Source organism: Pseudomonas sp. MWU16-30316 (assembly GCF_020515645.1).
Classification (GTDB): Bacteria; Pseudomonadota; Gammaproteobacteria; order Pseudomonadales; family Pseudomonadaceae; genus Aquipseudomonas; species Aquipseudomonas cerasi.
Genome location: NZ_JAIZAZ010000011.1, coordinates 113,983 through 163,565 on the forward strand (window position 1 = coordinate 113,983; position 49,583 = coordinate 163,565).

The following is a 49,583-nucleotide window of genomic DNA, read 5'->3' on the forward strand; positions in this document are numbered from 1 at the left end:
CGCGTTTGACGTTGCCATCGAGGATCGGCGCGCGAATGCCCATGCTCAGGCTGGCAATCGCGCCAGCGGTGGACAGGCCGATGCCGGGCAGCAGAATGAGTTTTTCGACATCGCGGGGAAACTCGCCGCCATGGTCGGCGACCACGATTTTTGCCGTTTTTTGCAGGTTGCGGGCGCGGGTGTAGTAACCCAGCCCGGTCCACAGGTGCAGCACTTCGTCCTCGGGCGCGTCGGCCAGCGCCTGCAAGGTCGGCAGGGCCTCCATGAAGCGGTCGAAGTAATTCAGAACGGTGCTGACCTGGGTCTGCTGCAGCATGATTTCCGACACCCAGACCCGGTACGGCGTGATGTCTTGTTGCCAGGGCAGGTCATGTCGGCCATGACGGTCGTACCAGTCCAGCACGGCGCTGGAGAATTGTTCGGGTTGCATGGCCTGGAGGGCTCTCGTCTGGATATGAGTGGTGATATGAACGGTCGTGCCAGCGGAGCGCCGCGAGGGCGCTCCTGAGCAGTTCACGTTGCCCTAGCGCTTGAACAGTCCCTTGAGGGCGTCTTTGAGCTCGGGGCTGACCTTGTCACCGAGTTTGTCGTTCAGCTTGTCCTCGAGCTTCTCGCTGATCCGGTCGCCCGCCAGTTTCGCAGCGATCTGGCCGACACCTTCCTTGTCCAGACGGCAAGCCTTGGCGCCCAGTTCCAGCGGGCCGCGGCACTGCACCGGCCACTCGATGCCGACAAAGCGCGGATTGATCTCGCAGGCCGGGTCCGGCATATCGCTCTTGTCGCCTTCGACGATGATGCCGACGCGATAATTCATGCCCAGTACGCGCAGGTCGACGTCGCCGTTACCGTTGACGGCCATGCCCGGCGTACGAACCTTGAGGTCCGGATTGCTGGCCACGCCGTTGCGTATCACCAGATTGCCGTTGAGCTGCTGGAAAGGAGTGTCCTTGGCGCGCGGTTCGCCGCTAAGCGTCTTGCGGTTGAGGATCGAAATACCCTTGCACAGCTGCTGCTCCAGGTTGGCATTGACCAGTACGCCGTTATTGAGCGCAAAACTGGCGGTGCCGTTCAGGCTGTCGATCAGGGCTTTTTCGCTGTTGCCTGTACCGGTCAGGTTGCTGTCGAGGTTCAGCAGGCCACGCACTGGCGGCGTCTGGCCCTGGCTTTCCAGAATGCGTTCGACCGGTACTTTGGCAATGCGCGTCTGCACCGTGGCCACAGGCGTGTCCGGACGCGCATCCAGATTGCCCTTGACCTCGAAGTTGCCGTTGTACAGGTCGCCACTCAGCGTATCGACCTTGATAAGGCCACCGTTGGCCTGGGTCTTGAACGCTGCGTTGTCGATGGGCAGTTTGTTCAGGGTCAGTTTGCCGAAGCTCAGGTCAGCCTCGACATCCAGCGTACGCAAGCGCTCCAGCGGCAGCAGCCTGGCAGTGCTCCAGGCGGCCTTGGTTGGTTGTTCGGGCAGCGGTGAATCACCCGCAGCAGCGGCGGCTTCACCGGACTGAACCTCGGATTTGCGCGCGGCCTTGGCACCTTTGCTTTCTTCGCTCTCAGCCGGACGATAGCGGTCGGCGTCGAAGGTATCGCCCTTGAGCTGGACACGCAGCGCCTGTTTGGCGAAGTCGTCCACGGCGATGCGACCCGTGAAGGTGCTGTCGTCGACTTTCAGGTTTAGGTTTTCCAGCGCAAGGCTGGTAGGCGTACCCGCCAGGCGCGTGACCATTTCAACCTTGCTCAGCGCGCCCTCGGACATGGCTGGCAACGGCTGACCGATGTTCTCGAAGAACGCGCGCAGATCGAGCTGAGCGATGGACAGGCCGCCGCTGATCTGTGGCGTTTTGTCCAGATCGCGGGCACGCAGTTCGCCGAGTGCACGCAACTGGTTGGCCGAGACTTTGAGGCTGTTCCATTCAGCGATATTGGCGGCCAGGTCAACGAGCAGCTGGCCCTGCGCCGAAAAGGTCACGGTCTTGCCTTGCAGCGGCTCGCCGGCGACTTCACCGGACAGGCGCATGTCTTCGAATTGATAACGCTTGAGCACGCGGTCCATGCGCAGCTCGCCGACCAGCTCGGTCTTGGCGCGCACGACGGGCTGGTTGGTGCTTAGAAAGGCCGTCAGTTTGATCGGGATATCGGACGCCTCACGAATCGGCCCGGTACTCAGCTGAATGCTCTCGGCCATGAAGGTCCTGCCTTTTCGGGCATCGCTGTAATCCACGCGGGCGTTGTTGACGGTCAGGCTGTCGATATCCAGGCGGATCGGCTGGGAAGGGCGATCCGCTTTGGGCGCGTCCGGAGCCGGGGCCGGCGTTGTCTCGCCAGATGTTTCAGTGCTTGCCACGGCAGGCTTGCCGATGTCTTCCCAGTTGCCATGACCGTTTTCATCGCGATGCAGGGTCAGGTTCAGGCCTTCGACGCGAATGTCGCTCATCTGTACCTGGCGACGAAGCAATGGCAGGACGCGTACGGACAGGCCGAGCATCTGCACATCGGCGAACGGCTGATCGGGAGCGGTCAGGGTGGCGACATGGGCGTCGTGCAATTCCAGGCCGAGCCAGGGAAACAGGCTCCAGCCGATATCGCCGTTGAGCGTCAGCTCGACGTTGGCCTTGTCGCGTGCCAGCTGGCGAATCTCGTCTTTGTAGTCGTTGGGATCAAACAGGTGGGTCAGGGCGAAGCCGAGAGCCACGATGATCAGCAACAACCCGAGAATAAACAGCCCCAGGATTTTGCCGAACGCTTTCATGGGCGAGTCCTTGTGTCGATGTTCAAAAATAGCCCACGAGTATACCGCTCTGACGAGCCTGTCGGGCTGCGGATACCGTTATTGCTGTCCGGCCTACGGTTCAAGACGCTGGCACCGTGCGCCACTACGCCTGAGAGCAGATGAAAAATGTGCGTCGCCTCGTCTCGATATATCTTCCGAATCTTCGCGCACCGGCCGAATAGCCACACAGGTGCGCGCCCAACTAAGCCCAAAGCAGCTTTTCGATAATGCTTAATTGGTTGCATCTATGGCTCGATAGAGCACGTGGATTAACGTGTGAAAATAGATAATAAAAAGCATGTAGCGAGATGCTTATTTGCCATCAGACAGTGATAGTCTCCGTTTTTGCTGGCTAGGGTGCGTCTTTTTGTCACGTATCCGGATAACCTGCCGATAAAACAGACATGGCCGCTCGGCACTGAGTCTGTGGCGGACCAGCGGACCATCTGCGAGCTTCACACATTGGGGTAATTATAATGAGCACAAGCACAGCCTTGGGCGGCGCAGCCGTTCAACCTGCGTTCTTGTCCAAAGAGCGCATTATCGCCAAGCCAGGTTTCAACCGTTGGCTTGTTCCACCTGCAGCACTGGCCATCCATCTTTGTATCGGTATGGCTTACGGCTTCTCGGTATTCTGGTTGCCGCTGTCGAAGGCTATCGGTGTTACGGCACCTGTCGCTTGCGCACCGGACATGGGTTTTTTCGCGCAGATGTTCGCGTCGACCTGTGACTGGCAGATCTCCATGCTGGGCTGGATCTACACACTGTTTTTCATCTTCCTGGGTTGCTCGGCTGCCATTTGGGGTGGCTGGCTGGAGCACGCAGGTCCACGCAAGGCGGGTGTGGTTTCGGCACTTTGCTGGTGTGGTGGCTTGCTGATTTCCGCACTGGGCATTTATACGCACCAGATCTGGCTGATGTGGCTGGGGTCGGGCGTGATCGGCGGTATCGGTCTGGGGTTGGGCTATATCTCCCCGGTGTCGACCCTGATCAAGTGGTTCCCGGACAAGCGCGGCATGGCGACCGGCATGGCGATCATGGGCTTTGGCGGCGGCGCGATGGTGGGTGCACCGCTGGCTACGGCTCTGATGGGTCACTTCGCTTCGGCTGAAAGCGTGGGCGTATGGCAGAGCTTCGTGGTGATGGCGGTGATTTACTTCATCTTCATGATCGGCGGTGCACTGGGCTACCGCGTTCCGCCAACCGGCTGGAAGCCTGAGGGCTGGACCGCTCCGGCTGCCAAGGCCAAGAACTCGATGATCACCAACCGTCACGTGCACGTCAGCGTGGCCTGGAAGACACCGCAGTTCCGTCTGGTCTGGCTGGTGCTGTGCCTGAACGTATCGGCCGGTATCGGCATCCTGGGCATGGCTTCGCCGCTGCTGCAGGAAGTCTTCGCTGGCAAACTGCTGGGCGTCGACCTGACCTTCAGCCAGCTCAATGCCGACCAGCTGAAAGCCATTGCTGCGATCGCAGCCGGCTTCACGGGTCTGTTGAGTCTGTTCAACATCGGCGGTCGTTTCTTCTGGGCTTCGTGCTCGGACTTCATCGGTCGCAAGGCAACCTACTTCGTATTCTTCGCACTGGGCTTCCTGCTTTATGCGTCGGTTCCGACCCTGAGCCATATGGGTAGCATCGCGCTGTTCGTGGCCGCTTTCTGCATCGTGCTGTCGATGTACGGTGGCGGTTTTGCCACAGTTCCAGCTTATCTGGCTGACCTGTTCGGTACGCAGATGGTCGGCGCGATCCACGGTCGTCTGCTGACTGCCTGGGCTGCGGCCGGTGTGCTCGGCCCGGTATTGGTCAACTACCTGCGTGAGTACCAACTCGCCCATGGTGTTGCACGTGCCGATGCCTATGACATCACCTTGTACATCCTCTCGGGTCTGCTGGTGCTGGGCTTTATCTGCAACCTGCTGATTCGTCCGGTTGCCGACAAGTACTTCATGACCGACGCCGAGCTGGCGGCTGAACAAGCCATCGGTCACGACAAGGGTGCCAACGCCACGACTTCGCTGGAGTGGAAAGCATCCGCAGGCAGCAAGCCGCTGGTCATCGCCGCCTGGCTGGCCGTAGGCATCCCGCTGGCGTGGGGCGTCTGGATTACCCTGCAAAAAACCGCAGTGCTGTTCCACTAAAAGCCTGCCGGTAACAGAAAAGCGCTTGCACCTCGGTGCAGGCGCTTTTTTTTGCCTGGGTTGTTGGTGCACTGCGCTTTTGATCATCGCGTCCGGATTTTATTCGTCGCGATAGTCATATTCAGTTGACCCTATGTACTCGATGCACTGCCCGTTCCGGTGCATACGCTGCTACATTAGTCAGCCCTGATTTTATTGCCTGAAGGAGTTGTTTGCATGCTAGCCCACGTGGAGTCATACGCCGGTGATCCGATCCTTTCGCTGATGGAGACCTTTGGCAAGGACTCGCGTGCGGACAAGGTCAATCTGAGCATCGGTCTGTATTACGACGCACAGGGCCGCATTCCGCAATTGGCCTGTGTAGCAACGGCGCAACAGCAACTGGCCGAAGGCGAGCAGGCAGCGTCCGTGTACCTGCCGATGGAAGGCCTGGCGGCGTATCGGCAGGCGGTGCAAACCCTGTTGTTCGGTGCCGATCACCCGCTGGTTCAGGCAGGCCGTGTGGCCACCATTCAAACCGTGGGCGGCTCGGGGGCACTCAAGATAGGTGCCGATTTCCTCAAGTATGCGTTTCCGGACTCGCAGGTGTGGGTCAGCGACCCGACCTGGGAAAACCATAACGCGCTGTTCGGCGGAGCGGGCTTCAAAGTCAACGCGTACCCGTACTTCGATGCCCAGACGGGTGGCGTGAGGTTCGAGGCCATGCTCGACACGGTGCAGGGGCTGCCGGCGCAGAGCATCCTCCTGCTGCACCCGTGCTGCCATAACCCGACCGGTGCCGATCTGACGGTGGCGCAATGGGACCGCCTGATCGAAGTGATCAAGGATCGTCAGCTCATTGCGTTCCTGGATATCGCCTATCAGGGTTTCGGCAAAGGCATGGACGAAGACGCCTATGCCATCCGGGCGATGGCCAACGCAGGTATCACAACGCTGGTCAGTAACTCGTTCTCGAAAATCTTCTCGCTGTATGGCGAGCGGGTAGGCGGGCTGTCGGTGGTCTGTGAAGACGCGGCCTCCGCTGCCAACGTATTCGGCCAGCTCAAGGCGACCGTGCGCCGCAACTACTCCAGCCCGCCTGCACATGGCGCGTTTCTGGTGTCGAAAGTGCTCAACACACCGCACTTGCGCGAGCAGTGGCTGGGCGAAGTCGAGGCCATGCGCCTGCGTATCATCGACATGCGCACGCGTCTGGTCGAGGTGCTGGCGCAGAAGGTCTCCGGCCACGATTTCAGCTTTATCCTCAGGCAGAACGGGATGTTCAGCTACACCGGTCTGACCCCGCAGCAAGTCGATGAACTGAAAGATGTTCACGGCATTTACATGCTGCGCAGTGGTCGGGTATGCATGGCCGGTTTGAATGAAGGGAATATCGACAAGGTATGTAACGCAATCGCGAGCCTCTTCGCCCGTTAAATACCCTGCTGGTCGTCTGTTTGCTTCATGGCGGGCGCTTCTGGGCCTATAATGCTCGCCTTTTTTTCGCCCAATGATTTTGCGGAGCTGGTGATGGCCGAACGTAAGGCGTACGTCGAGCGCAATACTCTGGAAACCCAGATCAAAGCCTCGATCAACCTGGATGGTACCGGAAAGGCCCGATTCGATATCGGCGTGCCTTTTCTTGAGCACATGCTCGACCAGATCGCCCGGCACGGGCTGATCGATCTGGACATCGAATGCAAGGGTGACCTGGCAATCGACGACCACCACACGGTGGAAGACGTCGGCATCACCGTGGGCCAGGCGTTCAGCCAGGCGATCGGCGACAAGAAGGGCATTCGTCGTTACGGCCACGCCTACGTGCCGCTCGACGAAGCGCTGTCGCGCGTGGTCATCGATTTCTCCGGGCGTCCGGGCCTGCAGATGCATGTGCCGTACACCCGCGCCACTGTAGGCGGCTTCGACGTGGACCTGTTTCAGGAGTTCTTCCAGGGCTTCGTTAACCACGCGAACGTGACGCTGCACATCGACAACCTGCGTGGCACCAACACTCACCACCAGATCGAGACCGTGTTCAAGGCTTTCGGTCGTGCGCTGCGCATGGCGGTCGAGCTGGATGAGCGTATGGCCGGACAGATGCCATCGACCAAGGGTGTGCTCTGATGCAGACAGTTGCGGTCATCGATTACGGCATGGGCAACCTGCACTCTGTCGCCAAGGCGCTGGAGCATGTGGGCGCAGGCCGTGTGCTGATTACCAGTGACGCCAAGGTGATTCGCGAAGCCGACCGCATCGTTTTTCCGGGTGTGGGCGCGATTCGCGACTGCATGGCCGAGATTCGCCGTCTGGGCTTTGATTCGCTGGTCAGGGAAGTCAGCCAGGACCGTCCGTTTCTGGGGATCTGCGTCGGTATGCAGGCGTTGCTCGACAGCAGCGAGGAGAACGGCGGTGTGGACTGCATCGGCATGTTTCCCGGCCAGGTAAAGTTTTTCGGCAAGGACCTGCACGAAGAGGGCGAGCACCTGAAAGTGCCGCACATGGGCTGGAACCAGGTCGCTCAGGCGGTGGATCACCCGCTGTGGCATGACATTCCTGATCAGGCGCGTTTCTACTTCGTGCACAGTTTCTATATCGATGCCGCCAATCAGCGTCAGGTGGTCGGACGTGGTCACTACGGCCTCGATTTCGCCGCTGCCCTGGCCGACGGTTCGCGTTTTGCGGTGCAATTCCACCCTGAAAAGAGCCACACCCACGGCCTGCAGTTGCTGCAGAACTTCGCCGCCTGGGATGGTCGCTGGTAAGCGCATGAGCAAAGCCAAGGCCAAGCCACCGATTCTGACCCTCTCGCCCGAGCATGAGCAACAGGCGATCGACAAGCTCAAGCGCCTGTTCGCAGAGCGCTTCGAGCTGGATCTGGGCTCGTTCGAAGTGGCTGAAGTCCTCGAGCTGTTCACGCGCGAGATTGCCCCGCACTACTACAATCGCGCCATTTTCGATGTTCAGCAGCAGCTCAAGGAGCGCTTCGAGAGCATCGAAAGTGACTTGTGGGCACTCGAAAAAAATTAGCTAGAAAGCAGCTGCACGCATCAAGCAGCAAGAATGGGTGAGTGCGCATCGTTGCAGCTTGCCGCTCTTTTTGACCAAGGAAAAAGCATGCTGATTATCCCCGCTATCGATCTCAAGGACGGCGCCTGCGTCCGTCTGCGTCAGGGCCGGATGGAAGATTCCACGGTGTTCTCCGATGACCCGGTGGCCATGGCCGCCAAGTGGGTCGAGGGTGGTTGCCGCCGTCTGCATCTGGTCGATCTGAACGGTGCGTTCGAAGGTCAGCCGGTCAATGGTGATGTGGTCACGGCCATCGCCCGACGCTACCCGAACCTGCCAATCCAGATCGGTGGTGGCATCCGTTCGCTGGAAACCATCGAGCATTACGTCAAGGCGGGCGTGAGCTACGTCATCATCGGCACCAAGGCCGTCAAAGAGCCCGAGTTCGTGGCCGAAGCCTGCCGTGCGTTCCCCGGCAAGGTGATTGTCGGTCTGGATGCCAAGGACGGTTTCGTCGCCACCGACGGCTGGGCTGAAGTCAGCTCGGTGCAGGTCATTGATCTGGCCAAGCGTTTCGAAGCCGATGGCGTGTCGGCCATTGTCTACACCGACATCGCCAAAGACGGCATGATGCAGGGCTGTAACATCCCGTTCACCGCGGCATTGGCGGCTGCCACGCGGATCCCGGTGATCGCCTCGGGTGGTATCCATAACCTGGGCGACATCCAGGCGCTGCTGAATGCGAAGGCTCCGGGCATCATCGGCGCGATCACCGGCCGTGCGATTTACGAAGGCACGCTGGATGTGGCCGAAGCTCAGGCGCTCTGCGACCGCGAACAACGCTGAACAGCTGGAGATTGACCCTGTGGCCCTAGCCAAACGCATCATCCCTTGCCTGGACGTCGACAACGGTCGAGTGGTCAAGGGCGTCAAGTTCGAGAACATCCGGGACGCAGGCGATCCGGTGGAAATCGCTCGTCGTTACGATGAGCAGGGTGCCGACGAAATCACCTTCCTCGACATCACCGCCAGCGTCGATGGCCGCGACACTACGCTGCATACCGTCGAGCGCATGGCCAGTCAGGTGTTCATCCCGCTGACCGTTGGTGGCGGCGTGCGCACCGTGCAGGACATCCGCAACCTGCTCAACGCCGGTGCCGACAAGGTCTCGATCAACACGGCCGCGGTGTTCAACCCCGAGTTCGTCGGTGAGGCCGCCGCGCGTTTCGGGTCGCAGTGCATCGTGGTCGCTATCGACGCCAAGAAGGTCTCCGGTCCGGGCGAAACCCCGCGCTGGGAAATCTTCACCCACGGCGGGCGTAAACCCACCGGGCTGGACGCGGTGCTCTGGGCGAAAAAGATGGAAGACCTGGGCGCTGGCGAGATCCTGCTGACCAGCATGGACCAGGACGGCATGAAAAACGGCTTCGACCTGGGCGTCACGCGCGCCATCAGCGATGCGCTGGGTATTCCGGTGATTGCTTCAGGTGGCGTCGGCAACCTCGAGCACTTGGCTGCCGGTGTCATCGAGGGCCACGCCAGCGCTGTGCTGGCGGCGAGTATCTTCCACTTTGGCGAATACACGGTCCCTGAAGCCAAGGCCTACATGGCCAGCCGCGGGATTGTCGTGCGCTGAGTCACGGCGCATGAAAGCGGGCGCCGCTTGTTTCAGGCCAAGGGTTTGAAACAGCCGGCGCTCGCTTTGTTTCAGCCCTGTGGCATTCGAATATTGCCTGTAAGCGACATCGCCGGACAGCGCGCTAGACAGTGCGCCGGGTTCACGGCACTCTGCATGCGTCGTTCACGATCGAGTGCCGGAACATGTTCAAACGCCTATTGCTTGCACTGATCGGGATCGGTGTCTTGTCGAGTGAAGGTGTCCGGGCCAGCGAGTCGACGCCTTATTCCATGGTGTTGCTGACCGAGAACTTCCCGCCGTTCAACATGGCGGTCGACGGCAAGAATTTCGCCCAGGAAAATAACATTGACGGTATCGCCGCCGAAGTGGTGCGCGAGATGTTCAAGCGCGCCAATATCGGCTACAGCATGACGCTGCGCTTTCCGTGGGACCGAGTCTACAAACTGGCCCTGGAAAAGCCCGGTTACGGCGTGTTTTCCACCACCCGCCTGCCCGAACGTGAAAACCTCTTCAAATGGGTCGGCCCGGTAGGTTCCTACGACTGGATCATGTTGGCGCGCGGCGACAGCCCGATCACCTTGACGTCGCTGGAGCAGGCCAGGGATTACCGCATCGGGGCCTACAAGGGCGATGCCATTGGCGAGCGCCTTAGAACCATGGGCTTGAACCCGATCCTGATGTTGCGTGACCGCGACAACGTGAAAAAACTCGCCAACGGCCAGATCGACCTGTGGGCGGTAGGCGATCCGGTTGGCCGCTATCTGGCGAAGCTGGAAGGCGTCACCGGCTTCAAGACAGCGCTGCGGTTCAACAGCGCCGAACTTTACCTGGCGGTCAACAAGAGCACGCCTGACGAGGTCGTCAGACGCCTGCAAAAGGCCCTCGATCAGATGCGCGCTGAAGGCTGGGTCGATGCCGCCAAGGCGCGCTATCAGTAACCGCTCAGCCCGCTGCGGGCGCGTCAGGCGGGCTGTCGACGCTTCGGCTATCGATCAGCGTCGCCGTGCAGTTTGACCCTGACCGGGTGTTGATACAGCCGACGCCGTTCCAGTGGTCGCGCGAGCCGTCGGCGTTGAGCAGGGCTATCGAAGGTGCGAGAGTCATCAGCCCTTCGCCTCCGTCATCATGGTCGGTTTCATCATCAATCCCTGATAAATGTGTCTTGGCCTCCGTCATTGAGGCACCTTCCTTTGAGTCGGAATTGACACGTTCATCAAGGCTGAGACGGTGGTGGACACGGAAAGCAGATTTGCCGGACCTGGCGTATGGAGAGTGCTGACGTGGAAGAGGTGCGATCAGCGATAAATCCCATTCTTGCCATGCGCCGCACTCGCCTGATTGCCGCGTTCGCCGATCATGCTGCGCAGGTCGATCCATTCGACGCCCTGAGCCTTGAGGTTGGGCAGTTCGCGCTCCAGTACATCCAGCGTGACAGGGTAGGGGTGGCCGATAACCACGGCCGAGCCATATTTGCGGGCGATTTTTATCGCGGTCTGCAATTGGCGGGTGATGGCTTCTGCGGTGCGTTCGTCGTCCAGGAATACGTCACGCGAGACGCTGGCCAGCCCGATACGCTGAGCTTCGGCGGCGGCCACGGTTTTCGCGCTGGTGCGGCTGTCTACGAAAAACAGGTGACGACGCTGTAGCTCGGCCATCAGCCAGGTCATGGCGACCGGCTCGGCGGTCATCCGGCTGCCCATGTGGTTGTTGATACCGGCTGCATACGGCACCTTCAGCAGGGCAGCATTGAGACGGCTTTCCAGCTCAGGCAGTGGCAGTTCGGGGTGCCAGGCGTAAGGGCCGGTCGCGGGGTCCATGGGCATGTGCAGCATGACCGTTTTGCCTGCGCGATGGGCCTGGCGGGCAAACTCGGTGGCGTGCGGGGTGTCGGGCATGATCGCCAGAGTAACCGGGCCGGGAAGCGCCAGTGTGCGGCTGTCGCGCTGCGGATTCTGGCCCAGGTCGTCGATGATCAGGCTCAGGTAGGCCTTGGGCGGTTTGCCGCTGCTCTCTGCCGGCGCTGCATGGGCAGCGCCAGTGATCGAGAGGGTCAGCAGCAACAGAGCGAGAAAGCGCATCCGTCAATTGCCGCGGGTGATACTCAGCCCCTTCAGCAGGCTGAGCGCCTGGCTGAGCTGGAAGTCGTCATCCTGCGGACGCGCCTTGGCGGCTGCGCCACCCTTGACGGTCGGTTTGTCCGCGCCGCCGTTGCCATTGCCGAGGTGACCCAGCAGATCGGCTTCCTTGTAGTTCTCGCCGTCTGCTTCGCTGGTGACCTTGGCCCGACGTACCACGATGTCCGGGTTGATGCCCTGGGCCTGGATCGAGCGGCCGTTCGGCGTGTAGTACAGCGCGGTGGTGATCTTCAGGGCGCGATCGTTGTTCAGCGGCAGAACGGTCTGCACCGAGCCTTTGCCGAAGGTGTCAGTGCCCATCAGGATGCCGCGTTTCTGGTCTTGCAGGGCGCCGGCAACGATTTCCGATGCCGAGGCGCTGCCGCCGTTGATCAGTACTACCAAAGGCACGCCTTCGCTGGCGTCTGCCGGGTCTGCCGAGAAGCGCAATTCGGAGTTGGCGATGCGGCCTTTGGTGTAGACGATCAGGCCCTTGGTGAGGAAGTGATCCGCCACCTGCACCGCCGATTGCAGCACGCCGCCCGGGTTGTTGCGCAGGTCGAGAATCAGGCCGCTCATCTTCTTGCCGTTGTCCTTGCGGAATTTGGCCAGTGCCTTGCCGACTTCGTCACCAGTCTTGACCTGGAACTGGGTGATGCGGATGTAGCCGTAGCCATTTTCCAGCATCTGCGCCTTGACGCTCTTGACCTGAATGGTCGCCCGCGCCAGGGTCACGTCAAACGGCGTACCGCCATCGCGGACCAGCGTCAGGGTGATCTTTTCACCGATCTTGCCGCGCATCTTGTCGACCGCTTCCTGCATGTTCTGGCCCTGGGTCGGCGTACCGTTGATCTTCACGATCAGGTCGCCTGCCTCGATGCCAGCCTTGGAAGCCGGTGTGTCGTCGATGGGCGAAACCACCTTGACGAAACCGTCCTCGACGCCGACTTCGATGCCCAGCCCACCGAACTCGCCGCTGGTGCTTTCCTGCAGCTCCTGGAAATCTTCCGGGCCAAGATAGGCGGAGTGCGGATCAAGATTGCTGAGCATGCCCTTGATGGCGTTCTCCAGCAGGGTCTTGTCGTCGACCGGCTCCACGTAGGCCGCCTTGACCCGGTCCATGACCTCGGCAAAGGTGCGCAACTCGTCGAGCGGCAGCGGTGGCTTTGCGGTGGTATTGGTTTTGGCGGGCGAGACTGCTGCAGGCGTGGCTGGCGCGGTCTTTTCGGCAGCTTGCGCCAGCGGCGCGCCGATAACGATGGCAATTGCCAGGGCCAGCGAGGTGAGGCGGGACAAATGCAGCATGTCTAACGAACTCCTACAGATATTGACGCCGACTTATCCTTGAGTGCGGCACCATTGGGCCGGATCGCTGGGGCGACCCTGCTGACGAATAGCAAAGTACAACGCTGCCGTGTCCTGACCGCCACTATTGCCGACCGTGGAAATCGCTTCACCGGCTTTTACAATGTCACCTGCCGACTTGAGCAGGCTCTGGTTGTGCCCGTAAAGGGTCAGATAACCGTTGCCATGGTCGAGAATGACCAGAAGCCCGGCACCGCGCAACCAGTCGGCGAACACCACTCGTCCGCCATGCACGGCACGTACCTGGCTTCCGGCTGCGGCGCTGATCATGACGCCGTCCCATTTGGTCCGTTCGTCATCACCGCGGGCTTCACCGAAACGCGCAAGCAGTCGACCATCGATAGGCCATGGAAGTTTTCCCCTGGCCTCTGCAAAAGGTCCGCCGTAGGAAACTCCGGCACTGGAAACGACTGCGCCGGGGGCTTTGACCGGGCGACGCGGTGCCGGTTCATCATCGCTTTTACTGCTGCTGTTGCTGCTGTTATTGCGGGCGACGGCTTCAGCTTCGCGCTGACGCTTTTCTTCCGCCTCGCGGGCTGCAACCAGCGCCTTCTGGCGAGCTTCTTCGGCTTCACGTGCCTGGCGAGCCAGGGTTTCTTCGATGGTCTTGAGGACCTTGGCCAGGTCGGCCTGATCCTGCTGACGTGCCTGCAGTTTCTGATCGCGGGCCTTGTAGTCCTGATTCAACTTGGCCAGCGCCTGTTGACGTTCCTGGCGAACCTTGGCCAGCTCTTCGCTCTGGCTGTCCAGGTTGCTTTTCTGCACCAGCAGTTGGGCCTGTTGCAGGTCGATGTCTTTTTCGACATTGGCCAGCTGGCGCAGGGTTTCATTGAAATTGCGTAGCTGCTCCAGGCGCGCCTGGCTCAGGTAATCGTAATACGTGAGGGTTCGGGCGAACTTCTCGGGGTGTTGCTGGTTGAGCAGCAGCTTGAGGTACTCCTGGCGGCCACTCTGGTAGGCGGCGCGGGCCTGGATGGCAATCAGGCGTTGCTGTTCAACACGTGCGCTGTTCAGTTTCTTTTTTTCACTGTCGAGCTTTTGCAGCTCGGTTTCCGTCTTTTTTAGTTCCTTTTGCAGGACCTCGACCTGCTTTTCCAACTTGCCCATTTCGGTTTCAGTGGTGCGCAGGTCCTTCTGGACGCCTGCACGTTCTTCCTGAAGCTTGCCCAGGACTTTTTGCAGCTCCGCCACATCCTGACGCGCAGCATCTATCTGTTTTTGGGTTTGCACACGCTCGTCTTCGGCAAACGCCGGATTGAGCAGGCAGATCAGAGCAAGGGCAATCAAGGCGCGAAGCATGTGGGTGGGCGATACCGAGGAATTGTGAGAAAAAATGTCAGGCCTAGTATGCCCGCCATGCGCTGCAAAAAAAACGCCTCGCAACCACTGCTTTGAGGCCTGAAACATAAAAAACCGGCCTTGCCTGATGGCTAAAGGCCGGTTTTGACCGGGTTACTCGTTCACAAGAATCGAGTGACCGGTCATTTCCTGCGGTTTCTCCATGCCCAGCAGATGCAGCATGGTCGGCGCGACATCGGCCAGAACGCCGCCTTGGCGAACTTTCAGCTGACGTTTGCCCACATAAACGAACGGTACCGGCTCGGAGGTGTGCGCGGTGTGCGCCTGGCCGGTGTGGTCGTCAGTCATTTGCTCGACGTTGCCGTGGTCAGCGGTGATAAGCGCTTCACCACCGACTTTTTCCAGCGCCTCGGTGATGCGCCCGACACACACGTCCAGGCATTCCACAGCCTTGATCGCGGCTTCCATGATCCCGCTGTGGCCAACCATGTCGCCGTTGGCGTAGTTGACGACGATCACGTCATAACGCTGATGTTCGATGGCATCGACAATTTTGTCGGTCACTTCCGGTGCGCTCATCTCAGGCTGCAGGTCGTAGGTGGCGACTTTCGGCGACGGGATCAGAATGCGCTCTTCACCCGGGAACGGTTCTTCACGGCCGCCGGAGAAGAAGAACGTGACGTGGGCGTATTTCTCGGTTTCGGCGATACGCAGTTGGGTCTTGCCGTTGGCCGCCAGGTACTCGCCCAGCACGTTTTTCAGGCTGCCTGCAGCAAAAGCGGACGGCGCAGGAATGCTGGCCGCGTATTGGGTCAGCATCACATAGTTGACCTTCGGCTGGCGGGCGCGCTCGAAGTCCTTGAAATCGTCTTCGACGAACACACGAGTCAGTTCACGGGCGCGGTCGGCGCGGAAGTTCATGAACACCACCGCATCGCCATCTTCCACGCGGGCGGCTCCGCCAATGCGCGTGGCTTTGACGAACTCGTCGTTCTCGTCGCGTGCGTAGGCGGCTTCGAGCCCGGCAACGGCGCTGTCTGCGTGGAATTCGGCGGCACTGTCGACGATCAGGTTATAGGCAGACGAAACCCGGTCCCAGCGGTTGTCACGGTCCATGGCGAAGTAGCGGCCGACGATCGTGGCGGTACGGCCCTTGCCCAGACGGGCGAAGGTTGAGTCCATTAGCTCGAGGGATTTCTTCGCGCTGCGCGGTGGCGTGTCGCGACCGTCGAGGAAGGCGTGCAGGTAGATTTTTTCTGCACCGCGTTTGACCGCCAGTTCAGCCATCGCAACCAGATGATCCTGGTGGCTGTGTACACCACCATCGGACAGCAGGCCCATGATGTGCACGGCCTTGCCGGCGCCGACGGCTTTATCCACGGCGGCGCAAATGGTCGGGTTTTCGAAGAACTCGCCATCGCGAATCGCTTTGGTCACCCGAGTGAAGTCCTGATACACCACACGCCCGGCCCCCAGGTTCATGTGCCCGACCTCGGAGTTGCCCATCTGCCCGTCCGGCAGACCGACATCCATGCCCGACCCGGAAATCAGGCCATTGGGCATGGTTTGGTAGAGACGATCCATGACCGGCATCTTCGCGGCCAGAATGGCATTGCCCTTGTGGCTTTCGCTGTGTCCGAAGCCATCCAGGATGATAAGAACCAGAGGTTTTGGCGTGGCAGTCATAGAACCCACTCGATGCTGATTGGATAAAGAGATGAACAAAGTACAAGGGAACGGCATTTTAAGGACAAGTTCAAACGGCGTCACTGCCGTACGGACTTTGGCCGACCTTGGCTGCTGTGTATACTGGCCGACATTTTAACGCCCTGGAACCTACTGATGGTTGCTCACCTGCTTGAATTCGCCACTAACCACTATTTGATCACCGGTGCCTTCGTCATTCTGCTGGGACTGCTGATTGCTTACGAAATGAGCAAGGGCGGCGCCAGCCTGAGCACTCGCGAGCTGACCGCACTGGTCAACAGCGATCAGGGCGTGGTCATCGACGTGCGCTCGAAAAAGGATTACACCGCAGGGCACATCGTCGGCTCCCTGAATTTCCCACAGGACAAGGTACTGACCCGTACCGCCGAACTGGAGAAATACAAGGACAAGACGTTGATCATAGTCGATGCAATGGGGCAGCATGCTGGCACCACCGCCCGCGAGCTGCTCAAGTCCGGCTTCAAGGCGGCCAAGCTGTCCGGCGGCATTTCCAGCTGGCGCGGCGATAACCTTCCTCTGGTGAAGTGAACATGGCTCAAGTCATCGTCTATTCCAGCGACTACTGCCCGTATTGCATACGTGCCAAACAGCTTCTGCAGAGCAAGAGCGTGGCCTTCGAGGAAATCCGCGTCGACGGCAAGCCGCAGCTGCGTGCCGAAATGACCAAGAAGGCCGGTCGTACTTCCGTACCGCAAATCTGGATCGGCTCGACCCACGTGGGCGGCTGCGATGACCTGTTTGCTCTGGAGCGTGCCGGCAAGCTCGATGCGCTGCTGGCCTGATATCCCTTAATCTTTCAGCCTAATCTGACAAGGATCCGAGATGACCGATCAACCGAACAACGACGCCGTTGCCAACGAAGAAAACGGCCCACAATTCTCCCTGCAGCGTATCTACGTTCGCGACCTGTCGTTCGAAGCGCCAAAAAGCCCGGCGATCTTCCGCCAGGAGTGGACGCCGACCGTCAGCCTGGACCTCAACACCCGTCAGAAGCAGCTGGAAGGTGATTTCTACGAAGTCGTGCTGACCCTGTCCGTGACCGTCAACAACGGCGACGAAGTTGCCTTCATCGTTGAAGTGCAACAGGCCGGTATCTTCCTGATCAAGGGCCTGGACGACGGCGCAATGAGCCACACCCTCGGCGCATTCTGCCCGAACATCCTGTTCCCTTACGCTCGCGAAGCCATCGACAACCTGGTCGTACGTGGCTCGTTCCCTGCGCTGATGCTGGCTCCGGTGAACTTCGACGCCCTGTACGCGCAAGAACTGCAACGCATGCAGGAAGCTGGCGAAACGCCGACTGTTCAGTAAGCGTTACCGCTGCAAACAAAAAGCGCCTTTCGGGGCGCTTTTTTTGTGTCTGTTCAAGAATGGCGGCTGGGCCAAATGGATGCTTTTTATCGCGAAGGAACCCGACGAAGTCGGGCCGGAAACAGGAGCGAAGGACTTTGCTCACTTTGGTCCCTCAAAGTGAGTCGCCGAGGGGCGAAAAGGTGACCTGAGTCGAGCCTGAATCTCACTGAATCGCAGAACCGCTGTGTGATGCGGAGCATCAGTCTGATTAAGCAAATGCCACACTTAGGCCTAAGCAAATCCGTGCTGACGCCATGCCTCATAGACGGCCACGGCCACCGTGTTGGACAGATTCAAGCTACGGCAGCCCTCACGCATGGGCAGTCGCAGGCGATGCTCGCTGCTCAGCGAGTCAAGAATATCGGCGGGCAGGCCACGGCTTTCCGGACCGAACAGAAAGGCATCGCCTGGCTCAAAGCTCGCATCATGAAAAGGCCGCGAGCCTTTGGTGGTGAAGGCAAACAACCTCGGGTTGCCGATCTTCTCCAGGCAGCTTGCCAGGTCAGCATGTGTCTGCAGCGTGGCATACTCGTGATAATCGAGCCCGGCACGGCGCAGGCGCTTGTCGTCCAGCTCGAAACCCAAGGGTTTGATCAAATGCAGGGTGCAGCCACTGTTGGCGCATAGCCTGATGACATTGCCGGTATTCGGCGGAATTTCTGGTTGAAAAAGGATGACGTGAAACATGCACGGCTCCGAACGAAAGGACGGGATGCATTCTACCCTTGAAGAGGACCCGAGACCGAAGCTATGGCCGCGTGTTCTTGGTTCCATGGCGATTGTCGGGTTTACCGTGGGCACGATTATCGGCCGTCTGCAGCAACCTGACCCGGTTGAACTGGAGCAGATCGAAGAATTGCCTGCCGGTCTGGCGCTCTGGTTCAACGAAGAACCGAAGTATCGCGGCGCGACGGTGGATGGTGCCGTGGTACTCAACGTCGATGCGTCAGGACAGCCGTGGACGGGCCAACTGAGGTTCGACAATAGGGTTGCGCGCTGGAAGGTGGAACGGGGAGAGAAGGGGTTGGTGCTGACGCTCCTGGCAGCCCGTCCACTTCATGGCGACTGGCGCACTGAGAAGGTGGACGGGCGCTGGAGACTGGAGGTCAGTCTCCGGGAGGAATAAAAGAGGGGAATCCCCGGCCTGCCTGTACCAAGGTCCCCAAAACTGGTGATGCAATACCTATTGCAGGGGGCGTGCCAGTTTTCAAATCGTTTCAGAAAAAACGCATCCGCGTGTGAGACGGGTCCTCTCTGTGTGATGCCATGCTTTATTTGTGCGGCGCATAACTCTTTGAATTATAAATATTTATACATGTTCTTCGAGTGCCGAAGGTGATTTGGCTATAGAACGGAGCCGTAGTGCAGCGTCGCTCATCCCTCGTAACGTAGTACATGTTCCAGCCTTTCGGTTTTCAGGAGTGCACTCAATTTGCGCACCACGAGGGTGCAAAAAACCATACTGATGCACTCATTCATTCGAACTCGATGATGGACCGTCCCAGTCTCATGCATAAATGAGCTGTTTGCGCATTGGCCAATCAGCTGGCTGTTACAGCGCCCGACACCAGAATTGCCTTTTTGTTCACGTGGGCTACAGTGAAGGACGGCTCGGAAGGCCGAAAAACGCTTGAAAATGGCCCAAAAAAGCAAAGTGAAAAAAAATTTTTGTGCTTGAACGAGGTGCGCCGTCAAAGTGATGACAACTGTCACATTAACTGACTAATCTCCCCGAAGTTCCCGTAATACAAGGCTTTCGTCAGTTTTGCATCTGTACTCTACTGGCGGAGATCGAGACCGGTGAAGGTGCATTTTTCCGGTCGGGCGCACGAAAATGATAGATCTGACGAACGGTACCAAAATAAGTTTTGGGAAATGGGTAGTTAGGTCGATACACTCCGTGACGTCTTTGCTGACACGAGTTGTGACATATGACTGGATGTTCTCAAGATTCCAGCGATGGTTTCTTCAGCGCATAAGGGTATTGCACCAACGTGTTGTCATCGACAAAAGCGGTCTAGTCAAAAGTCAGGGCGAACAGAATCCATTGATCTCGGATCGGGACTGTCGCCTATCGCTAATCTGTGGGTCAGGGCCAAGCCCGGCACCATGGATATAAAAAATTAGATTCACGAGGAGCGTAGTAATGAAGAAGTCCACCCTGGCTTTGGCCGTCACCGTTGGTGTATTGGCTCAGCAGGCCAGCGCAGCTGGTTTCCTGGAAGACAGTAAAGCGTCCGTCAGTTCTCGTACCCTGTATTTTGACAACGATTTCCGCGAAGGCACTACCCACAACAACCGTGAGACGGCCACTGGCCTGAAATTCGACTACCTGTCGGGCTTCACTCAAGGTACTGTCGGTTTTGGTCTGGACGTCCAGGGCTTGGTCGGTGTTCACCTTGATGGCGGCCGTGGCAACCACGCTCCTGCAGCGAACGGCGGCATTCTGCCTACCGACAGCGACGGTTCTGCTGTCAGCGAATGGAGCCGTCTGGGCGCCAACGGCAAGGTACGCTTCTCGAAAACCGAGCTGAAAGTCGGTAACGCATTGGCACCTAACCTGCCAATTCTGGTCAGCAACGATGGTCGTCTTCTGCCTCAGGCTTTCCAGGGCGGCATCCTGACTTCCAAGGATCTGGACAACGTCACCTTCACTGCCGGTCAGCTGAACAAATCCATCGGCCGTGCTTCGAGCAACTGGACTGACCTGTCCATTGCCGGCGCTTCCGAGACTGCCGATCAGTTCCGCTTCGCCGGTGCTGACTGGAAAGTCACCAAAGACCTGACCCTGCAGTACTACTACGCGAATCTGGAAGACTTCTACAAGCAGCACTTCCTCGGCTTGGTACACGTTTACCAAATCGACGCCAACCAGTCCTTCAAGACTGACCTGCGTTATTTCAACAGCAGCTCTGACGGCAAAAACAGCGACGCAGCAACCGGCTACCGTTTCAACAACAACAACGGTTATGCCAAGAACGCTGGCGAAGTGGATAACTCCACCTGGTCCGCCATGTTTACCTACGCCCTGGGCGGCCATGCGTTCATGGTTGGCCATCAGCAGATTGGCGATGACGGCGGCATGGTTTTCCTGAACCAAGGCAACGTCACCAAGAACGGCACCAGCACTTCGAGTCTTGAAGGCAACGGCGGTTCGAGCTTCTACCTGTTCACTGACTCGATGATCAACGGCTTCAACCGCGCGGGTGAAAACACCACGTTCGGTCAGTACTCGTATGACTTCGCCAAGGTGGGTGTTCCAGGCCTGAAAGCAGCCATCGCTTACCTGCACGCAGACGACATTCGTGATCGCACTACCGGTAAAGAAGAATATTCCGAGTGGGAAACCGACATGCGCGTTGACTACGTGATCCAGAGCGGTCCGATGAAAGGTTTTGGCACCACCCTGCGTCACGGTACTTACCGTGCGGATGGCGACCTGAACAACTCGACCAACACCGATCAAACCCGTCTGATCTTCAACTACACCTACAACTTCATGTAAGTGTATTGATGCTCAAAGAGACCCCGCCCCGTGCGGGGTTTCTTTTGCCTGTTTTTGATATTCCTGACAGGTCTATAAGGCGCATTATTTATTCTTTTTAACTTTCCTCGACAGGGCGCACAGTAGTGCTATACCAAGGCCTACCTGATAAAGACAAGGAGCAACACCATGACACTGCGACTTGGCGAAATCGCCCCTGACTTCGAGCAGGAATCCAGCGAGGGTCGTATCCGATTTCATGAATGGCTCGGCAACAGCTGGGGTGTGTTGTTTTCTCATCCGGCTGACTTCACGCCGGTGTGCACCACAGAACTGGGTTTCACCGCCAAATTGAAAGACGAGTTCGCCAAGCGCAGCGTAAAAGCCATTGCGCTGTCGGTGGACCCGGTCGATTCGCACATCAAGTGGATCGACGATATCAACACCACGCAAAACACCCTGGTCAACTTCCCGATTCTGGCCGATGCCGACCGCAAGGTCTCCGACCTGTACGACCTGATTCATCCCAATGCCAACGACACACTGACTGTGCGCTCGCTGTTCGTGATCGATCCGAACAAGAAGGTGCGTCTGACGATCACCTATCCGGCCAGCACCGGGCGTAACTTCCACGAGATTCTGCGCGTTATCGACTCTCTGCAATTGACCGACAACTACAAGGTCGCCACGCCCGCCAACTGGGTGGACGGTGATGACGTAGTGATCGTGCCGTCGATCAAGGATGAAGCCGAGATCAAGCAACGCTTTCCCAAGGGCTATAAGGCAGTCACGCCCTATCTACGCCTGACACCACAGCCAAACCGCTGATTTTCGATCTACCAAGCGTGGGGTTATTCGGGCCGATTTATCGGCCCTTTTTTATTGTTCCCTGCCGCTTGCTGCGTCGCTTGATCAACCGCGGACGCAGAGCATGGGCACGATAGCTGAGATTATCGTTCCTCACGCTCCAGCCTGGGAATGCAGGTCGTGACGCTCTGCGTCACAGGTCCGTAACGCGCAGGCAACGGCACTTCCCTTATATTCGCTTATGGAATAACTAAATGAATAAATAAGATTTATAGATATAAAAAAGGGCTGTTAATGTCGTGCCTATTCCCACCTTGCTCGTCCCTCACCGTTCGAGCAGGGGATCACCCCAAATAGGTAAAGGAGCGCATATGCGCACTGTCATTTTGCGTCGAAGCCTTGTCGCGCTGTTTGCTGCTGCGGTCGCTCTTGGTGCGGTCACTCAGGCCCAGGCGGAAGATCTGCGCATCGGTTACCAGAAGTACGGCACGCTGGTGCTGCTCAAGGCCAAGGGCTCGCTGGAAAAGCGTCTGGCCGAGCAGGGCGTTAAAGTCCAGTGGACCGAGTTCCCCGGTGGCCCTCAACTGCTTGAAGGCCTGAATGTCGGTTCCATCGACTTCGGCGTCACCGGCGAAACGCCGCCAGTCTTCGCTCAGGCCGCAGGCGCGGATCTGCTGTATGTAGCCTATGAGCCGCCAGCACCGACCAGTGAAGCCATCCTGGTCCCAAAAGACTCCCCGATCACCTCGGTCAAAGACCTGAAGGGCAAGAAAGTCGTCCTCAATAAAGGCTCGAACGTCCATTACCTGCTGGTCAAGGCACTGGAAGATGCCGGCCTGAAATACACCGATATCCAGACCGTCTTCCTGCCTCCGGCCGATGCGCGTGCCGCTTTCGAGCGCGGCAGCGTGGATGCCTGGGTCATCTGGGACCCTTACCAGGCCGCAGCTGAAAAGCAATTGCAGGCGCGGACCTTGAAAGACGGCACCGGCATTGTCGACAACCATCAGTTCTATCTCGCCACCAAGCCATACGCGCAGAAAAACCCCAAGGTCATTCAGGCCCTGATCGAGGAGGTCCGTGCGGTGGGCGAATGGTCCAAGGCCAATCCCGATGAAGTGACCCAACAGGTCGCACCGTTGCTGGGGCTGCCGGCCGACATCACCCTGACTTCAGTGAAGCGTCAGGGCTACGGCGCGCAGTTCCTGACCCCGCCGGTGGTGGCGGCACAGCAGAAAATCGCTGACACCTTCTACCAGCTCAAGCTGATTCCGAAGCCGCTCAGCATTGCTGATGTGGTCTGGACACCCCCTGCTGCTGTTGCTCAAGCACAGTGATCGTCAGGCCCTTCGAGGAGACAACTCCATGAGCCTCAGTGCTTCGCAACGCATCGTTCATCGACTGGCGCCTTGGGCACTTCCAGTGCTGTTGTTGGCAGCCTGGCAGCTGTCGGTCAGCGCCGGCTGGTTATCCACACGCATTCTGCCCGCACCCAGCGCGGTCATCGAAGCGGGGATAAACCTGGTCGCCAGCGGCGAAATCTGGACGCACCTGGCGATCAGCGGCTGGCGCGCCGGGATCGGATTCGCCATTGGCGGCGGCATCGGTCTGGCGCTGGGCTTCATCACCGGCCTGAGCAAATGGGGCGAGCGTCTGCTGGACAGCTCGGTGCAGATGATCCGTAACGTGCCGCACCTGGCGCTGATTCCGCTGGTCATTCTGTGGTTCGGCATTGATGAGACCGCCAAGATATTCCTTGTCGCGCTGGGCACCCTGTTCCCGATTTATCTGAACACCTACCACGGCATCCGCAACATCGATCCGGCACTGGTAGAAATGTCCCGCAGCTATGGCCTGTCAGGTTTCAGCCTGTTCCGTCATGTGATCCTGCCGGGCGCCATGCCTTCGATTCTGGTCGGCGTGCGCTTTGCGCTGGGCTTCATGTGGCTGACGCTGATCGTCGCGGAAACCATTTCTGCCAGCTCCGGCATCGGCTACCTGGCGATGAATGCGCGGGAGTTTCTGCAAACCGACGTCGTGGTGCTGGCCATCGTGTTGTATGCCGTACTCGGCAAGCTGGCCGATCTGGCGGCGCGAGGCCTGGAACGTGTCTGCCTGCGCTGGCACCCGGCCTATCAAGTGAGCAAAGGCGGTGCCGCATGACCAGTCTGAAACAGCAACCTCCACACTTGCTGCGTGGCATCCCGCTGGCAGTACGCAAGCTGAAAAAAGCGTTCGGTGCCCGTGAGGTGCTCAAGGACATCGACCTGCACATCCCTGCCGGTCAGTTCGTCGCCATCGTCGGCCGCAGCGGTTGTGGCAAAAGCACACTGTTGCGTCTGCTCGCCGGCCTCGACAAACCAACGCAAGGCCAGCTGCTTGCCGGCTCTGCACCATTGGACGATGCCCGCGAAGACACGCGATTGATGTTTCAGGAAGCGCGCTTGCTGCCCTGGAAAAAGATCATCGACAACGTCGGCCTCGGGTTGAGCGGCGACTGGCGGGCGCAGGCCCTCGAAGCGCTTGAGGCCGTCGGCCTCGCCGAGCGCGCCAATGAGTGGCCTGCCGCATTGTCCGGCGGCCAAAAGCAGCGCGTTGCCTTGGCTCGTGCACTGATTCATAAGCCGCGTCTGCTGTTGCTCGACGAGCCGTTGGGCGCGCTGGATGCCCTGACCCGGATCGAAATGCAGCAACTGATCGAAAAGCTGTGGGGCCAGTATGGTTTCACGGTGCTGCTGGTAACCCACGACGTCAGCGAGGCCGTGGCCATTGCCGACCGGGTGATCCTGATCGAAGAGGGGCAGATCGGTCTCGATCTGCTGGTCGACCTGCCACGTCCGCGTGTTCGTGGTTCGCACCGCCTTGCGGCGCTGGAGGCTGAAGTGCTCAACCGTGTGCTGGCCCTGCCGGGTTCGCCACCTGACCCGGAACCGTTTTCGCCACTGCCTACGCAATTGCGCTGGGCAAATTAACCCTGATACCCAAAGGAAGACATGCCATGACTATTAAAGCCATCAACGTTCGCAATCAGTTCAAAGGCACCATCAAGGAAATCGTCCACGGCGACGTACTGTCGGAAATCGACGTACAGACCGCGTCGGGTGTCGTGACCTCGGTCATCACCACCCGCTCGGTCAAGGAGCTGGAGCTGGTCGTCGGCAGCGAAGTCATCGCCTTCGTGAAGTCCACTGAAGTCTCCATCGCCAAGCTGTAAACGATGGGCAAAAAACACCCTGGACGGTCCTGACCCTCCGGGGTTTTTTGCTTTTTACCTAGCAGTTATGTGAGGTAGCGACGTAGCGGTTTTGCCGGATGCTGACAGCTGGCTCTATTTGAAGAAACTGCCATGACCTCTTCAACCCAGTAAAGCAGCTTCATCGAGGCCGAGTAAAAGACGAGGAGGGCATCAAATAGGCTTTGCCAGAAGAGATCCTGTCGTGAGGAGTGCACGCCAAAAATATTATGCTGCACTTAAAGCTGCCGGTATTAAAAAGCCTAAGCCTGACAGTTCTATTTATATCAATGGCACGCTAGAAGCTGAAGCTTTCGCTGCAAGAATTAAGTATTTTCAAGAGAAGATAAATTATAGGTCCAGGATTGAAGGTACGGATAATTAGAATTCAACCACCTATGCTGATCAGGTCGCGGCATTGAAGCGAGAAAAAAGAGACCAGGCTAAGTATCTACAGAACCCGAGAGAAAAAATAAATCCACTCGGTCGTAATTCTCAATCTGCCCTCTTCACTAAAAACACCGGCAAATACAACCCCAGATAAGCATCAAATACCCGCATCCCTTCCTCGGCCATGCGTGGTGTGATCTCGTCATGCAACTGCACCGAACGCGCATACACGCGATCCCCCAGTTCCATGGCCAGCGCAAACACGTCTACATCGTCCGGCAGTGCGGGCAACTGAAAGTGGCGGTCAAACACTTCAAGCATCAAGTGCCCCAGCTCAATATCGTGCTGGCGGTCGGCCTGGTTGATTTCGGTCAGGCCGTGCTGGGCAAGGATCAATTGGCGGGCGGCGGCGTCGGCGTTGTAGATGGCCAGCATGCGCAGTTCGACGATGCGTGACAGGTCGCGCCAAGTGGCGAGCTGGTCGTGATCGATGGGGGCCTGCAGCGACGCGCGAAAGGCGGCGTGGATGTCGGCGGTCAGTGCTTCAAGCAGTGCAGGGACGCTGGCGAAGAAGTGGTACACCGACGAGGGCGGAATGCCGGCTCGCTCGGCAACGCTGTAAATCGACAGGCTGGCCACTCCTTGTTCGGCAAGCAGCGTGCGCGCGGCGTCGAGAATCGAATCGATTCTGGCTTGGCTGCGTGCTTGAGGTTTGCGAGGCGTGGCGGGGCGTGTCATGGGCGTGGCTCTTGGTTGGGCTGCGGGCATTGTAAGGGATTCTGACGGGATGAATCGCTGTCGTCGCCAAACGATCATCGCTCCCACGCTGGAACGATAGGTGCCGGGGGGTGCACACCAAACAAAAACGCCGCAAGGCTCAAAGCCTGCGGCGTTTTTTACTACTCGGCCTCAATCAGACCGTATGCAGATACCAGTTGTACTCGAGGTCGGAGATGGAGTGTTCGAACTCTTCCAGCTCGCTCTCCTTACAGGCCACGAAGATGTCGATGTATTTCGGGTCGATGTACTTGGCCATCACCGGGTTGTCGTCCAGCTCGCGCAGTGCATCACGCAGGTTGTTCGGCAGGCTTTGTTCATGTTGCTCGTAGGAGTTGCCTTCTACCGGGGCGCCAGGCTCGACCTTGTTGACCAGGCCGTGGTGCACGCCCGCCAGGACCGAAGCCATCACCAGATACGGGTTGGCATCGGCACCGGCAACGCGGTGTTCGATACGTACCGCGTCGGCGGTGCCGGTCGGTACGCGAACGGCGACCGTACGGTTGTCCAGACCCCAGGTCGGCGAGTTGGGCACATAGAACTGCGCACCGAACCGGCGATACGAGTTGACGTTCGGGCACAGGAAAGCCATTTGTGCCGGCAGGGTCTCGAGCACACCGCCGATTGCATGACGCAATGCGGCGTTCTGCTCGGGATCCTCGCTGGTGAAGATGTTCTTGCCATCGCGATCCAGGATCGAGATGTGAACGTGCAGACCATTACCCGCCTGACCCGGATAGGGCTTGGCCATGAAGGTCGTGTCCATCTCGTGATCGTAGGCGATGTTCTTGATCAGGCGCTTGAGCAATACGGCGTAATCGCACGCCTTGATCGCGTCGGCGACGTGGTGCAGGTTGACTTCGAACTGAGCTGGGGCGCTTTCCTTGACAATGGCGTCGGCAGGAATGCCTTGTTCCTTCGCACCTTCGAGGATGTCCTGAAGGCAGTCGACGTATTCGTCGAGGTCGTCGATCAGGTAGACCTGTGTCGAGTGCGGGCGTTTGCCGGAGATCGGCGAGCGGGGCGGTTGTGGGCGACCGTTCACGTTCTCCTGATCGATCAGGTAGAACTCCAGCTCGAACGCTGCGCAGATGGTCAGGCCCATTTCGTCGAATTTGGCGACGACCTGGCGCAATACTTCACGCGGGTCGGCGAAAAACGGGTCGCCTTCGAGTTCGTGCATGGTCATCAGCAACTGCGCGGTAGGGCGCTTTTGCCATGGCTCGTTGCACAGGGTGTCAGGGATGGGATAACAGATTCGGTCAGCATCACCGATGTCCAGGCCCAGGCCGGTGCTTTCCACCGTGGAGCCATTGATATCCAGAGCAAATAAAGAGGCAGGCAGGTTGATGCCCTTCTCGTAAACCTTATGGAGGCTGGTGCGTTCGATGCGTTTGCCACGCACCACACCATTCATATCTGCAATCAGAAGGTCAACGTACAGAACCTCAGGATGTTCCTTAAGGAACGCGTTCGCTTCGTTAAGCTGAACGGCACGCGGGGGTACCGACATGATGCAACACCTTTGTTGTTAAAAATATCAATCATCAATGATTGCGGATCTCAGTCAATCCGAAAGCCATGATGAAGTCAATAGAGCCTTTTTTTGCCCTAAAACTGCGCCATATGGCCTTTTTTGCCGCTATTTAGGGCGTTTTATTCCGTTTCTGACCGCTGTTAAATACGAGCTAGAGCGGCCTGTCTTCTATTTTTAACGGGTTGTTGTATAAAAAAATGAACGAGGCTAAGCTCGATCGCAACCCAGTAGAGCAACAATAGCGGGGGTCCTATGCTTCACCTTTCCCTGGTCGACACGCGACTATCAAGTCCGTACAGCGCTCATCATGCCTGTGATATCGGTGCTCGTGGTGGGTTGCCACACTGTGCGACACCCCTGAACGGCTATCGAAGCCAGTCTGCTCTACTCTCAGCGCTGGACATTACCACTATAACGGCGTCGTCAGTGTGACCGCTGCCGTCTGGAAATCCGGCCCCGCAGCTGTCACCTTACCCCTAATCGGCGTCTGCCGAAACGAGTTGTACATCATGACGCCGATGCGTCTGGAACGCCTGATCACGATCAGGACAATAAAACCCTGAGGTATTTATGAGTACCAACCTCGACCAGCTCACCGATTGGTTGAAAGAACACAAGATTACCGAAGTCGAATGCATGATGTCCGACCTCACCGGGATTACGCGCGGCAAGATCTCGCCGACCAACAAGTTCATCGCTGAAAAAGGCATGCGCCTGCCTGAAAGCGTGCTGTTGCAGACGGTGACCGGCGACTACGTAGAAGACGATATCTACTACGAGCTGCTGGACCCGGCTGACATCGACATGATCTGCCGTCCCGACCAGAACGCGGTGTATCTGGTGCCCTGGGCGGTCGAGCCCACTGCGCAGGTGATTCACGACACCTACGACAAGCAGGGCAACCCCATCGAGCTGTCGCCGCGCAACGTGTTGAAGAAGGTCCTCAAGCTTTACGCCGATCAGGGCTGGCAGCCAATCGTGGCGCCGGAGATGGAGTTCTACCTGACCAAGCGTAGCGACGACCCGGACTATCCGCTACAGCCACCGATCGGGCGCTCCGGGCGACCGGAAACCGGGCGTCAGTCGTTCTCGATCGAAGCGGCCAACGAATTCGATCCGCTGTTCGAAGACGTCTATGACTGGTGCGAACTGCAGAACCTGGACCTGGACACGCTGATCCACGAAGACGGCACGGCGCAGATGGAAATCAACTTCCGTCACGGTGATGCCCTGTCGCTGGCCGACCAGATTCTGGTGTTCAAGCGCACCATGCGCGAAGCCGCCCTCAAGCACGACGTCGCGGCAACCTTCATGGCCAAGCCGATGACCGGCGAGCCAGGCAGTGCCATGCACTTGCACCAGAGCATCATCGACATCGAGACCGGCAAGAATATCTTCTCCAACGAAGACGGAACCATGAGCGAGCTGTTTCTGAACCACGTCGGTGGTCTGCAGAAGTTCATCCCCGAGCTGTTGCCGCTGTTCGCACCCAACGTCAACTCGTTCCGGCGCTTTCTGCCCGACACTTCGGCGCCAGTGAACGTCGAGTGGGGCGAAGAGAATCGCACCGTCGGCCTGCGTGTGCCGGACGCCGTACCGCAGAACCGTCGCGTGGAAAACCGTTTGCCGGGTGCCGATGCCAACCCTTATCTGGCCATCGCCGCCAGTCTGCTGTGCGGCTTCATCGGCATGGTCGAAGGCATCAACCCGAGCGCACCGGTGGTCGGGCGGGGTTACGAGCGGCGTAATCTGCGTCTGCCGTTGACCATCGAAGACGCGCTGGAGCGTATGGAAAACAGCAAGACCATCGAAAAATACCTGGGCAAGAAATTCATCATCGGTTACGTCGCAGTCAAGCGCGCCGAGCATGAAAACTTCAAGCGCGTGATCAGTTCGTGGGAGCGGGAATTCCTGCTTTTCGCCGTCTGATCACGCAGAGCGCCGCTGCGATTGATGCGCTGCGCTCTGCCTACTGACCTGATCAAAGGAAGTGCTGCATGAGTGCCAACAACCCGCAAACCCTCGAATGGCAGGCCCTGAGCAGCGAGCATCACCTGGCACCGTTCAGCGACTACAAACAATTGAAAGAGAAAGGCCCGCGCATCATCACCCGTGCCGAAGGCGTTTATCTGTGGGACAGCGAGGGCCACAAGATCCTCGATGGCATGTCCGGCCTGTGGTGTGTGGCCATCGGTTATGGCCGCGAAGAACTGGCCGACGCAGCCAGCAAACAAATGCGCGAGCTGCCGTACTACAACCTGTTTTTTCAGACCGCCCACCCGCCCGTGCTGGAGTTGGCCAAGGCCATTTCCGAGATTGCACCGCAGGGCATGAACCATGTGTTCTTCACCGGTTCTGGCTCTGAAGGCAATGACACGATGCTGCGCATGGTTCGTCATTACTGGGCGCTGAAAGGCCAGCCGAACAAGAAAACCATCATCAGCCGCGTCAATGGCTACCACGGCTCCACCGTCGCCGGTGCCAGCCTGGGTGGCATGACGTACATGCACGAGCAGGGCGACCTGCCGATTCCGGGGGTGGTGCACATTCCCCAGCCATACTGGTTCGGCGAAGGCGGCGACATGACGCCGGACGAGTTCGGTATCTGGGCTGCCGAGCAACTGGAAAAGAAAATTCTCGAACTGGGCGTCGAGAACGTCGGTGCGTTCATTGCCGAGCCGATCCAGGGCGCTGGCGGTGTGATCGTCCCGCCCGATTCCTACTGGCCGAAGATCAAGGAAATCCTTTCCCGCTACGACATCCTGTTCGCCGCCGATGAGGTGATTTGTGGTTTCGGGCGTACCGGTGAGTGGTTCGGTAGCGATTTCTACGGCCTCAAGCCGGACATGATGACCATCGCCAAAGGCCTGACCTCCGGTTATGTACCGATGGGCGGCCTGATCGTGCGCGATGAAATCGTCGCGGTGCTCAATGAGGGCGGCGATTTCAATCATGGCTTTACCTACTCCGGGCACCCGGTGGCTGCGGCGGTGGCGCTGGAGAACATCCGTATCCTGCGCGAAGAAAAGATCGTCGAACGGGTCAGGTCGGAAACGGCACCGTATTTGCAAAAGCGTTTGCGTGAGTTGAGCGATCATCCGCTGGTGGGCGAAGTCCGGGGTGTCGGTTTGCTGGGGGCCATCGAGCTGGTGAAGGACAAGACCACCCGCGAGCGCTATACCGACAAGGGCGCGGGAATGATCTGTCGAACCTTCTGCTTCGACAATGGCCTGATCATGCGGGCTGTGGGCGATACCATGATCATTGCGCCACCGCTGGTGATCAGTTTTGCGCAAATCGATGAGCTGGTCGAGAAGGCGCGCAAATGCCTGGATCTGACGCTGGCGGTGTTGCAGGGCTGAAAACGCAAAAAAAGCGTCGATTCAAGCGCAATGTGCATTGTTTGAGGGGCTTCGGCTTGAAAGCCTGCCCAGGAAGTTGCCAGACTAATGGCTACACGCCGCTAACTGACGGTCAGTGATAAAAATACATTGGAGCTACGCATGAAAAAATTTGGCAAGACCCTTCTCGCGCTGTCCCTGATGGGCGTTGTGGCCACTGCTGCGCAGGCCGATGACAAAGTGCTGCACGTCTATAACTGGTCCGATTACATCGCGCCGGACACCGTTGCCAAATTCGAGAAAGAATCGGGCATCAAGGTGGTCTACGACGTTTTCGACAGCAACGAGACGCTTGAAGCCAAATTGCTTGCTGGCAAATCCGGCTATGACATCGTCGTGCCCTCCAACAACTTCCTGGCCAAGCAAATCAAGGCCGGCGTTTATCAGGAGCTGGACAAGTCCAAGCTGCCGAACTGGAAGAACCTCAACGAATCGCTGCTCAAGGCCGTGTCGGTCAGCGATCCGGACAACAAGCATGCATTCCCGTACATGTGGGGTTCGATCGGTATCGGCATCAACCCGGACAAGGTCAAGGCTGCGCTGGGCGCCGATGCGCCGGTCAATTCCTGGGACCTGCTGTTCAAGCCGGAGAACGCTGCCAAGCTGAAGTCGTGCGGCATCAGCTTCCTCGATTCGCCGACCGAAATGCTGCCGATTGCCTTGCATTACCTGGGCTACCCGACCGATTCTCAGGACAAGAAGCAGCTCGCCGAAGCTGAAGCGCTGTTCATGAAGATTCGTCCATCGATTGGCTATTTCCACTCGTCCAAGTACATCTCGGACCTTGCCAATGGCAACATCTGCGTCGCAGTCGGCTATTCGGGTGATATCTACCAGGCCAAATCCCGCGCTGCTGAAGCCGGTGGCAAGGTGAAGGTTGCCTACAACATTCCGAAAGAAGGCGCCGGCAGCTTCTATGACATGGTCGCCATTCCCAAGGATGCCGAAAACGTCGAGGGTGCCTACAAGTTCATGACCTTCCTGATGAAGCCGGAAATCATGGCCGAGATCACTAACGCCGTACGCTTCCCGAACGGTAACGCGGCGGCTACGGCGCTGGTCGACAAGGAAATCACCAGTGACCCTGGCGTTTATCCACCTGCCGACGTACAGGCCAAACTGTATGCAATCGCTGACCTGCCTGCAGCTACGCAGCGGATCATGACCCGCAGCTGGACCAAGATAAAGTCAGGTAAATAAGCCTGTCATCAAACCTGTGGATGCTGCGTAGCCTCGGCCGCGCAGCAGCCAGCAGACAGGAATATTGCCTAAACCTTTGCTGGTTGGGCTCATAGACGGTAAGTTGCGCGCCGGTTTGGTTTTCCGGACGCCCTCCGGCGCTCAGGCCCCTCTGTTAAAAGGACTCATTCTTTGTCTATTTCTATTCTTTCCAAAGCCTTGCTGGCGGCTGCCGGGCTGACACTGTCGATCAGTGCCCAGGCTGAGTCCACCGTGCATATTTATAACTGGTCCGATTACATCGGCAAGACCACTTTGGCGGACTTCGAAGCCGCTACCGGCGTCAAGCCGATGTATGACGTGTTCGACTCCAACGAAACCCTGGAAGCCAAGCTGCTCGCCGGACGCACAGGTTATGACGTGGTGGTGCCGTCCAATCACTTCCTCGGCAAGCAGATCAAGGCCGGTGCGTTCCAGAAGCTCGACAAGTCGCTGCTGCCCAATTACAAGAATCTCGACCCGGCGCTGCTCAAGCGTCTGGAGAAGAACGATCCGGGTAACCAGTACGCCGTGCCGTACCTGTGGGGTACCAACGGCATCGGTTACAACGTCGAAAAGGTCAAGGCCGTGTTGGGCGTCGACAAGATCGACTCCTGGGCCGTGCTGTTTGAGCCGGAGAACATCAAGAAGCTCTCCAGCTGTGGCGTAGCGTTTCTCGACTCCGCCGATGAGATGTTGCCTGCGGTGCTCAACTACATGGGGCTGGACCCCAACAGCACCAAGGAAGCCGATTACAAGAAGGCCGAAGCCAAGCTGCTGGCGATTCGTCCTTACGTGACCTATTTCCACTCGTCCAAATACATCACCGACCTGGCTAACGGCGACATCTGCGTCGCCGCAGGTTTTTCGGGGGATGTGTTCCAGGCCAAATCCCGGGCTGAAGAAGCGGGCAAGGGCGTGAAGATCGCCTACAGCATCCCGAAAGAGGGCGGTAACCTGTGGTTCGACATGCTGGCGATCCCGGCGGACTCGAAAAACATCAAGGAAGCCAGTGCCTTCATCAACTACATGCTCGACCCCAAGGTGATCGCCAAGGTCAGCGATGAAGTCGGTTACGCCAACCCCAATCCCGCCTCCGGCGAGTTCATGGACCAGAGCATCCGTACCGATGAAGCGGTTTATCCGCCTCAGGAAGTGCTGGACCGCCTGTTCGTGAACAGCGAGTTGCCACCCAAGGTGCAACGTCTGATGACCCGCAGCTGGACCAAGGTCAAGTCGGGCAAATAAAAATCCAGCACCCGGCCATATGGGCCGGGTTGCCTACCTGTTGGGAGTTTCACCCATGGCAGTTGCCTCCGGCGCCTACAAGAAAGCCATCGAAGGCGGTCAGCAACCCAAAGAGGTGCTGGTCAGGATCGATCGGGTCACGAAGAAGTTCGACGAGACGGTCGCGGTGGACGATGTGTCCCTGCAGATCAACAAGGGCGAGATCTTCGCCCTTCTTGGCGGCTCTGGCTCCGGCAAATCGACACTGCTGCGCATGCTGGCCGGGTTCGAACGGCCAACCGAAGGCCGTATCTACCTCGACGGTGTCGACATCACCGACATGCCGCCGTACGAACGCCCGATCAACATGATGTTCCAGTCCTATGCGCTGTTCCCGCACATGACCGTGGCGGACAACATCGCCTTCGGCCTGAAGCAGGACAAGCTGGGCAAGCCGGAAATCGAAGCCCGCGTGGCGGAGATGCTCAAGCTGGTACAGATGACCCAGTACGCCAAGCGCAAGCCGCATCAGCTGTCCGGCGGTCAGCGTCAGCGTGTGGCCCTGGCCCGTTCGCTGGCCAAAAAGCCCAAGCTTTTGCTGCTCGACGAGCCGATGGGCGCACTGGACAAGAAACTGCGTTCGCAGATGCAACTGGAACTGGTAGAGATCATCGAGCGCGTCGGCGTGACTTGTGTAATGGTGACTCACGATCAGGAAGAGGCCATGACCATGGCCGAGCGCATCGCGATCATGCACCTGGGCTGGATCGCGCAGATCGGCAGCCCGATCGACATCTACGAGACCCCGACCAGCCGTCTGGTCTGCGAATTCATCGGCAGCGTCAACCTGTTCGAAGGTGACGTGATCGAAGACATGGAAGCCCACGCGCTGATCCGCAGTCCCGAGCTGGAGCGCAATATCTATGTCGGCCACGGCGTCAGTACGTCGGTGGAAGACAAGCACATCACCTACGCCCTGCGCCCTGAGAAGCTGCTGATCACCACCGAGCAGCCAGGCTTCGAATATAACTGGTCGCGCGGCAAGGTCCACGATATCGCCTATCTGGGCGGTCATTCGGTGTTCTACGTCGAGCTGCCGGGCGGCAAACTGGTGCAGTCGTTCGTCGCCAACGCCGAGCGTCAGGGCGCACGGCCTACCTGGGGCGATGAAGTCTACGTGTGGTGGGAAGACGACAGCGGCGTGGTACTGCGCTCATGAAAATCCGCAAGATCAAGCGCGCGTTCGAGCGCATAAAGCCCAACGGGCGGCAGATGGTCATCGGCGTGCCGTTCCTCTGGCTGTTCCTGTTCTTTGCCCTGCCGTTTCTGATCGTGCTCAAGATCAGCTTCGCCGAGGCCGACGTCGCGATCCCGCCGTACACCGAAATCTTCAGCTACGCCGACGAAAAGCTGCAGATGGTCCTCAACTTCGCCAACTACACCTTGCTCAGTGGCGATGACCTGTACGTTTCGGCCTATCTGGGCTCGCTGAAGATGGCCTTCATCAGCACCTTGCTGTGCCTGCTGATCGGCTATCCGATGGCCTATGCCATCGCCAGCGCGCGCAAGGACCTGCAAACCGTGCTGTTGCTGCTGATCATGATGCCGACCTGGACGGCGATCCTGATCCGCGTCTACGCCTGGATGGGCATCCTCAGCAACAACGGGCTGCTCAATGCATTCCTGATGTGGCTTGGGCTGATCGACGCGCCGTTGCAGATCCTCAACACCAACCTGGCGGTGTACATCGGCGTGGTCTATTCCTACCTGCCGTTCATGATTCTGCCGCTGTACGCCAACCTTGTGAAGCACGACACCAGCCTGCTGGAAGCCGCGTCCGACCTGGGTTCGAGCACCTTCAACAGTTTCTGGAAAATCACCGTACCGCTGTCCAAGAACGGAGTGATCGCCGGCTGCATGCTGGTATTCATTCCGGTGGTCGGCGAGTTCGTGATTCCCGAGCTGCTCGGCGGCCCGGAAACCCTGATGATCGGCCGCGTGCTGTGGCAGGAATTCTTCAACAACCGTGACTGGCCGGTGGCTTCGGCGCTGGCGGTCATCATGCTGCTGGTGCTGATCGTGCCCATTATCCTGTTCAACCGCAGTCAGGCCAAAGAACTGGAGGGCAAGGCATGAACCGCTTTCGATTCTCGAACCTGATGCTGGTTCTGGGTTTGCTGTTCATCTATGCGCCGATGGTGATTCTGGTCATCTACTCGTTCAACGCCTCGCAGCTGGTGACGGTCTGGGGCGGCTGGTCGGTGAAGTGGTACGTCGGCCTGCTGGACAACTCGCAACTGATGGGCTCGGTGATGCGCTCGTTGGAAATCGCCTGCTACACCGCCGTTGCTGCGGTGGCGCTGGGAACGATGGCTGCGTTTGTGCTGACCCGCATCAGCCGCTTCAAGGGCCGCACGTTCTTTGGCGGGCTGGTTACAGCTCCCCTGGTCATGCCGGAAGTGATCACCGGTCTGTCGCTGTTGCTGCTATTCGTGGCCATGGCGCAATTGATCGGCTGGCCGCAGGAACGAGGCATCATGACCATCTGGATCGCGCACACGACGTTCTGTGCGGCCTATGTGGCGGTGGTGGTGTCGGCGCGCCTGCGTGAGCTGGACCTGTCGATCGAAGAGGCTGCAATGGACCTGGGTGCCCGTCCGTGGAAAGTGTTCTTGCTGATCACCATCCCGATGATCGCGCCATCGCTGGCAGCCGGGGGCATGATGTCCTTCGCGCTGTCGCTGGACGACCTGGTGCTCGCCAGCTTCGTCTCCGGGCCCGGCTCGACGACCTTGCCGATGGAAGTGTTCTCTGCCGTGCGTCTGGGCGTGAAGCCTGAAATCAACGCCGTGGCGAGCCTGATCCTGCTGGCCGTGTCACTGGCAACCTTTCTGGTCTGGTTCTTCACCCGCCGCGCCGAAAACAACCGCAAGCGTGCGATCCAGCAGGCTATCGAGGAAAGCGCGGCAGACGCCTGGAAGCAGCCTGATCCGAGGCGTGCTCCGGCTGCGTGAAGACCTGATCGTGCCCGGAGGGCGTGGGAGCGAGCTTGCTCGCGAACTGCCGGGTACCGGCAGCAACTAGCTATCTCGGTTTATCGCTCCCACGCTCCAGCGTGGGAGCGCAGCTCTGGACGCTCTGCGTCCGATCTTGATAGCGCGGTGCTACGCAGACTTGTGACGCGGAGCGTCACGAAAGGCATGCCAACGCATAGCATTGGCACGATAGTCAAACCCGGTTGTGCCTGATGTACCTTGCGTGACGCTTTCACTGTCGGTGCCCGACAGTTCGCGAGCAAGCTCGCTCCCACGCCGTCCGTGCAGAAGCCCCGTTTCCGGACTCGGCGCAAAGCGTGTCGCTAGGCCCCCGGCACCAGCCGCAAAACCCCTTCCGTATGCTCGGCCACGTCCTTCTCGCTGAAGCGCTGCGGCAGGTACTCGCCGTTCACGAAAGCCTTGGCCTGATCCGAGTAGTGCTTGTCGAACGGCACGCCGCTTTGTCCCACCGGATTTATCCCCAGGCTGTGCGCCGGGTCGGCGAAGTCGATCAGGCGGCGGGTCGAGGGGCCGTAGCCGACTGGCCACGGGGCAGGACGGATGCTCGATGACAGGTTGTTCGGCACCTCATGCGTGCCCGGCGCGGCATACGGGCCGACGTTAAAGATCATGTCCAGCGGCTTCTGCGAACCCAGCGGGTGGCCTTGAGTCAAGGTATGCGCCTTGCCCCACACCCATTCATCCGGGTTGGTGCCGTACAGCGACCTCAAGTGCGAAACAGTGGCGCGCCAGGCCACCTTCACGGTGTTGGCACGGCTTTCTTCGTGGGGTGAATTGCGATTGTTCCACCACGGGGAGTCGGCATCGGTGGCCAGGCGCGGCAGCGCGGCGTCCAGGACGCGGGTCGACAGCAGTGTTTCAAACATCGCGTCGCCCAGTTCGTCGTGAAAGGTCTCTTCGGTCAGGTCGAACAGGAACTGATTGAACAGTGTGGCACCCACCGAATTGACCGGGTAATCACCTTTCCAACTGGCCAGTCGCTCCACGAGTGCCAGTTCGTCCGGGTCGCTGACAGCGCTGCGCAGTACCGGAATCAATGGCCTGAGAATGCTCGGTGCATAGTCGGTCTGCGTGCCCAGTTGCAGCGCCTTGCTGGCGGCCAAGTCCCATTTGATGCTGGAGTCACTGAGTTGCCGGTTCAGCGCCTGGCCGCGTTCGGCCGGGTTGTAGTAGCCGGGAATCGGCATGCCGTTCGGCGACTGTGGCTGGAAGTTGGCCGACACGATGTAGCCACTCGCCGGGTTTTCTTCGTGCGGGTTGGCGCTGAACGGGTAAAAGCCGAGCTTATCGGCCTGTGCCGTGCTGCCGTCCAGAATGAAACTGGGGTTGACGCCCTGCGGACGGATCGGCAGTTGCGCCGCCGCCCACCAGCCGATATCGCCTTTGGCGTTGGCCCAGACGATATTGAGGCCCGGCGACTGAATCTTCTCGGCCGCGCTACGCATCTTGTCCAGCGTATCGGCGCGGTTGGTCTCATAGAAACCGTCCAGCACCGGGTTGGCGGATGCCAGAAACGACCACCACATCGCGATTGGCGTCTGGCCTGCGTTCTTGCCCATCACGTTGTTGACGATCGGTCCGTGCGGCGATTCGAGCAGCGTCAGTGTGACCGGGGCCTGGCCCTTGACGGTGATTTGCTGCTCGGTGCGTTTCATGTCCACCCATTGCCCGTGGTACCAGACCTGATTCGGGTTGTCCGGGTTGGTCTTCTCGGCGATCAGATCCACGTCGTCGTTCTGAAACATGGTCAGGCTCCAGCCGAAATCCATGTTATGGCCCAGCAGCGCGAACGGGTTGAGCGCCGGAAAGTGTCCGTACAGTTCGAAACCCGGCGCTGATAGCTGCGCTTCGTACCATATCGAAGGCACCGAGAAGCGGATGTGCGGGTCGCCCGCGAGAATCGGCTTGCCGCTTTGCGTGCGGCTGCCGGAAATCACCCAGGCGTTGCTACCCTCGAATTGCGGCAGGCCAGCATCTTCAAGCGTCTTGTGACTCAACTGCGCCAGTTGATTCAGACCCTTCCAGTCGGCGTCGGCCAGTGCCGGTTTCGAGTCGAGCATGCCGTCCGGGTGCCAGTCCAGGTCGAAGACTTTCAAGTACTCCGGGCCGAGTTGGTCGCGGACGTAGGTCAGCAGTGGCTCGGTTCTGAACGCCGCAGCAAAACTGTAAGCGAGATAGCCGGCGATGCTGACCGTGTCTTCTGTGGTGAACGGCCGTCTGGGAATGCCCAGCGCGTCGAACTCCATCGGCCTTGCGTGGGTATCCTGATACTGGTTGATGCCGTCGATGTAGGCTTCCAGCGCTTTCCAGGTGGGGGTGTTCTTGTCCTGGTGTGCGACATACGCATCCGCATGTTCACGAATGCGCAGGCTGCGAAACAGCTTGTCGGTCTCGAGCAGATTCGGCCCCAGTACTTCTGCCAGCTCACCGCGTGCCAGGCGACGCAGCATTTCCATCTGGAACAGCCGGTCCTGAGCATGGGCATAGCCGAGCGCGCGGTAAAGGTCGGCTTCGTTCTCGGCGCGGATGTGCGGCACGCCACGCTCGTCGTAGCGCAGGGTGACGGGGGCCTGAAGACGGCTCATGGCGATCTCGCCGTCACGTACCGGCAGTTTGCTATTTACGTACCAGCCCGCGCCACCCGCAAGCAGGGCGAAGATGATGGCTAGAATGAAGAGGCTGCGTTTCATCCGGTTTCTCTGTAAATGGCGTAGGCGGGAATTAAGACTATCGTTGTGACGCAGTTGATTCGATGAAACCCGATACAAGAGCCCGTTCGAAACGGCTTCAGGGCGAATTCGGGCAGGTGAGCTCGCGAGCATCGCCCAATGTGCAGACAGCAATGTGCACGTTCAATGACAGATGTCTGCGATTACAGCCGCTTAGCTTGCCATGCCGGGGCAGACAGAAGAATATCGTTACACAACTTTACGAGTCATTTGTTGAAATCTGGAAACCACATGTCCGTCACGTTCGACCCCGATAACCTGCGTGCCAGCCTGCTGCCGCTGAGCGTTATTGATCCGCTTTCCATGGAGGGACTGGCTTATCAGCGCTTCTACGGTCTTGCCGGACTGTGTGGCGAAAACGTCATACGCAGCTGGCTGGGGCGCCTCGATGTGGCGGGCTATGAGGTGGTCGGGCAGGTCTGGCTGCCTGACAATCCGGTCGCCACGCTGTTTCTGTTTCACGGCTTCTATGACCACATGGGCCTGTACCGGCATGTAATCGAGTGGGCTCTGGAGCAAGGCTTTGCCGTGATCGCCTGCGACCTGCCGGGGCATGGTCTGTCGAGCGGCAGTCGCGCCTGTATCAATGACTTCGCCGAATACCAACTGGTGTTGCAACGCCTGCTGCTCGAAGCCGAAGGTCTTGGGCTGCCACATCCCTGGCACCTGTGCGGACAAAGCATGGGCGGTGCCATCGTGACGGATCACCTGCTTCATCAGGGGGCAGACTCGCCCGCGCAGGGTGAGGTGATCCTGCTGGCACCGCTGGTCAGGCCGCGTGCCTGGGGCTGGTCGCGTCTGAGTTATCACCTGCTCAAACCGTTCGTGAAGGGCATTGCCCGCCGTTTCACCGAAAACTCCAATGCACCCGCGTTCCTGCCTTTTCTGATGGCCGATCCGTTACAGCCGCTGCGACTGCCCACGGCCTGGGTCGGCGCGCTGGCGCAATGGATCGTGCGTGTTGAAAGCGCGCCGCGCAGCCTGCGCAGCCCGCTGATCATTCAGGGTGAGGCGGACATGACGGTCGACTGGTCGCACAATCTGGCGATTCTGAAAGACAAATTCAGCCAACCGCAGATTCTGATGCTCGGGCATGCCCGGCATCATCTGGCCAACGAAACGCCAGAGCTGCGGGCTCGGTATTTTGATTTTCTGAAAGGGCGACTTCGTTAGACTTTTTCAGCCTTGCCGGCCTGCAGCGCCTTGACCTGTCGGCGCAGGCGATAGTTTTCAAGGGCCAGTACGACGAGCATCAGCGCCCCAAACACGGCAAAGGCGTCCTGCCCCAGAGAACTCCAGAACAGCCAGGAGAAAAAGGCCATTACGATACCGGTGGCGAGCAAAGCCAATGAGTCTTTCATACGCTGGTGTCCATTCCTTTGGCCTCGGGCGCTTGAAGGCCTGAACGGTTTTTACTGTCCGGGATTCAGGCTCGACGCACTCTGTCCGACCGCCAGACCGGCACGAATCGCGGCAAGAGCGGCCTGGTAATAGGCTTTGCCTTCCGGCGACTCGGCGAAGGTCGAGAATTCTTCGAGCTCAGGGTCCGACAGGTCGCGATAGACGTACAGCAGCGTGTTGTTCAGGTCAGCACTCATCTGCGCCATCAGGCGCTCGCGCTGGCCTTCGAGCATGCCCTGCGCCTGTCCTCCGCCCAGCAGGCCGGGGATCATCTGGCTCAGGCTGTCGGCGGCAACGCCTGCGATGGCAAGACTGACTTCCGCGCCGGCCTCTCTGGCAGGCAGTGCCTGGGCCAGATGGCCGATCAACAACTGACGCGTCGCGTCCGCTTCGATATGCGGCAGTCCCTGGGCATGTTTGGCCAACTGATCGGCGCGGGTGGCGGTCAGCTCGGCATTGACGATCTTGCGGCCCAGCGGTGACTGGAAAAACTGCAGTGACGGGGCAGGGTCCTTGAGGCTTTCACGCAGGCGCTTCGACGCGCGCTGGTCCATGGCCTGGGGGGCGAAACGCTGATTGCTGTTGTTGACCAGCGCTTGATAAACCGCAGGCGGCAGGTTGTTGCTGTAACGCTGTTGGGCAGCCTTGAGGGCATCGTTGAAATGCGCGCGCTGTTCCGGCCAGCCTGCAGACTTGTACAACTGATCGTAGCTGTCTGCCCAGGCAGGTGAGGTGCAGAACATCAACAGCAAAACAAACAAACGACGCATTGGGGACTCCTGTCGGCAGGCCGCTATTCTCCCGGTGTTAGCGTGGATTTGTCGAGTTATGAGTGCCTTCGGTGAATGAAATCTCATGCGTTTGATACCGCATGTATAAGCCTCTGTCCGATTTCAGGGCTTATGGATACTATGCACGCCATGCGCATACCCTCTGACCACCCACTGCTGTTACGAATCGTCGACGATCTGGCCGCCAACGGCTGGTCGCAGCAGAATATTTTCCTGCCCGAAGCTCTGACTCTGGAACTTGAGCAAGAGTGCCGCAAGCGTGCAGCCGAAGGCGAGCTCGAGCCTGCCGCGATCGGCAAGGGAACTGCGCTGGAAATACGCGAGGGTATTCGTGGCGACCGCATTCAGTGGCTCGAGCCGGGGCAGGTGCAGTGCTGCGACCACTATCTTGAGCTGATGGACAGTTTGCGTCAGGCGCTCAATCGCGGCCTTTTCCTCGGCCTGGAAGATTACGAAAGCCATTTTGCGCTGTATCCGCCGGGTGCCCGCTACCTCAGGCATGTGGACCGATTCCGCGATGACGACAGGCGCATGGTGTCGGCGGTGCTCTACCTCAACAACGCCTGGCTGCCCGAGCACGGCGGCCAGTTGCGCATGTACCTCAAGGACGAGGTGGCTTACGACGTTCAGCCTACGGGCGGCTGTCTGGTGGTCTTTCTGTCCGGCGAAATTCCCCATGAAGTCATGCCCGCCAGTCGTGATCGTCTGTCACTGACGGGGTGGTTCAGACGCCGGGGCAACGAGCTGTTCCAGTGACCTGCGAGCTGCGTTCATGAAAACAGTTTCATCAATGCGATGAGCCATTGGGCCTGACTGCGGTCTATCGTGAGCACTCCTGAACCGACGGATTCGTCGTGTGAGGGTCGACTTACGTCAACTGCAGCCGGAGCAATCATGAAATCCTTATTTTCTGGAACGATGGTCGCCGGACTGCTGCTCAGCGCATCCATGCTGGCCAGCGCCGCCGATATACCCCGCACCGCAGCCCCTGAAGGCGCCGAGGTGTACATCATCTCGCCCAAGGACGGTGAAACGGTCACCTCACCGTTCAAGGTGCAATTCGGCCTCAAGGGTATGGGCGTCGCGCCTGCGGGTGTCGATGTGCCCGAGACCGGTCACCATCACCTGCTGATCGACGTGAAGGACCAGCCGGCGATGAATGCACCCCTGCCGGTCAGCGACAACATCCGCCACTTCGGCAAGGGCCAGACCGAAACCGAAATCAACCTGCCGCCGGGCCAGCACACCCTGCAATTGCTGATGGGCGACAAAGGCCACATGCCGCTGAACCCTTCGGTCGAGTCGAAGAAGATCACCATCAATGTGAAGTAGGACTGTCAGTGCTTGTGTGACGCAGAGCGTCACGAACGGCATTCCCACGCTGGAGCGTGAGGAGCGATTATCGCAACTATCGTGCGACGCTCTGCGTCGCATGCCTTTCTGGACGCTCTGCGTCCTCTTGCGACGCGGAGCGTCGTGAACTGCATTCCCACGCTGGAGCGTGAGGAACGATCGGTGCCCGCAAGACCATCGCTCGTGCCCACACGGGGTGGGCACGGCGCTCGGATCAGAACAAAACGCGGCTGCGGATGGTGCCTTTGATCTGTTGCAGCTTGGCCTGGGCAAGGTCGGAGTATTCGGCGTCGACGTCGATGACCACGTAGCCGACTTTCTCGTTGGTCTGCAGGAACTGACCGGAGATATTGATACCGTTTTCGGCGAAGACCTTGTTGATCTCGCTGAGCACGCCCGGGATGTTTTCGTGGATGTGCAACAGGCGGTGCTTGCCAGGGTGCGCAGGCAGGGCCACTTCCGGGAAGTTGACCGAGGACACCGACGTACCGTTGTCGCTGTACTTGACCAGCTTTTCCGCCACCTCGAGACCGATGTTGGCCTGCGCTTCGGCTGTGGAGCCACCGATGTGCGGCGTCAGGATCACGTTGTCCAGACCGCGCAGCGGGCTTTCGAAGATGTCGTCGTTCGAGCGCGGCTCGACCGGGAACACGTCGATGGCGGCGCCGATCAGGTGCTTGTCCTTTATGGCGTCAGCCAGTGCGTCCAGCTCGACCACCGTGCCACGCGCGGCGTTGATCAGGATGCTGCCCTTCTTCATCGCGCGGATTTCTTTTTCGCCGATCATCCACTGGGTTTCCGAGGTTTCCGGAACGTGCAGGGTGACGATATCGGACATGCCCAGCAGCTCGTTCAGGCTCGACACCTGAGTGGCGTTGCCCAGCGGCAGTTTGGTCAGCGTGTCGTAGAAGTACACCTGCATGCCCAGACCTTCAGCCAGCACCGACAGCTGCGTACCGATCGAGCCGTAACCGATGATGCCCAGCTTCTTGCCACGGATCTCGAAAGAGTTGGCCGCGCTCTTGATCCAGCCGCCACGGTGGCAGGAAGCGTTCTTCTCGGGGATACCGCGCAGCAGCAGGATGGCTTCGGCCAATACCAGTTCGGCGACCGAACGGGTATTGGAGTAGGGCGCATTGAATACTGCGATACCGCGCTCGCGCGCCGCGTTCAGGTCAACCTGGTTGGTACCGATGCAGAAGCAGCCGACCGCAACCAGTTTCTTGGCGCAATCGAACAGCTCTTCGGTCAACTGAGTACGGGAGCGGATACCGATGAAATGGGCGTCGGCGATCTTTTCTTTCAGTTCGGCTTCCGGCAGAGACTTGGTGTGGTACTCGATGCTGGTGTAACCGGCTGCCTTGAGGACGTCGACAGCGGATTGGTGGACGCCTTCGAGAAGAAGGAACTTGATCTTGCTCTTGTCGAGGGAAGTCTTGCTCATCTGCGTAAACCTGTGTCCCGAAGAAAATTGGCAGGGGGTGGCCGGATCGGCTCTGGGCACGACTCGCGGGGGGCGTATGCTAGCATATGAGCCCCGCGAAACCTCATCCCGAACGTGAACCGTTCTCAGGATGCCCATGAATCGTTCGAGAGTTGATTCAATGACCGATCGCGTTTTGATTGATGAGCTGCAGACCCTGGTTGACCCCGGCAAGGTACTCACCGATGCCGGTTCTCTGGAAACTTACGGCAAGGACTGGACCAAGCAGTTCACCCCTGCGCCACTGGCCATCGTATTCCCCAAGACCACCGAACAGGTGCAAGCCATCGTACGCTGGGCCAATGAGCGGCTCGTGGCGCTGGTGCCTTCGGGTGGACGCACCGGGCTTTCGGCGGCCGCGGTGGCGGCCAACGGTGAAGTGGTTGTCTCGTTCGATTACATGAACCAGGTGCTGGATCTGAATCTCACCGACCGCACGGCGGTCTGTCAGCCTGGCGTGATCACCCGGCAATTACAGGCGCTGGCTGAAGAGAGCGGCCTTTATTATCCGGTCGACTTCGCTTCTTCGGGCTCCAGCCAGATCGGCGGCAATATCGGCACCAATGCGGGCGGTATCAAGGTCATTCGCTACGGCATGACGCGCAATTGGGTCGCCGGCCTCAAGGTGGTCACCGGCAAGGGCGACCTGCTGGAGCTGAACAAGGACCTGATCAAGAACGCCACCGGCTACGATTTGCGCCAGTTGTTCATCGGTGCCGAAGGTACGCTGGGCTTTGTCGTCGAAGCGACCATGCGCCTCGACCGTGCGCCGAAGAACCTCACAGCGATGGTGCTGGGCACTTCCGACTTCAACTCGATCATGCCGGTGCTGCATGCCTTTCACGGCAAGCTCGACCTGACCGCCTTCGAATTCTTCTCGGACAAATCCTTCGCCCGCGTCATGGCGCGCGGTGATGTGCCGTCGCCTTTCGACACGCCATGCCCGTTCTATGTGTTGCTGGAGTTCGAAGCGACCACCGACGACCTGGCCGATCAGGCCCTGGCGACCTTCGAGCACTGCGTCGAGCAGGGTTGGGTGCTGGACGGCGTGATGAGCCAGAGCGAACAGCAATTACGCAACCTGTGGAAGCTACGCGAGTACATCTCCGAAACCATCTCGCACTTCACACCGTACAAAAACGATATCTCGGTCACTGTCTCGAAAGTGCCGGAGTTTCTGGCTGAAATCGACGCGATCGTTGCCGAACACTACCCAGATTTCGAAGTGCTCTGGTACGGCCACATTGGCGACGGCAACCTGCACCTGAACATCCTCAAGCCCGAGGGCCTCGACAAGGACGAGTTCTTCGTCAAATGTGCCCGGGTCAACAAGTGGGTATTCGAGACTGTCGAAAAGTACAACGGCTCGATTTCGGCCGAGCATGGCGTCGGGATGACCAAACGTGACTATTTAACGTACAGTCGCTCGCCGGTCGAAATCGAATACATGAAGGCGTTGAAAGCGGTGTTCGATCCCAACGGGATCATGAATCCCGGCAAAATCTTCGCCGTTTGATCCGTCGCAACCATTTGATCCGTCGCAACAATAAGCAGGCTGCCTCTTACAGCCTCAGGAGACGTCATGAGCTACCAGCACAAATATGTCGATGGCACCAACATTCACTTCCCGCTGGGTAAAGTGGTCTGCATCGGGCGTAACTACGCCGAACACGCCAAGGAACTGGGCAACGCGGTGCCTACCGAGCCGCTGCTGTTCATGAAACCCGGCAGCGCGGTGGTTGCGCTGGAGGGTGGCTTCACTATCCCGGCAGACCGCGGTTCGGTGCATTACGAAGCCGAGATCGTGGTGTTGATCGGCAAGCCCCTGAGCAAGAACCCTTCGCGCGAAGAAGTGCTGGACGCGATCAGCGGCTTTGCGCCCGGCCTGGACCTGACGTTGCGTGATGTCCAGTCGCGTCTGCGTGAGAAAGGCCTGCCGTGGGAGCTGGCCAAGTGTTTCGACGGCGCTGCGGTGATTCCGCCGTTCGTGCCCGCCGAGACCTTCCCTGACCTGGAGGACATCGGCATCCGCCTGACCCTCAATGGCAAGGTGGTTCAAGACGGCAACAGCAACATGATGCTCAACCCGATCGTGCCGATGATCCAGCACATGGCAGCCAACTTCTCGCTGCAGGCCGGCGACCTGATCATGACCGGCACGCCTGCCGGTGTCGGGCCGTTCGAAGCCGGCGACCAGATCGCGCTGGAACTGGTCGGGCAGACGCCGTTCGAGAGCGTCGTCAGGTAATCCGACAGCATCTTCAAGCTGCACCCAAAGCCACGCGGGATCACTCCCGGGTGGCTTTTGTTTGTGGAGTGACTGATAGTTCAGCCGATTTTGCGTTTTTTTCACACCTGTTCCGGATAATCCGGCCGTCCCTGCAAGGGCACCACGTCGTCATGAAGTCTCATTTGCTCAGGAACACATGAATGGCCAGTACTGCCGCAACGCCGCCTCGTAACAAAAAACGCTTCGCTTACTTACGCAACATGCGCTGGTATTCGTGGTTGTTGGTGGTTGTCTTGCTGGGCTATGGGCTGGCCTTCATCATGCATTGGGATGATCGCGCACTGCTCTGGTTTCAGGAGCGGTTCGAGAGCAAGGCAGGTCGTCACGCCAGTATCTGGCTGCCGGACTACCATGTGGATATCGACGCAAAGGTGCTGCCGGGCATGGAAAAGGACGAGGCGTCCGACCTGTCCTATAACCCGGTCACCAAAACGCTGTTTGCGGTCATGGGCAAAAATGCGTTTCTGGTGGAGCTGACGCTCACGGGCGATGTACTGCGCAAGATCCCGCTGGTGGGCTGGAGCAATCCGGAAGGTGTTGCCGTCATGAACGATGGCCTGATTGCGATCACTGATGAGCGCCAACACAAGTTGACCATCGTTAAAGTGAACGCCGACACCACCACCCTGAACATCGCGGATTTCCCCCAGTACGAACTGGGCAAGTCTGCCAACCAGAACAAGGGCTTCGAAGGTATCGCCTGGGACCCACAGCGTCAGCAGCTGATACTGGGCGAGGAGCGACCTCCCGCGCTGTACACCTGGAAAAGTGATGGCAGTGACGTGCTGAAAGGCGACAAGCAACCGCTGTCGAGTCGCTCGCTGGACATGCGCAATCTGTCGTCATTGAGCATCGACCCGCGCACCGGCCACATGCTCGCGCTGTCTGCCGATTCGCACTTGTTGCTGGAAGTCGACGAGCAAGGCGAGCAGGTAAGCTTCATGACCCTGCTGGGCGGCATGAACGGTTTGAAGGACACAATTCCGCGCGCAGAAGGCGTGGCCCTTGATGAGGCCGGTACGCTGTACATGGTCAGCGAACCGAACCTGTTCTATTCGTTTCACCGGGCGCTTCACAAGCACTGAGCCAGGACGGCAACTACACAGGTCGCCGATACACATTCGGCAAAAATATAGCACCATGCCATTAAGCTTGCTTTCAGGATGGCATGGTATCAATCCCGTCCGCTCAATCTGTCCGAGTCACCCTTCATGCGTCGCTCTACTCGCTCTTTAGTCCTGCTTCTGGCCCTTGTACCCCTGATCGTTGTGTTCGTGATCGCCAATCAGCGATACCGCTATGTTGAAAGTGCCCTGTTCGACTGGCAGGTGTTCTGGCAGTCCGACTCGCTTCAGTCCATTGGCCTGGATCAGTACCGCGTCGTCATCGAAGCGCAGGTGATCGACGGGCTGCAGGATGATGTCTCGGGCCTGAGCTACGACCCGGACCGCAAGAGCCTGTTTACGGTGACCAACCAGAACCCCGAACTGGTCGAGCTGAGCCTGGAAGGTCGTGTGCTGCGGCGCATTCCGCTGGTCGGGTTCGGTGATGCCGAGGCTGTCGAATACATCAGCCCGGGCACTTATGTGATCAGCGATGAGCGCCGGCTCCGGCTGATTCAGATTCACGTCGATGACAACACCAAAAGTCTGGACGCTGCCCAGGCAGAACAATTGACGCTGGGCATCACCGCCAGTGGCAACAAGGGCTATGAAGGGCTGGCCTATGATTCGGTCGGCAAGCGCCTGTTTGTCGCCCGCGAGCGTGATCCGGTGCAGATCATCGAAGTGCGCGGCTTTCCCAGGACCAACTCCGAGGCTCCCGGCAATCTGCAGGTCATCTCCAACAGCAAGCGCGACGGCCGACTGTCGGTTCGTGACCTCTCCAGCCTGCAATTCGATGAAAACAGCGGCCATTTGCTGGCGTTGTCCGATGAGTCGAAGCGCATTCTTGAACTCGACACCAGCGGTCATCCGATTGGCAGCGGCTCGTTGGCAAAAGGAGCGATGGGGCTGAGCAAGGACGTGCCGCAGGCTGAAGGGATGGCTATGGACGCAGAAGGGACGCTGTATCTGGTGAGCGAGCCGAACCTGTTTTACGTGTTCCGCAAGCCTTGAGCCTGTGAGGGTCATGCCCACCTTGCGTGGGCACGACCGGTTTTATCAGCGCGTCAGGGTTTTCACGCCTTCGGTGGTGCCCAGCAGCAACAGGTCGGCCGGACGGGCGGCGAACAGGCCATTGGTGACCACGCCGACGATGGCGTTGATCTGTGCTTCCAGCTCCACCGGATTGGTGATGCTCATGTTGTGCACATCAATGATGATATTGCCGTTGTCGGTTAGAACACCTTCGCGATAAACCGGGTCGCCGCCCAGTTTCACCAGTTGTCGCGCAACGTGGCTGCGGGCCATCGGAATGACTTCGACCGGCAGCGGGAACGCGCCCAGCACCGGCACCAGCTTGCTGCCGTCGGCGATGCAGATGAAGGTCTTGGCCACGGCCGCGACGATTTTCTCGCGAGTCAGTGCCGCGCCGCCGCCCTTGATCAGGTTCAGGTGCTCGTCGCTTTCGTCGGCTCCGTCGACATAGAACTCCAGGTCGCTGACCGTGTTCAGCTCATAGACCGGAATGCCATGCGCCTTCAGGCGCGCCGCAGTGGCTTGCGAGCTGGCGACGGCGCCGTCAAAGGCGGCCTTGTGCTTTGCCAGTGCGTCGATGAAGCAATTGGCCGTGGAGCCGGTGCCGACGCCCACAATGCTTTTGTCATCGAGCTTCGGAAGGATGAAGTCGACAGCTGCCTGGGCGACTGCCTGTTTGAGTTGATCCTGGGTCATGCGGGCTCCACGGTGCCTGATGTAGGTAGAAGAGGGGGATGCAAAAAAGGCCCGCATTATAGCGGCGACTGCGCCGCAAAGCCCTGTCATTCGTATGGTCGTCTTTCGGTGTGCAGAGTAGACTTCCCGACCTTGCCCGCTTCGTCAGTGATGCCACCCCGATGCTTGAACAGTACGTCAAG

At 58.9% G+C, this 49,583-nt stretch carries 46 protein-coding genes and 1 pseudogene (1 of these 47 running past the window's edge); 32 read left to right on the forward strand and 15 right to left on the reverse strand.

From position 1 onward, the window contains the following. Together mutY and LCH65_RS25240 are read right to left on the reverse strand one after the other, a co-directional pair. On the reverse strand, nt 1–430 hold the start of the coding sequence (gene mutY / locus LCH65_RS25235) for an A/G-specific adenine glycosylase (protein ID WP_151342566.1). Its footprint begins 638 nt before the window's first position; only the first 430 of its 1,068 coding nucleotides appear in the window; the start codon lies at nt 428–430; its stop codon lies beyond the left edge, outside the window. Nucleotides 431–523: 93 nt separating this feature from the next. Further along, nucleotides 524–2,749: an AsmA family protein gene (locus LCH65_RS25240; RefSeq protein ID WP_226439919.1), complete on the reverse strand. Its 2,226-nt coding sequence runs from the start codon at nt 2,747–2,749 to the stop codon at nt 524–526. Nucleotides 2,750–3,246: 497 nt separating this feature from the next. On the opposite strand from LCH65_RS25240, the gene LCH65_RS25245 reads away from it, so the two are divergent. The 8 genes from LCH65_RS25245 to LCH65_RS25280 all read left to right on the forward strand — a co-directional run bounded on the left by LCH65_RS25245 (nt 3,247) and on the right by LCH65_RS25280 (nt 10,470). After that, a complete protein-coding gene (locus LCH65_RS25245; protein ID WP_032609691.1) occupies nt 3,247–4,908 on the forward strand; it encodes an OFA family MFS transporter in 1,662 nt (553 codons plus the stop codon). A gap of 216 nt (nt 4,909–5,124) precedes the next feature. After that, nucleotides 5,125–6,324, forward strand: a complete 1,200-nt coding sequence (locus LCH65_RS25250; RefSeq protein WP_003434710.1) for an amino acid aminotransferase — start codon at nt 5,125–5,127, stop codon at nt 6,322–6,324. Nucleotides 6,325–6,417: 93 nt separating this feature from the next. Further along, on the forward strand, nt 6,418–7,011 hold the full coding sequence (gene hisB / locus LCH65_RS25255; protein ID WP_002551454.1) for an imidazoleglycerol-phosphate dehydratase HisB: 594 nt from the start codon (nt 6,418–6,420) through the stop codon (nt 7,009–7,011). Then, nucleotides 7,011–7,649, forward strand: coding sequence for an imidazole glycerol phosphate synthase subunit HisH (gene hisH / locus LCH65_RS25260; protein ID WP_003434704.1), 639 nt, complete (start codon nt 7,011–7,013; stop codon nt 7,647–7,649). The genes hisB and hisH overlap by 1 nt, the downstream gene beginning before the upstream one ends. A 4-nt stretch (nt 7,650–7,653) precedes the next feature. Beyond that, nucleotides 7,654–7,914, forward strand: coding sequence for a DUF2164 domain-containing protein (locus tag LCH65_RS25265; protein WP_226439920.1), 261 nt, complete (start codon nt 7,654–7,656; stop codon nt 7,912–7,914). Nucleotides 7,915–8,001: 87 nt separating this feature from the next. Beyond that, on the forward strand, nt 8,002–8,739 hold the full coding sequence (gene hisA / locus LCH65_RS25270) for a 1-(5-phosphoribosyl)-5-[(5-phosphoribosylamino)methylideneamino]imidazole-4-carboxamide isomerase (protein WP_003372206.1): 738 nt from the start codon (nt 8,002–8,004) through the stop codon (nt 8,737–8,739). A 19-nt stretch (nt 8,740–8,758) separates the two neighbouring features. After that, on the forward strand, nt 8,759–9,529 hold the full coding sequence (gene hisF / locus LCH65_RS25275; protein WP_002551458.1) for an imidazole glycerol phosphate synthase subunit HisF: 771 nt from the start codon (nt 8,759–8,761) through the stop codon (nt 9,527–9,529). 185 nt (nt 9,530–9,714) lie between these two features. Beyond that, nucleotides 9,715–10,470, forward strand: coding sequence for an ABC transporter substrate-binding protein (locus LCH65_RS25280; RefSeq protein ID WP_044310206.1), 756 nt, complete (start codon nt 9,715–9,717; stop codon nt 10,468–10,470). A 13-nt stretch (nt 10,471–10,483) separates the two neighbouring features. On the opposite strand, the pseudogene LCH65_RS25285 reads toward LCH65_RS25280, so the two are convergent. The 5 genes and pseudogenes from LCH65_RS25285 to gpmI form a co-directional block, all read right to left on the reverse strand. Further along, nucleotides 10,484–10,708, reverse strand: a pseudogene (locus LCH65_RS25285) (hypothetical protein); the annotation flags it as partial. Between the two features lie 119 nt (nt 10,709–10,827). Beyond that, the gene (locus tag LCH65_RS25290; RefSeq protein ID WP_003434694.1) at nt 10,828–11,610 is read right to left on the reverse strand and encodes a divergent polysaccharide deacetylase family protein; all 783 of its coding nucleotides are present in this window, start codon (nt 11,608–11,610) and stop codon (nt 10,828–10,830) included. 3 nt (nt 11,611–11,613) lie between these two features. Further along, on the reverse strand, nt 11,614–12,951 hold the full coding sequence (locus LCH65_RS25295; protein WP_003372196.1) for a S41 family peptidase: 1,338 nt from the start codon (nt 12,949–12,951) through the stop codon (nt 11,614–11,616). Nucleotides 12,952–12,984: 33 nt separating this feature from the next. Further along, nucleotides 12,985–14,310 (reverse strand): murein hydrolase activator EnvC, encoded by a 1,326-nt coding sequence (locus LCH65_RS25300; protein WP_044310203.1) that lies wholly within the window; start codon nt 14,308–14,310, stop codon nt 12,985–12,987. Between the two features lie 153 nt (nt 14,311–14,463). Beyond that, nucleotides 14,464–15,996, reverse strand: coding sequence for a 2,3-bisphosphoglycerate-independent phosphoglycerate mutase (gene gpmI, locus LCH65_RS25305; protein ID WP_226439921.1), 1,533 nt, complete (start codon nt 15,994–15,996; stop codon nt 14,464–14,466). Nucleotides 15,997–16,152: 156 nt separating this feature from the next. On the opposite strand from gpmI, the gene LCH65_RS25310 reads away from it, so the two are divergent. From LCH65_RS25310 to secB, 3 genes are read left to right on the forward strand one after another with little or no spacing between them, the layout of a single operon-like run. Beyond that, nucleotides 16,153–16,566 (forward strand): rhodanese-like domain-containing protein, encoded by a 414-nt coding sequence (locus LCH65_RS25310; protein WP_003318290.1) that lies wholly within the window; start codon nt 16,153–16,155, stop codon nt 16,564–16,566. Between the two features lie 2 nt (nt 16,567–16,568). Next, entirely contained in the window at nt 16,569–16,820 is a 252-nt protein-coding gene (grxC, locus tag LCH65_RS25315; RefSeq protein ID WP_002551467.1) for a glutaredoxin 3, read from the forward strand. Nucleotides 16,821–16,860: 40 nt separating this feature from the next. Beyond that, nucleotides 16,861–17,349 (forward strand): protein-export chaperone SecB, encoded by a 489-nt coding sequence (secB, locus tag LCH65_RS25320; RefSeq protein ID WP_003372189.1) that lies wholly within the window; start codon nt 16,861–16,863, stop codon nt 17,347–17,349. Between the two features lie 273 nt (nt 17,350–17,622). On the opposite strand, the gene trmL is transcribed toward secB, so the two are convergent. After that, the gene (gene trmL, locus LCH65_RS25325; RefSeq protein ID WP_226439922.1) at nt 17,623–18,078 is read right to left on the reverse strand and encodes a tRNA (uridine(34)/cytosine(34)/5-carboxymethylaminomethyluridine(34)-2'-O)-methyltransferase TrmL; all 456 of its coding nucleotides are present in this window, start codon (nt 18,076–18,078) and stop codon (nt 17,623–17,625) included. Here trmL and LCH65_RS25330 point away from each other — a divergent pair. From LCH65_RS25330 to LCH65_RS25360, 7 genes are all read left to right on the forward strand, one after another. After that, the gene (locus LCH65_RS25330; RefSeq protein ID WP_003372188.1) at nt 18,077–18,517 is read left to right on the forward strand and encodes a hypothetical protein; all 441 of its coding nucleotides are present in this window, start codon (nt 18,077–18,079) and stop codon (nt 18,515–18,517) included. The two genes, trmL and LCH65_RS25330, sit on opposite strands and share 2 nt — an antisense overlap. Before the next feature lie 1,020 nt (nt 18,518–19,537). Beyond that, nucleotides 19,538–20,896 carry an OprD family porin gene (locus LCH65_RS25335; protein ID WP_044310201.1) on the forward strand — a complete coding sequence of 453 codons (1,359 nt, stop codon included), beginning with the start codon at nt 19,538–19,540 and terminating at the stop codon, nt 20,894–20,896. Nucleotides 20,897–21,064: 168 nt separating this feature from the next. Further along, nucleotides 21,065–21,703, forward strand: a complete 639-nt coding sequence (locus tag LCH65_RS25340; RefSeq protein WP_226439923.1) for a peroxiredoxin — start codon at nt 21,065–21,067, stop codon at nt 21,701–21,703. Between the two features lie 350 nt (nt 21,704–22,053). Continuing rightward, nucleotides 22,054–23,019, forward strand: coding sequence for a sulfonate ABC transporter substrate-binding protein (locus LCH65_RS25345; RefSeq protein ID WP_003372182.1), 966 nt, complete (start codon nt 22,054–22,056; stop codon nt 23,017–23,019). A 28-nt stretch (nt 23,020–23,047) separates the two neighbouring features. Beyond that, entirely contained in the window at nt 23,048–23,845 is a 798-nt protein-coding gene (gene ssuC / locus LCH65_RS25350) for an aliphatic sulfonate ABC transporter permease SsuC (RefSeq protein WP_003372180.1), read from the forward strand. Next, entirely contained in the window at nt 23,842–24,654 is an 813-nt protein-coding gene (ssuB, locus tag LCH65_RS25355; RefSeq protein WP_003427335.1) for an aliphatic sulfonates ABC transporter ATP-binding protein, read from the forward strand. The genes ssuC and ssuB overlap by 4 nt, the downstream gene beginning before the upstream one ends. A gap of 26 nt (nt 24,655–24,680) precedes the next feature. Next, the gene (locus LCH65_RS25360) at nt 24,681–24,896 is read left to right on the forward strand and encodes a TOBE domain-containing protein (RefSeq protein WP_002555770.1); all 216 of its coding nucleotides are present in this window, start codon (nt 24,681–24,683) and stop codon (nt 24,894–24,896) included. A gap of 513 nt (nt 24,897–25,409) precedes the next feature. Here the strand turns inward: LCH65_RS25360 and LCH65_RS25365 are convergent. Both LCH65_RS25365 and LCH65_RS25370 read right to left on the reverse strand, forming a co-directional pair. Further along, nucleotides 25,410–26,042: a TetR/AcrR family transcriptional regulator gene (locus tag LCH65_RS25365; protein ID WP_226439924.1), complete on the reverse strand. Its 633-nt coding sequence runs from the start codon at nt 26,040–26,042 to the stop codon at nt 25,410–25,412. 175 nt (nt 26,043–26,217) lie between these two features. Continuing rightward, nucleotides 26,218–27,594, reverse strand: coding sequence for a glutamine synthetase family protein (locus LCH65_RS25370; protein WP_003413528.1), 1,377 nt, complete (start codon nt 27,592–27,594; stop codon nt 26,218–26,220). Between the two features lie 594 nt (nt 27,595–28,188). On the opposite strand from LCH65_RS25370, the gene LCH65_RS25375 reads away from it, so the two are divergent. The 7 genes from LCH65_RS25375 (at nt 28,189) to LCH65_RS25405 (ending at nt 36,478) form a co-directional block, all read left to right on the forward strand. Next, nucleotides 28,189–29,547: a glutamine synthetase family protein gene (locus LCH65_RS25375; protein WP_002555767.1), complete on the forward strand. Its 1,359-nt coding sequence runs from the start codon at nt 28,189–28,191 to the stop codon at nt 29,545–29,547. 68 nt (nt 29,548–29,615) lie between these two features. After that, nucleotides 29,616–30,980: an aspartate aminotransferase family protein gene (locus LCH65_RS25380; protein ID WP_058416232.1), complete on the forward strand. Its 1,365-nt coding sequence runs from the start codon at nt 29,616–29,618 to the stop codon at nt 30,978–30,980. Between the two features lie 141 nt (nt 30,981–31,121). Continuing rightward, nucleotides 31,122–32,219 (forward strand): polyamine ABC transporter substrate-binding protein, encoded by a 1,098-nt coding sequence (locus LCH65_RS25385; protein ID WP_003382101.1) that lies wholly within the window; start codon nt 31,122–31,124, stop codon nt 32,217–32,219. A gap of 171 nt (nt 32,220–32,390) precedes the next feature. Next, a complete protein-coding gene (locus tag LCH65_RS25390; protein ID WP_003372164.1) occupies nt 32,391–33,485 on the forward strand; it encodes a polyamine ABC transporter substrate-binding protein in 1,095 nt (364 codons plus the stop codon). A gap of 55 nt (nt 33,486–33,540) precedes the next feature. Next, complete coding sequence (gene potA / locus LCH65_RS25395) at nt 33,541–34,683, forward strand: polyamine ABC transporter ATP-binding protein (protein WP_003372162.1); 1,143 nt, start codon at nt 33,541–33,543, stop codon at nt 34,681–34,683. Further along, the gene (locus LCH65_RS25400) at nt 34,680–35,600 is read left to right on the forward strand and encodes an ABC transporter permease subunit (protein WP_003372160.1); all 921 of its coding nucleotides are present in this window, start codon (nt 34,680–34,682) and stop codon (nt 35,598–35,600) included. The genes potA and LCH65_RS25400 overlap by 4 nt, the downstream gene beginning before the upstream one ends. Next, a complete protein-coding gene (locus LCH65_RS25405; RefSeq protein ID WP_003318275.1) occupies nt 35,597–36,478 on the forward strand; it encodes an ABC transporter permease subunit in 882 nt (293 codons plus the stop codon). The genes LCH65_RS25400 and LCH65_RS25405 overlap by 4 nt, the downstream gene beginning before the upstream one ends. Nucleotides 36,479–36,822: 344 nt before the next feature. Here LCH65_RS25405 and LCH65_RS25410 read toward each other — a convergent pair whose 3' ends face one another. Next, a complete protein-coding gene (locus LCH65_RS25410) occupies nt 36,823–39,210 on the reverse strand; it encodes a penicillin acylase family protein (RefSeq protein ID WP_072367104.1) in 2,388 nt (795 codons plus the stop codon). A 270-nt stretch (nt 39,211–39,480) separates the two neighbouring features. Here LCH65_RS25410 and LCH65_RS25415 point away from each other — a divergent pair, with 270 nt between their 5' ends. After that, on the forward strand, nt 39,481–40,422 hold the full coding sequence (locus LCH65_RS25415; RefSeq protein ID WP_003372156.1) for an alpha/beta hydrolase: 942 nt from the start codon (nt 39,481–39,483) through the stop codon (nt 40,420–40,422). Here LCH65_RS25415 and LCH65_RS25420 read toward each other — a convergent pair. Both LCH65_RS25420 and LCH65_RS25425 read right to left on the reverse strand, forming a co-directional pair. Continuing rightward, on the reverse strand, nt 40,419–40,610 hold the full coding sequence (locus LCH65_RS25420; RefSeq protein WP_003372153.1) for a hypothetical protein: 192 nt from the start codon (nt 40,608–40,610) through the stop codon (nt 40,419–40,421). The genes LCH65_RS25415 and LCH65_RS25420 overlap by 4 nt on opposite strands. Before the next feature lie 51 nt (nt 40,611–40,661). Beyond that, entirely contained in the window at nt 40,662–41,420 is a 759-nt protein-coding gene (locus LCH65_RS25425; protein WP_003372151.1) for a DUF2059 domain-containing protein, read from the reverse strand. 141 nt (nt 41,421–41,561) lie between these two features. On the opposite strand from LCH65_RS25425, the gene LCH65_RS25430 reads away from it, so the two are divergent. Beyond that, on the forward strand, nt 41,562–42,197 hold the full coding sequence (locus LCH65_RS25430; RefSeq protein ID WP_003372149.1) for a 2OG-Fe(II) oxygenase: 636 nt from the start codon (nt 41,562–41,564) through the stop codon (nt 42,195–42,197). Between the two features lie 162 nt (nt 42,198–42,359). After that, nucleotides 42,360–42,773 carry a DUF4399 domain-containing protein gene (locus LCH65_RS25435; protein ID WP_003372148.1) on the forward strand — a complete coding sequence of 138 codons (414 nt, stop codon included), beginning with the start codon at nt 42,360–42,362 and terminating at the stop codon, nt 42,771–42,773. Nucleotides 42,774–43,008: 235 nt separating this feature from the next. Here LCH65_RS25435 and serA read toward each other — a convergent pair whose 3' ends face one another. Beyond that, nucleotides 43,009–44,238 carry a phosphoglycerate dehydrogenase gene (serA, locus tag LCH65_RS25440; RefSeq protein WP_002555754.1) on the reverse strand — a complete coding sequence of 410 codons (1,230 nt, stop codon included), beginning with the start codon at nt 44,236–44,238 and terminating at the stop codon, nt 43,009–43,011. Between the two features lie 160 nt (nt 44,239–44,398). Between serA and LCH65_RS25445 the strand changes: the two genes are divergently transcribed. The 4 genes from LCH65_RS25445 (at nt 44,399) to LCH65_RS25460 (ending at nt 48,684) form a co-directional block, all read left to right on the forward strand. Next, nucleotides 44,399–45,793, forward strand: a complete 1,395-nt coding sequence (locus LCH65_RS25445) for an FAD-binding oxidoreductase (RefSeq protein WP_003372145.1) — start codon at nt 44,399–44,401, stop codon at nt 45,791–45,793. A gap of 66 nt (nt 45,794–45,859) precedes the next feature. Next, nucleotides 45,860–46,525 carry a fumarylacetoacetate hydrolase family protein gene (locus tag LCH65_RS25450; protein WP_002555752.1) on the forward strand — a complete coding sequence of 222 codons (666 nt, stop codon included), beginning with the start codon at nt 45,860–45,862 and terminating at the stop codon, nt 46,523–46,525. A gap of 182 nt (nt 46,526–46,707) precedes the next feature. Next, on the forward strand, nt 46,708–47,652 hold the full coding sequence (locus tag LCH65_RS25455) for an SdiA-regulated domain-containing protein (RefSeq protein WP_010217056.1): 945 nt from the start codon (nt 46,708–46,710) through the stop codon (nt 47,650–47,652). A 126-nt stretch (nt 47,653–47,778) separates the two neighbouring features. Then, nucleotides 47,779–48,684, forward strand: a complete 906-nt coding sequence (locus LCH65_RS25460) for an SdiA-regulated domain-containing protein (protein WP_226439925.1) — start codon at nt 47,779–47,781, stop codon at nt 48,682–48,684. 45 nt (nt 48,685–48,729) lie between these two features. Here the strand turns inward: LCH65_RS25460 and rpiA are convergent, their stop codons facing one another. Continuing rightward, entirely contained in the window at nt 48,730–49,401 is a 672-nt protein-coding gene (gene rpiA, locus LCH65_RS25465; protein WP_003343875.1) for a ribose-5-phosphate isomerase RpiA, read from the reverse strand. Nucleotides 49,402–49,583: the final 182 nt, after the last annotated feature.

Coding starts and splice junctions, on each gene's coding strand:
- LCH65_RS25380 (WP_058416232.1), top strand. CDS start 29,616: ATGAGTGCCAACAACCCGCAAACCCTCGAATGGCAGGCCCTGAGCAGC.
- trmL (WP_226439922.1), bottom strand. CDS start 18,078: ATGTTTCACGTCATCCTTTTTCAACCAGAAATTCCGCCGAATACCGGC.
- gpmI (WP_226439921.1), bottom strand. CDS start 15,996: ATGACTGCCACGCCAAAACCTCTGGTTCTTATCATCCTGGATGGCTTC.
- LCH65_RS25460 (WP_226439925.1), top strand. CDS start 47,779: ATGCGTCGCTCTACTCGCTCTTTAGTCCTGCTTCTGGCCCTTGTACCC.
- LCH65_RS25425 (WP_003372151.1), bottom strand. CDS start 41,420: ATGCGTCGTTTGTTTGTTTTGCTGTTGATGTTCTGCACCTCACCTGCC.
- LCH65_RS25370 (WP_003413528.1), bottom strand. CDS start 27,594: ATGTCGGTACCCCCGCGTGCCGTTCAGCTTAACGAAGCGAACGCGTTC.
- LCH65_RS25265 (WP_226439920.1), top strand. CDS start 7,654: ATGAGCAAAGCCAAGGCCAAGCCACCGATTCTGACCCTCTCGCCCGAG.
- LCH65_RS25450 (WP_002555752.1), top strand. CDS start 45,860: ATGAGCTACCAGCACAAATATGTCGATGGCACCAACATTCACTTCCCG.
- LCH65_RS25335 (WP_044310201.1), top strand. CDS start 19,538: ATGAAGAAGTCCACCCTGGCTTTGGCCGTCACCGTTGGTGTATTGGCT.
- ssuB (WP_003427335.1), top strand. CDS start 23,842: ATGACCAGTCTGAAACAGCAACCTCCACACTTGCTGCGTGGCATCCCG.
- LCH65_RS25250 (WP_003434710.1), top strand. CDS start 5,125: ATGCTAGCCCACGTGGAGTCATACGCCGGTGATCCGATCCTTTCGCTG.
- LCH65_RS25360 (WP_002555770.1), top strand. CDS start 24,681: ATGACTATTAAAGCCATCAACGTTCGCAATCAGTTCAAAGGCACCATC.
- LCH65_RS25410 (WP_072367104.1), bottom strand. CDS start 39,210: ATGAAACGCAGCCTCTTCATTCTAGCCATCATCTTCGCCCTGCTTGCG.
- ssuC (WP_003372180.1), top strand. CDS start 23,048: ATGAGCCTCAGTGCTTCGCAACGCATCGTTCATCGACTGGCGCCTTGG.
- hisB (WP_002551454.1), top strand. CDS start 6,418: ATGGCCGAACGTAAGGCGTACGTCGAGCGCAATACTCTGGAAACCCAG.
- LCH65_RS25300 (WP_044310203.1), bottom strand. CDS start 14,310: ATGCTTCGCGCCTTGATTGCCCTTGCTCTGATCTGCCTGCTCAATCCG.
- LCH65_RS25455 (WP_010217056.1), top strand. CDS start 46,708: ATGGCCAGTACTGCCGCAACGCCGCCTCGTAACAAAAAACGCTTCGCT.
- LCH65_RS25365 (WP_226439924.1), bottom strand. CDS start 26,042: ATGACACGCCCCGCCACGCCTCGCAAACCTCAAGCACGCAGCCAAGCC.
- LCH65_RS25405 (WP_003318275.1), top strand. CDS start 35,597: ATGAACCGCTTTCGATTCTCGAACCTGATGCTGGTTCTGGGTTTGCTG.
- LCH65_RS25430 (WP_003372149.1), top strand. CDS start 41,562: ATGCACGCCATGCGCATACCCTCTGACCACCCACTGCTGTTACGAATC.
- LCH65_RS25330 (WP_003372188.1), top strand. CDS start 18,077: ATGCACGGCTCCGAACGAAAGGACGGGATGCATTCTACCCTTGAAGAG.
- serA (WP_002555754.1), bottom strand. CDS start 44,238: ATGAGCAAGACTTCCCTCGACAAGAGCAAGATCAAGTTCCTTCTTCTC.
- LCH65_RS25345 (WP_003372182.1), top strand. CDS start 22,054: ATGCGCACTGTCATTTTGCGTCGAAGCCTTGTCGCGCTGTTTGCTGCT.
- LCH65_RS25280 (WP_044310206.1), top strand. CDS start 9,715: ATGTTCAAACGCCTATTGCTTGCACTGATCGGGATCGGTGTCTTGTCG.
- LCH65_RS25245 (WP_032609691.1), top strand. CDS start 3,247: ATGAGCACAAGCACAGCCTTGGGCGGCGCAGCCGTTCAACCTGCGTTC.
- LCH65_RS25445 (WP_003372145.1), top strand. CDS start 44,399: ATGACCGATCGCGTTTTGATTGATGAGCTGCAGACCCTGGTTGACCCC.
- rpiA (WP_003343875.1), bottom strand. CDS start 49,401: ATGACCCAGGATCAACTCAAACAGGCAGTCGCCCAGGCAGCTGTCGAC.
- LCH65_RS25415 (WP_003372156.1), top strand. CDS start 39,481: ATGTCCGTCACGTTCGACCCCGATAACCTGCGTGCCAGCCTGCTGCCG.
- LCH65_RS25375 (WP_002555767.1), top strand. CDS start 28,189: ATGAGTACCAACCTCGACCAGCTCACCGATTGGTTGAAAGAACACAAG.
- LCH65_RS25385 (WP_003382101.1), top strand. CDS start 31,122: ATGAAAAAATTTGGCAAGACCCTTCTCGCGCTGTCCCTGATGGGCGTT.
- LCH65_RS25420 (WP_003372153.1), bottom strand. CDS start 40,610: ATGAAAGACTCATTGGCTTTGCTCGCCACCGGTATCGTAATGGCCTTT.
- secB (WP_003372189.1), top strand. CDS start 16,861: ATGACCGATCAACCGAACAACGACGCCGTTGCCAACGAAGAAAACGGC.
- hisH (WP_003434704.1), top strand. CDS start 7,011: ATGCAGACAGTTGCGGTCATCGATTACGGCATGGGCAACCTGCACTCT.
- LCH65_RS25240 (WP_226439919.1), bottom strand. CDS start 2,749: ATGAAAGCGTTCGGCAAAATCCTGGGGCTGTTTATTCTCGGGTTGTTG.
- potA (WP_003372162.1), top strand. CDS start 33,541: ATGGCAGTTGCCTCCGGCGCCTACAAGAAAGCCATCGAAGGCGGTCAG.
- LCH65_RS25290 (WP_003434694.1), bottom strand. CDS start 11,610: ATGCGCTTTCTCGCTCTGTTGCTGCTGACCCTCTCGATCACTGGCGCT.
- hisA (WP_003372206.1), top strand. CDS start 8,002: ATGCTGATTATCCCCGCTATCGATCTCAAGGACGGCGCCTGCGTCCGT.
- LCH65_RS25435 (WP_003372148.1), top strand. CDS start 42,360: ATGGTCGCCGGACTGCTGCTCAGCGCATCCATGCTGGCCAGCGCCGCC.
- LCH65_RS25295 (WP_003372196.1), bottom strand. CDS start 12,951: ATGCTGCATTTGTCCCGCCTCACCTCGCTGGCCCTGGCAATTGCCATC.
- LCH65_RS25310 (WP_003318290.1), top strand. CDS start 16,153: ATGGTTGCTCACCTGCTTGAATTCGCCACTAACCACTATTTGATCACC.
- LCH65_RS25400 (WP_003372160.1), top strand. CDS start 34,680: ATGAAAATCCGCAAGATCAAGCGCGCGTTCGAGCGCATAAAGCCCAAC.
- grxC (WP_002551467.1), top strand. CDS start 16,569: ATGGCTCAAGTCATCGTCTATTCCAGCGACTACTGCCCGTATTGCATA.
- LCH65_RS25340 (WP_226439923.1), top strand. CDS start 21,065: ATGACACTGCGACTTGGCGAAATCGCCCCTGACTTCGAGCAGGAATCC.